The following is a 55,295-nucleotide window of genomic DNA, read 5'->3' as shown; positions in this document are numbered from 1 at the left end:
AACGTTTATACCATAATGAATGGTAAGAGCCTTATCAATTAGGCGTCTTCATCAATAGTGTTAGGATTCGTATTCTTAGCTATTTGTATGAAGGTATATGAAATACCGCATACAAAAAATTTAGTCACCCATAACATCAAAGCGGAAATAATCAACCCTAAACCAAACTGGATCCCAGATGCTATAGATGAAAATACACCAAAAGCAGCAAATAACGCTACAACAACCGTCAGGAAGACATCTATTTTCTTTAATCTGGACTCAAACTGTTCGACCTTTTTCATTAACACTCCTTGTAAACTTAAAGAACAAAGGTTGAGTACAATCCTACAGTTAATCATATCGTCAATGCAATTTTGAATTTAGTCCAGAAGACACATTGTGAAGCGTTAATGATGTAACATGAACACCATTGAAACAGGAATTACTTAGATCATTGGATGGTACGTATGTGGTTAGATAAATAACTTTTGAATCGTTTACTCTTCAACTTTGACGGCTATTGCGTTCCAGTACGTAATAAGAACAACCAATACAGCCCAAGGCATTGCTAGCCAAAAATAGTAAGAAGCCTGACCATTTTTTAAGTGATAATAAGAAACTAAAACAACACTAGCGAATATTGATATGCTATATGCAAACCACAAAGCCACACAAACATCATTATTAAACTTAGAAATTGAAACTCGGCGCTCTGCGCAAGCCAAAAACAACAAACCAAAAGCAATCAATCCACCCAAACCAAGGTGAATAAATAAAAGTGGAACTAAGATCCAAAACGACATATATACGCCCTTGAGTAGCCATACGATTTGTTAAAGTGAGATCGCCATAATACAACAACCTCTACAAACCACGTTGAGAAAAAAGTAAACGCATGAAAAAATGCGACGCGCTGCGAGCCACTCTCAAATGCTTTGTTAGCAGGCTGCTAGCACTGATTTAATCTATTCCGCTCACTCTTATAGCTTTCAACTTTTCAATAAGAGCGTCAGCCATCGGTTTTAACTTATCCGGTTGCTCTCTAGAGTAAGATTTCATTGTTGCCAATACATCAATTCTTAACTTTTCTAACCGAGCTACCTCATTACCAGTAAGGTCTGTAAACACCATCCCTTCTAACTCATTTAGCCAATCGTTAAAGGACTCTGGGCTTTCGGATAATAAAAGTAACGTATTCTTAGGCTCAACTTTTAGTGCAACCATCAATAAAGGCGAAACTTCTCCAGAAATAGCCCCGTCTCTACATTTCCAAATTTCTACCAAAGAAAAAAGTGTAGGAATTGTTTCCAAAGCTTCTTTTTTTTCAAGGTTCGGTTCAATAGATTTGTAGTTTTCTATCATCCAGTTATGCAAAAGACTTACCTCTGGGGTTTTAGCATGCAGCAGCCCTGAAAAAAAGCGGACAATATAATAATTACCATATTCCTTATCATTATTTCTGCTCCAGTTGATTAGATATATTTATGGTAATTTTTCATAGCTCACGATTTCAACATAAATTTCTTTAAGAACCGATTTACTATTATCTAAATAGTAATGAGATTTGGCCATCCCCCCTCCCACATTTTACCTGGTATCAAACACCAAAGAGCATCCTTGTGATAATTTCCAGCATGGATAATAATAAATTCCCTACTGGGAACATTTTGCAGCCTATATACATTATGAGCACTTCGGTGAGCTGTGAAAAAATAATTTTCAAGTACCTGCTTTGAACGCTTTAGATTTAATTTAACTTCATCTAGTTCTTTCACCTATCTTATTCTAGTTATCAAATCAATGAAATTAACAGAAGAGTCACATAACGCCCTATTAAGGGGTGAGCAACGCAATACCGAAGTTGCCGCATACCTCCTTAACCACTAAAACCAACGCATAGTGAAAATGCCACGCGTTGCGAATCAATCTTAAGCAATTTGTTATGTGTTACAACCAAGGTGACTTTTATTTTTACCTTCCTACATTGACTACATCATTCATACCAATGCTAAATTTTGCCTCAGTACGTTTTATACATGTATTACTAAAAAGTGAAAAATCAATTTCCCTTGATAATTCACTATATTTAATAACTTCGTCATCATTAGCAAATAATAAAAGTGTAATACTATCTAAATCTGATATTCTACTTAGATTCTCAGCATCCCAGTCGAATCCCAGCAAAGAACGAGCAGCAGTATTATTGGAGTACGGACCTAAAAAACAGACTCGATTCCAATCACCTTCGACAACTTCAGAAAAATCGACACTACTGTCATTTAATCTTAGTTGTATATCATTTGTATCTGAACAGGATACTTGAAGTAAAATAAAGAAAATCATAACCAATTTTTTCATTTTTTCTTCTCTTTCTTTATTACCTTAAGACGACCTGCTAGCAATGAAGTGTAACAATAATGTGCAAGTTTATCATTACTCGCCATTGATAACCCTAACCGAATACCAACTTTATTATTGTGTAAATCCATGACCTTTTCATTTTCTGGGTTTTCCGGAAAGTCTTCATGTGCTGTCGTAAATTCGAGAGCATTTTTGTATCCAATGTCACGAGCTAGCATCGCAGACCAAAAACAATGACGAAATGCATCGCTTTTATCATTGTGTCCATTAATGCCAAAGCGAGATTCTGTTTCGAAAAAAGCAACATCTTTCGCTTCTTTTATTGCTATAGCATGGTGAGGGTTTAATGTAAGATACTCTTTTTCACCTTCTTTAAGAGAATTGTATTGTTGATAAATATGTTTAACCATGAGACCTCCGCATTTAAACACAAACTAGCCTACACTTTTAAAGCAAATCTACATTACTAAAAACTGATTAAAAATAAGACCTTGAGAAGGAAAGCACAGTTACATGATTATCAATTACATCTTCGAACTTACTCGGCTACATAACGCCTTGTTAAGGGGTGAGCAACGCAATACCGAAGCCGCCGCATACCACCTTAGTCACTAAAACTAACGCATAGTAAAAATGCCACGCGTTGCGAATCAATCTTAAATGCTTTGTTAGCTGGCTGCTAGCATTGGCTTAATCTATCACGCTCACGTTTATAACCTCCAACCTTTCAATAAGTGCGTCAGCCATTGATTTTAACTTATCCGGCTGTTTTCTAGAGTAAGATTTCATTGCTGCTAATACATCAACTCTTAGCTTTTCTAACCGATTCGCCTCATTGCAGGTATGGTCTGTGAACACCATACCATCTAGCTCATTTAACCATTTGTCAAAAGACTCTGGGCTTTCAGATAGTAAAAGTAAAGTATTCTGAGGCTCAACTTTTAGCGCAACCAACAATAAGGGAGAAACTTCTCCGGAAATAGCTCCGTCTCTACGTTTCCAAATTTCTACCAAAGAAAAAAGCGTAGGAACTATTTTCGAACCTTCTTTTTTTTCAAGATTTGATTCAATAGATTTGTAGTTTTCTATCATCCAGTTATGTAAGAGGCTTACTTCTGGCGTTTTAGCATACAGTAGCCCTGAGCAAAAAACAGACACAACCAAAATTGCCATATTCCTTATCATCATTGCTGCTCCAACTGATTAGATATATTTATGGTAATTTTTTTGTTGCTCGCGATTTCAGAAAAAATTTCTTTCAGAGCAGATTTGCTATTACCCACATAGTAATGAGATTTAGCCACACTCCCCCATGTTTTACCAGGCATCAAACACCCAAGAGTGTCTTTGTGATAATTTCCGGCATGGATTAGAATAAATGTTCTCCCCGGAACACTTTGTAATTCATATACATTAGGATACTTCGGTGAGCTATAGGGCAATAATTTGTAAGTCCCTGCTTTGATCCTTTTATCGGATCCCTCAGTTATCGAGTCTGGCCCTGCGGGCTCCAATACAAACCAACTTTTACTTACTCCCTCAATAGTTAACTTACCTAAAGTTGTCTCTCCTATTTGCTTTGTTCGCTTTAGATTTAATTTAACTTCATCTAGTTTTTTCATTGCTCTCATCCTAGCTATCAAATCAATGAAATTAACAGAAGAGTATTGTTACAACAGATCCGTTTTATCGTTAATAGAGACATCGCTAACTTAAATGAAATTGAGCATTACATTTTTTACATCAACTTAATGTAGGCAGCTAACGCTCTGTTAAGGTGTGAGCAACGCAACGCCGAAGCCGCCGCATACCACCTTAAACACGATAACCAACGCATAGTAAAAATGCCCCGCGTTGCGAATCCCTCTTAAACAGTTTGTTAACTGAGCGCCTTTCAGTTTTCGCCGATCTTACAGCCACTTTAGCCAAAGCCGGTTTTCCTAATTAATGATTAGTAAAGCTAACTCAAATATGTATTTAACTAAAAGATTACCGTTGATCTTTAGTTTGAAATGCGTCTCACAACACCATACGTCGGCGATGTAAGTGCGCCGCACTAATCGCGAATGCCTTATATCATTAGAAGGCTTTGTGTCGCCTTTCACATCAGTAAACTTAAGTACCAAATTGAAGTTAGTCGCATTAGCTCAATTAAGGAAACCGACCGAACACTCTAAACCTAGAATACCGTATCAATGTGCTTTCGTATTTTCTGCACCAGTTAACGCCGCATTAAGGTGTGAGCAACGCAACACCGATGTCCATGCAAGCCCCTCAATCACACAAACCAACGCATAGTGACAATACCAAGCGTTGAGAATCACTCTTAATTGCTTTGTTAGGTTTCTGCTTTTGGCGAGCCTTGTACATGTAAAAAGTTACTAAAGACGCTTTTTCTGGTGACCCCCTTCGGGTTAGACACGAAAGGAGTAATCATTTCTGCCTTGGATAATACTTTTATATTCCAGAGTGTATCCCCTATAAACGAAAATGATATTGAGCCGTCTTTCTGAAGGGTCAGGTCTTGTAAACACCCTGTTGAATAAGCACTACCTATATACAAGTAATCGATCAGCTTTGCATTAAGATCAAACAAATATACTCTCAGCGTTTCTTCGTTAAGGATATCATCAGTGACAAAGATAACGTAACAGTTATCATACTTTACGCCATATTCTACTTGTGCACCTTTGACAAAAGAATTTGCGGGCCTGCCTTCAATAGCCAGTAATATCTTATTAGATATGTACTCACTGCCTTTCTCAACGTCACGAATTTCCAATTTACCTTTTGATAACAGTTCCATATCAACTACCACGCAATACTCACTCCAAATGCAGCTAATGTTCCACCTATAAAAGCCCCCACACTTACACATACTGGAGCTCCCGGACCACAAGCTAAACCTGCTATTGCCCCTCCAGCAATACCGTCGCCAATATCGGCACCTGCAACTAAAGCCTCGCGGCCAGCTGTCTCAAGTTTATTTTCAGAGGTGGCAATGGTGTACACAGAAAGACCGATAGATAAAACAATCAAACCGCGTCCTGTACTTGAAATATTTTTCATTACCCTATTAACATCTGGATTAGACTTGCCAGATGACTTTACGATTTCCGAATAAACGCTGTTCTTTTGTTCGACAGTAAGATCGTTGAAGTGCTTGGTAAGATAAATCTCGTTTGTTTTCTTCGCGACCAGTTCATTTAACGTCCTACCTTTGCTTTTCAACTGCTGAGCATATGCGTTTCCGACGGGGGTACTTTTACCCCTACAATCTCCATAATTACATTTCGAGTTTCATTCGCCTTTTTTGCAGCTTCCTTCCAACTAATTTTTCCTTGTTTTACTTCTAACTTTAACTCTTCAGAGAAACGCTTTATTTGTCTCGAGCAAAGCTGCCTAGCTTATGCACCAATCACCATATGAAGGCCAACATTCACGGCTTGCGCTTCTAAAGCTTGAATCGCAGCCTCAAACTCTCTTTTGTCCTAGATATTTTGCATATTGAAGTCCCTATCATAGTAACCGCAACAATATGCAATCATGCACACTCACTGTAAAGAAACAAATATAAGACTTCTTACGGGCTCTTGATATTGGCCGAAAACCTAGCGCCTTGTTAAGGGGTGAGCAACGCAATACAGAAGCCGCCGCATACCACCTTAAACACTAAAACCAACGCATAGTAAGAATGCCACGCGTTGCGAATCCCTCTTGAACAATTTGTTAGCTTGATATTAACCGGCTCTTTGAGACCTTCCATACAACCATAAACCTAGCAACACTAAACTAGGTAAATACCAAGACATCGAAGGGTCATTGTACTTATTGACCAAAAGGTGTACAAAATTAATAAACAAAGTTAATTCACATGCTACGTAACTAACAAATAATGTTTTTAGCCATTCTAAAAGCTTTTCAGTATTTGATTTAAACCATACCTGTTCGTCCAATATAAAGGTCAAAGACACAAGAAACGCAACAAACACGCAAACTATTCGAAGCGGATCTACTTCAAAAAGGTCTATTGATACATTCAATAGAAAGTTACTTAGCAGAAGTAGTTGAAGAAGTGGCATCCCGTCCTCTTTGCAAAAGGGCTTATGTTAAGTTCACCAGTTGTGGTTTTCTTGGTTGGAAATTTCGATAGCACGCTAACGCCTTGCTAAGGTGTGAGTAACGCAATACAAAAGCTACCGCACAGCGCCTTAATCACATAAGCCACCGCAAAGTAAAAATGCCACGCGTTACGAATCACTCTTAAGCAATTTGTTAGTACATGCGCTACTTCTATTTATGCGCTCCAAGATATTGAAAAGTGGCATGATATGAAAGGCTTTGAACACTGAAGTGAGACGGGCAGCTACAAAACTTAATTCCAGTTGAAAGACGAAAGTTGGCTAGAAGAAAAACGCACTTAACTCCCCTACTTTTACTGGCTTCAAATTAGAAAAGGATTCGATCCTCGCACTTTGATGGCAATACCTAACGAACGACAAGATTAACTCAGGAAGTACAACGAAAACGAAGAAGCGCCAAAGAAATAGGCTAAAAGTTAGAGACCGTAAACGGTGAAATCAAAGCAAACACTCCGCATATAGTGCCACCGGAAAGAACGTGAAAGGCACTAACTGAAAGGTGTAAATATGAGCGCTAAAACAGATAAACACTAAAACCAACGCATGGTAAAAATGCCACGCGTGCCGAATCACTCTTAAACAATTTGTTATGTGCCAACTGGACGTAGCCCACCTCGGCATTCATCTATGTCTACAGATAATACAAACTGCTGCTCGCATTGGGAGCATTGGAAGGTACAGTTAACTGATACACTTGGCCATCGAACCGGTGAAGGAAAGCTATTTTCAAAATTGTATTCGGAAACAAGTATTAACTCAGAACGCTTTAGGGCACCAGCAAGTTTTTCGTATGTTGCAGTATAATCTGAAGGTCTTTGAAAGCCTCTAGGTATTGACCATATTTCGCAGCTTTTACATATATCCATAACATTAAGATAAACCATTCTATTTGACACATAACGCCTTGCTAAGGTGCGAGTAACGCAATACAAAAGCTACCGCACGGCGCCTTAATCACCATAAGCCACCGCAAAGTAAAGATGCCACGCGTTACAAATCACTCTTAAGCAATTTGTTAGTACATGCGCTACTTCTATTTATGCGCTCCAAGATATTGAAAAGTAGCATAATATGAAAGGCTTTGAACACTGAAGTGAGACGGGCAGTTACAAAACTTAAACTCGGTTAAGAGACAAAAGTTAGCTAGAAGAAAAACGCACTGAACTCCCCTACTTTTACTGGCTTCAAATTAGAAAAGGATTCGATCCTCGCACTTGGACGGCAACACCAAAGAAAGGCAATTCTGACTTAGTAAAAACCACGAAAGGGAAGAAGCGCCAAAGAAATAGGCTAAGAGCTAGAAACCGTAAACGGTGAAATCAAAGCAAACACTCCGCATATAGTGCTACCGGAAAGAACGTGAAAGGTGTAAAGACGAACGCCAAAACAGATAAACACCAAAACTTATGACCTTTGATGTCAAACCCGTACTAACGCCCTGTTAAGGGATGAGCAACGCAATACCGATGCCACCGCATATGCCTTATTCACCAAAATCAACGCATAGTAAAAATGCCGCGCGTTGCGAATCACTCTTAAACAGATTGTTATATTTCAAACCTAATTGTATAGATTTAAGCTTTCTATAAGCTCTGACAAGTTAAATGGTTGTGAGTATTCAGATTGTAGTTTGCGTAATTCCTGTTGATCTAAATGCTTAATTGCATCTAGTGAGACACTTTCCAAAGGGGAAAGATCTACCTCAAAAATATGAAGTAACGAGTCATTCCCTTCTCGCTGTAACGCACTTCTCAGAGTCTCCACTTCACGTGAGATGCAGCTTCTAGAGTTGTAGTTATATAAGTAACCTATAACAATTTTTTTGTCTTCAAGACTCAAAGAGTTAAACCATAGATTATCCGGAAAATGTCGCTTTGTCTGATTTGAAATAAAGCACTCTTCATACTTGTCATCCCATGCTTTTAACGCTTGAACACTATCAGGATTACTTGAACAACCGGTAATCAACATTGAAATAAAGATCCATTTACTTAGATGCTTCACTCACACACCTCCAAAATTTCTGTTCATTACCATTCGTAAAGATTTCCTGTCTATATGCAATTTTAAAAATCTCACGTCTAACAATTCTGGTCGCAGAAGTCATCGCTCAACCGAACACTTCCCAGTCATATTTAGTAATTGTAATACCCATTTCAAATGGACTACTCGTCACGCTCGGGCTTGCAAAAATCTGAAACAATGGAACTGTTGATACCGCACTAATAAACAGGTTTCCTTGTTTCATAATACTTCTTATATCGGAAACCGCCTTTTTACTTTTCCTCGATAATTTAAAACCTTTAATTTCACAATAGCCTATTTGTTCCATAACTTAGCCTTTGGCTGGATGACTGACAAAACAAAGACCCTAACAAATTCAAGCTACAGACAAGCATGGTTATTCGTGATGTGACTCGGAAACATAACGCCCTGTTAAGGTGTGAGCAACGCAATACCGAAGCTTCCGCATACCACCTTAAACACCAAGCGCAACGCATAGTAAAAATGCCACGCGTTGCGAATCACTCTTAAACAGTTTGTTATGTTTTACCACAAGTTACTGACTTAATTGAGAAAGAACTGCGGTTTCTGGCCAGTTTTCTGAAGCAAACCACAAGGCAAAAGCCAACTTGACCGCCAAAGGCGATTAACCTAAAACAAGTAAGCCCACTTCCCTGCCCAATGAGGCAACCCGACTAAGCACCAACAAGTGCCCTTTCTTTCCAACCAAAGCGCAAAACAATATTGAATTGCCGAGGCAACTGCCAAGCCGAAATGCTAATTGGCTAAGAACCTAGAAGCGACTTTGAGCCAGTTAAACAAGAAGCTAGCCGCCACGACCTGACAATGAAGCAACCCACGAACATTGGCATGTTTTACGGGCTGAGAGATTCAAGAGCTTAGGCCGACAATGCGGATTTGCTGAGTCTACTAGGAACTAATTGCCAGAGGGAGAAAGAACTAGAACCTAAGACCTTTAAGCCTTTGAATTTAAAGTAAACATAACACCAAATTAAGGTGTGAACAACGCTACCACCCTACCTAAAGCATTGTGCCATAAACACAAAACTAGACTGAAGTGAAAGCGCCAAGCGTTGTGAATCACTCTTAAATTTATTGTTAGGAAAAATTATTTCGCCGTCATTGGCTCACCGCGAGCGACCCAAATGAATGTTTGAAAAGACTCAGGAATCAAAGTCGGCCCACTAGAACTTCTTTTAAGTACAATTTTAAACGGGGTTGCAGACTGGATATACGGCCCATGGTCATACCCATTGACATTAACCATTTCAACTTCTGGAGTTGATTTAAAAGGTTCTGGGAACATCACTTCATACTCTCGCAATCCACCGAATGACACTTCCCCGCGTTGTACAAGAATAGAGTCAGATTCTTCTTTTGAGTATGTAAGAACCTTACTCTTTACTGAGTTCTCAAAGTAGCTACCTGGTACAAATAAGATGTAACCAGAAATCAAAAGTGCGATACCAAAACCAATATATGCTACTGGTTTAAATTTCACTCTATCTTCTGACATGAAAATGTAAAACAGACCAAGTATCGAAGCCATACCTGCAATTACGTTAAATATGGCCAAAAATGTAGACATATGAATTTCCTCTTTTTCCTAACGCCTTGTTAAGGGGTGAGCAGCGCAATACCAAAGCCGCCGCATACCACCTTAATCACCAAAACCACGCATAGTAAAAATGCCACGCGTTGCGAATCCCTCTTGAACAATTTGTTATGTGAACATGCAAACTCAGTATCCAATATCTAGGATCAGAAGCAACGTTAATAAAAAAGGAGACCAGTACCATATGCTCCCTTTCCATCGACGAACGACTAAAGTTTGGTACAGCAAAGCGACAATTAAAACTAGTTCTAGAAAAAGCTGGAAAGGAAAGACCAACAATGAGTAAACCATCCCATACCCAGGAGCTTGGCCTGCTTCGCTAGGGTTACTCATTACACCGTCGATAAAGTGCTCAAAATATAAGTAAATGAAATGGTTCAGTGTTAGTGCAACTAAAACAAACCTCACAATGCTGACGCTCCAAGTTTATGATTTGAAATAGTATTTGTTCCAGTTCAGAAACTGTCGAGCATCATATTTTCATAAACTCGACATCAATCTCAGTTTTGTTCACATAACGCCTTGTTAAGGTGTGAGGCACGCAATACCTAAGCTTCCGCATACCACCTTAACCACTAAAACTAACGCATAGTAAAAATGCCACGCGTGCCGAATCACTCTTGAACAATTTGTTATGCATATTTCACACAGGTGCGCCAAAACTCCAAATCTTGAGGTGTGATTTTGTCACCCCAACCATCGTTTTGTGAAAACACTGAAAACTTGAAGGGTGTTAAAACCGGCAGTTGTTCTATGCCACTAGCTGAAATGACATTTTCAAGTGCAACCATTGATTGTTCGTTTTCAGCCGCTCCCCAAAAACTACCCCATAAAATATCGGTTACCCCACCGACAAGAGTCCTAAATTGACTCTCGCCGATACCGTTTTGAGCGAGGGAAAGCAGTAAATCCTCGGGAAATTCGTCACCTAGCCCACAATTTACTAAAGTGGGTCGTCTAGATTCCCAAGGCTCGAATTCGTCTGGACCATCAACGAGAAACCAATCCCATAAGTGCTCTAAAAACTCCTGATTATCATGAAGTTCTAAACCACGAAGAACACAGAAGCGCTCAAAGATAAGCAGACCAATTGCAGCTCGTGCATTGATAGACAACCTTTTACATTCACTCGTATATGAGTTCATTATTCTCTCTAATATGCATAACGCCGCATTAAGGTGTGAGCAACGCTACCACGAACCTAAACCATTGCGCCGAAAACACGAAACCCAACCTTGAACTAAAAATGCCAAGCGTTGGGAATCACTCTTAAATGCTTTGTTATGCAACACTTACATGTCAGCAACCGATTCGTAGAATGCTAATGCATCAAATGGCTTACTGAAAAAACTGCTGTTTGTTAAAAACGTTTTGATTTCCCCACTTAAAGCATCAAATTTAGCTTGCGATTCTGTATTAAATGGAAATGTAATCTTCTCCGTCGCTTCAACTAATTCCAAAGTGCTCTGACGCTTAGCATTGTTTTTTGCAATAAGTATATTGTACGCAAATTCTTTTTTCTCGCTAAAACTACAGCGTTCAATCGCTAAATAATTAATATGAGCTAATACCGGAGTAAGTTCCTCAAGTCTTTGCTTTGCAAATTTTAAGGTCTCTTCATCGGGTTTATTTTTCGTTGAGATCTTACTACAAACGGCTATACGAGAGCCCAAAGCATCTATTGAGTTATTTAAGTCAGCGAATAGCTTATCTTCAACACTTTGACCTGCATTGGAAATAATTGAAAATACCATCAAAAAAAATGCAAGAGCTATTCTCATAATTTCCCCCCATCAGATATAGCTTTCCAAAACCTGTACTGCTTTCTGTCTGTTACATGCTCTAAGGCTTGTTCCGTAGCAATGTTTTCAATTTGTCTAAGCTTAATAACGGTAAGAGCGCTGTAGGATTTGAAGTAATACTCCCAGTTTGCTTGAGTTATATTCCACGCAGTTTGTCCTGCATCAGAAGAAACACCTCTACCGACTGCGATACTAACATCTCGTGCTTTATGCATAGTATCGCTTGCTAGAATTGCAGAGATAGATTTGGTTACACCACTACTCCCTGCTCCTTTGACTACATTTCCACCAAAGATATTAATTAAGTTTCCAAGTGAGATAAAGAATTGCGCACTTTTCTCCAATTCATGTAGCTCATTTATTCTGTCTATCGCGGCTAAGCTTTTGTCACCGAAAACAACACCGACGATTGCTGGACACTTTTCCATGTTTAACTTCCTCCACATGAATAATGAAGCACATCTTACAACAGTAGAAAGTTAAAACTTGGAGCATATGTGTGAATAGGGACGAAATTCGAAATGTTCGTGTTGCATAACGCCCTGCTAAGGGGTGAGCAACGCAATACAAAAGCCGCTGCAAACCACCTTAATCACTAAATTCAACGCATAGTAAAAATGCCACGCGTTGCGAATCCCTCTTGAGCAGTTTGTTAGTCGCGAGGCACCGAGCGACAATTTTAAGCCGAGCTAAACTTTGCAAACAACAAGATTTATGTGTTTTGATGCACTTAAATCAGGCGTAGTCTCAAAGCTGCTAGCCAATGAAACCACTTGGAACAAAAAGCGCCGCAGAAAACGGGCTGACAACACCCAAAAGCGCTTTTGGAAAGCCAATCTCACAGTGCGGACTTTCAACAAAGTCACTGAAACCACGTGGAACTTATAACACCAGAGAAAACATCCTTTCAGCAAGTAAATCTGCTTTTGAACCAACAAACTCTCCGAGCGGAGTTGCAACCAAAAACAGACCCTCGATTACCCCGCTCTGTCAGCACCAAAGAACAAAAAACACTAGGACAATTGCCAAACTTTGGACTTAAAACAGCTGAAAATGAGTTTGGACCAACAACGACGATCCTGTAAACCGAACAACCAGCAACCAAACTTTGAGTTTAGATGCATAATTTTGACTGCTAGCTTTTTCTGGCGACTAACGCCTTGCTAAGGTGTGAGTAACGCAATGCAAAAGCTACCGCACGACGCCTTAATCACATAAGCCACCGCAAAGTAAAAATGCCACGCGTTACGAATCACTCTTAAGCAATTTGTTAGTACATGCGCTACTTCTATTTATGGACTCCAAGATATTGAAAAGTAGCATGATATGAAAGGCTTTGAACACTGAAGTGAGACGGGCAGCTACAAAACTTTACCGTCATTGAGAGACGAAAGTTGGCTAGAAGAAAAACGCACTGAACGCCCCTACTTTCACTCACTTCAAATTAGAAAAGGATTCGATCCTCGCACTTTGATGGCAACACTCAAAGAAAGATAGGATTCACTTCGGAAGTACAGCGGAAGCGAAAAAGCGCCAAAGAAATAGGCTAAGAGTTAGAAACCGTAAACGGTGAAATCAAAGCGAACACTCCGCATATAGTGCCACCGGAAAGAACGTGAAAGGCACTAACTTTAAGGTGTAAAGACGAGCGCCAAAACAGATAAACACCAAAACTTATAACCTTTGATGTCAAACCCGTACTAACGCCCTGTTAAGGGGTGAGCAACGCAATACAAAAGCCGCCGCATACAACCTTAAACACCACAACCAACGCATAGTAAAAATGCCACGCGTTGCGAATCCCTCTTGAACAGTTTGTTATGTTGCTAGTTGAAGAGCTCATTGAAGACATCTATAGATAATGCCCAACCCAGCTCTTTTTGAGGCATTCTATTAATTTTTGTGGTGATCTGCGCTAGATCACAATGCTCAAAACCGCCATCTGAATATATGAAATCTTGGTACAACGACATTTTATCGTTAACGTGACCAAGTAACTTTCGACTGTCAGTTTTGGTAAAGCTAATATTCGGCTCTGCATTTTCAAACGAAGAAAGAATCTCATTTGGAGCATTTTCAAGCTCTAATAAGTTCAACAACCCACTTTTGAAAGCTTCATTAAAATGCTTGAATTCTGACTTTTTGAAACCGATAAGCACAAAAGACATTAGAGTTTTCTCTTCCATGAAAAAGAGACATTTTCGACGCTCTTGAGTAAATGTATGCATATACCAATTACCGAGAATATGATGTTCGCTCTCAATATCTGACAGGTCTTGGGGACTAAGACCCAGCAAGTCTTGTGATTTCTTAGTGCAGCGCAGTTGATACATGATTCGATTTCTCTCGGAACAATAACGATTTATGTAACATTAGAGCCTATCGAAAGCTCATTGCAACATAACGCCTTGCTAAGGTGTGAGCAACGCTATCACTAAACCCAACCATACCACCGTAAACACTGAACTCAACGATGGAATGAAAAATGCTAAGCGTTGAGAATCACTCTTAAATGCTTTGTTATAAAACTAGTTCTCCGCACTACAACTTTGTAGAGCCTCAAACTTATCCCTCAACTCATGGTTACCAAATGAAATCATTTCATACCAAGGAAGCTTACCGCAAGTTTCGATGTCTGAAATACAAGGTTCGACTAAAAGCCACCAAAGAGGGACAAGGAGTATCAAAGCACAAATTATTACTGAAATTATAAAGAAAATTGGCGGGTATTGTTTTGCTGCTGGAGACAATACTTCTACATCACAAATTACACGCCCTGCACCAACCTTTTTGAGCATAGGTGTCAGTTGGTGCTTTGTTGGCAAAGATTTATTGTTCTCATCAACCCAACGAGAAATCATCGTTTTAGACAGACCACAAGCATTTGCGATGTCGTCATACGTGTAGCCTAACTGGCTTATAGCCTTGATTACATCAGGAGCATTTAGGACTTTTCGATGATCATATGAGCTATCAGTAAACAATTTCCTATACATTTCACCTGAACCTATTCCATTGATTTTATTGACGTTAACACAAGTTAACCTGATAAAAACAAAAGTAAACATTACCTTTTGAATTTAATATTGCATATTGAGGATGCTCACTAAACAACAGCAAAGGAGAACCTTATGAGCAGAACACCAAATGACGATCGTAGTGATAGCATGAACCCGAATAATGATGCTTACTGGGCTAGTTTAGACAACCACAGCAATCAATTGAACCCAAATAATGAAGAGTATAGAGGGGACTCTTCACCTCAAGAAGAAGAGTAAATTGCAACTCCCTAGAGCTAATTCTAGGGAGTTTTATAACGCCTTGTTAAGGGGTGAGCAACGCAATATAGAAGCCACCGCATACCGCCTTAAACACTAAAAACAACGCATAGTAAAAATGCCACGCGTTGCGAATCCCTCTTGAACAATTTGTTAGCAGTTTAGTCGCAGTAGCCCTTGATGTTACCTACGAACATATTTGCCCCATTAAAAGCCCCGAACCCATTGATGGACTTTGTATATACAGCCTTTCCTGAATCTGGATACACAGCCCACGTTTCTATAGTCGATTCGCCACTATTGCCAACATCAGCGCAGATTAATGTAGCTGCTCCAGCTTGAAAACAACTCATGTTATTCGAGAGACACTACTTTCATCACCTTTAAATTCAACAATGAATTTTTGAGATGAAATGCCATCTTTACCTATTTCAAAACTTTCGATTTGACGTGTAGAAAAGCCTTTTAGGTCGCCAACAACATAGCAACTAGCTTGACTGGTAAATGATACTAACAAAAAAACAAAAGTGAGATACTTCATAACTTCTCCAAACTGCTAACGCCTTGCTAAGGTGTGAGTGACGCAATACAAAAGCTACCGCACAGCGCCTTAATCACCCTAAGCCACCGCATAGTAAAAAAGCCACGCGTTACGAATCACTCTTAAGCAATTTGTTAGTACATGCGCCACTTCTATTTATGCGCTCCAAGATATTGAAAAGTGGCATGATATGAAAGGCTTTGAACACTGAAGTGAGACGGGCAGCTACAAAACTTTACCCCGATTGAAAGACGAAAGTTGGCTAGAAGAAAAACGCACTGAACTGCCCTACTTTCACTTGCTTCAAATTAGAAAAGGATTCTTTCCTCGTACTTCAACAGCCACAACAAAAGTAATCAAGGTTCTCTCAAAAGCCACCACGACAATGAAGGAGCGACAAAGAAATAGGCTAAGAGTTAGAAACCGTAAACGGTGAAATCAAAGCGAACACTCCACATATAGTGCCACCGGAAAGAACGTGAAAGGTACAAGCTGAAAGGTGTAAAAACGAGCGCTAAAACAGATAAACACCAAAACTTATGACATTTGATGTAAAACCCGTACTAACGCCTTGTTAAGGGGTGAGCAACGCAATACCAAAGCCGCCGCATACCGCCTTAAACACTAAAACCAACGCATAGTAAAAATGCCACGCGTTGCGAATCCCTCTTGAACAATTTGTTATGTGTTTACTCAAAGTAACCCTCGGAAGCAATTGCGACCGATTGAAAGTACAACCCTTCACCTTCTTCTAAGTCTGGAAGAGTTGGACGCCAGAAGGATAACTGAAGCTCTTTAAATACGTAGCTATAGCCTAACTCTGGATCAGAATGATCATAGTTACCTTCTAGCTGAATTCGTTCGAGCACATTAGTCGCTAATGTCCTATGTACGTCAAAGCCAAGCAATGTCGTTGAAAACAACTCAGAAGCAGCGGCTTCAATGAACTCAACTCTTCCTTCATTATCAAAATCTACCATGAGACCGTCTAAAAAATGATGGCGATGTCCATAGATGCAATCAGGAGCTCCGATAACATTGTTCACTTCAGTTTCTGTCATACCGAGTTTAACTGGACCGATTGAGTTTCCTAGTTTAATTTCGAAAATTTCCATTTTTATCCTAAAAACACATAACGCCTTGTTAAGGTGTGAGGCACGCAATACCGAAGCCTCCGCATACCACCTTAAACACTAAACTTGACGCATAGTAAAAATGCCACGCGTGCCGAATCACTCTTGAACAATTTGTTATGTAGCCGACTTTCAGCTTAGTGCTTTCTGCCCAATTAGGATTTTGGGGGCAATACCGGCTTTGCGATACAAACCTAAAGCAGATTCATTGAAGGAATATACTTCTAAAAACAGCTCTTCTCCGCCGTTAGAAATAGCCCTTTCCTCAAATGCCTCTATTAGCGCCAGCCCAACGCCTTGGCTTCTAAAGCATGAATCCACAACTATTTGTTCAATGCTCGCGATTTTTAGCTGCTTGAGCGTCCAAGACTTGCGAACCCATAACTCACCAAAAACAAAACCTACTAAGTGCCCATTGCTTTCGGCTACCAGAAAAATTGAGCTTTCACTTTCGATTATCTTGTATAGATCTATTTTTTGTTCAATTTCTTCCGGTGATAAAAAGTCGTCAGGTAAATTTACTTTATGATACTCAGTAAGCTGAAACTGCAGCTTCTTAAGAACGCAGATATCTTCAATGCGAGCTTGACGAATATTTAGCATATATAAATCCTTTTAACTTACCGCCGCTCTCGCGGCTACTGGCGTACCCCACAAAAAGTAGACAGTACATAACTACATACTTTCGTACTCAACTGGGCTGATGTGCCCCAACGCTGAGTGTCTTCTTCTGCGATTGTAAAATACTTCGATGTATTCGAAGATGCCCATTCGGGCTTCTTCGAGGGTTTGGTAGTCTTCTGCGTATATCAGTTCGACTTTCAGTCGACTGTAGAACGACTCCATCACCGCATTATCCCAACAGTTGCCCTGCCGACTCATGCTCGGTATACCTCCATGCTTGCGCATGAAGTCCTGATATTTATATGCTCTGTATTGTACACCACGGTCCGAGTGGATAATGACGCCCTTAGGCGGCTTACGTGACTCAAACGCCATTTTTAGGGCATTGGTGATGAGCTCGACGGTCATCGTTGTCCCTAACGACCAACCCACAATACGCCTTGAATGCAAGTCCATCACTGTCGCCAAGAAGAGCCAACGGCTCTTCACCCAGATATACGTGATGTCCGTAACCCACTTCTGATTTGGTGTCTCAGATTCAAAGTCTCTACGCAGTAAATTGTCAGCAACATTCGTCATCGCAGCCACATAATTCACGCAGCAGGCATGGCCTGCTTCGTTTAGTTCTTCTGCTATTCGCACTGAACCATAGCGTGCCCGATATTGGGCAAAGGTACACATGACCAGCTGTTCAAAGCGCTCTCGCCGCTTTGAACGCTCACTCGGCGTATGATGGCACCACTTATAATAGCCGCCCCGACTCACTTCTAAGGTGCGGCACATTAAGCTAATGGAATACTCACCGACATAGCTTTCAATGAACTCGTACTTCACTCTTGCTGCTTCGCGAAGTACGCCGAGACCTTTTTTAGGAATTCCATTTCATCTTTGAGTCGCTTGTTCTCGCGCCTTAGCGCTCGAAGCTCTTCGGACTCTTTCTTCGAATAATCGACACCGTCTAAGGTGTTAAATTGTTTATCAGATAGGCGTGTGAACTGGCGCTTCCAGTTCCGGATCTGCTGGGCACTGATGCCCAGCTCCTTGGCAACGGAGACAGCCGTTCGGCCAGGAAGACTGGCCAAGCGGACTGCTTCTTTGCGGAACTCTTCGGTGTACGCTGGATTACGATGTTTAGCCATAAATCACCTCTCAATTAGACCCTAGATCTAACTTAGTAAAGTGTCTACTAAACGTGGGGGACTCGGCTACATAACGCCGCGTTAAGATGTGAGCAACGCTAGCCACCAAACCTAAACCATTGTGCCATAAACACTAACCCTGACCTAGAATGAAAAATGCCAAGCGTTGGGAATCACTCTTAAACGCTTTGTTATACACCCCGCGCCGCCGAACGCCGCCCAAACTTGATCGCAGCATCACTAATTGCTACTATCTTTGAAAATCGAGCTATAGGAATGAGCAATGAGTGAACACAAACTGACCATTAGTGGAAAAAACATCAGCATAGATGAATATGTAACACCTGATTTTGCAAGGAAAGTTATTGCATTACTCTACTCTGATAGCTCTGCAATTGTAGAAGCGCTTGACGCCCCCTTACAAAAAACTATCGAGCCCAAGATAGATTCAGAAGTGCCAAACAAAGCAATAGAAAAGAACGATACCGAAAGTGAATTTGCTATTTTCTGTAAAAAGCATGATGTTCGCAGGTATTGTGAGGTAGTTCTAGCTACTGGCGTTTATCTCGCAATGAACGGAAAAGAGTCGTTTGACATTAAAGACTACCGCGCCTTATTCCTCGATTACAAAGGAGCAAAAGCAACTAATGCTCCGTCAAATATAGAATGGGCATTAGATAACAACTGGATAGCGAAAGTTGATGAACAAAGCTACAAAGTGACTCCAGCAGGACGACGAGTTCTCAATGAGAACTTTCCTGACTCTGTTCGCGGTTCAACTCGTGGAAAGTCAAAAGCTAAAACTAAATAATACTGACAGAGGGTATATTACCCTCTTTCTCCAACTTGGGGTGTATAACGCCCTGTTAAGGTGTGAGCAACGCAATACCGATGCCGCTGCATACCACCTTAAACACTAAAAGCAACGCATAGTAAAAATGCCACGCGTTGCGAATCACTCTTAAACAGTTTGTTATATGCAAATTTTTAGACTGGTAATTTGCATCGGTTCGCGGCTCGATAGAGTGCTATTGCGATTTGGGAAGTCATTTTATTTGGGTCCACTTCCTTCACTTTTCTTTCCTTTGATTTTTTAATCTGATCACTCTGTTTCTTGGTCATCTTTGCTCTCACATTCAGAACCAACATCATCCATTTTACCACCTGAAGCCAATGCCTCTGGCTCTACTTGATCACCTATGCTATCAAGAAACCGTTCGCTAGCTTTTTGTTTGAGCGAACGTTTCTTAAGTTGTATTACATTATTTTTATCTTCATTCATGATCACAACCTCATATATAAGTAATCGCCCTTAACAACATATGTTAAACCAAAAGATTGATAGTACTTCCTAACATCATCATTTATTGGTTTCATTACCCGCACTTCTGTTGCACCCAGCAATTCTGCATATGTAATCATAGTAAAAAGTGTAACGGGGAATACTCTTGCGCCAGATATATCTGGATTTGCCTCAATAAAATCTAACCTCATTGAGCTCCCATAATATGTTGGTCGACCTAATGATAAACTAAGAAGTTCACCTTTTGACCAAATTGCGAGTTCAAATCGCTTTGGGTATCTAAACTTAAAAGCTGCGTAACCCTCAATCCAATCCCAGTCAACTTTACGCTTTGTAGAGTTAGACCACCATCCAGCTAACTTTAGTGACTTTCCATCAATGCTCTTCAGCTCAATGTCTTTATATTCATTAGTTTTATTAAGTTTGATCTGAGCAGCTTTTATCGTATTCATTCTAACTTGCGAGTAACGCTGCTCAGCATCTAGGTGTGTGGATTTCTGGTGTACCCCACAAAAAGTAGACAGTACATAACTACATACTTTCATACTCAACTGGGCTGACGTGCCCCAACGCTGAGTGTCTTCTTCTGCGATTGTAAAATACCTCGATGTATTCGAAGATGCCCATTCGGGCTTCTTCGAGGGTTTGGTAGTCTTCTGCGTATATCAGTTCGACTTTCAGTCGACTATAGAACGACTCCATCACTGCATTATCCCAACAGTTACCCTGCCGACTCATGCTCGGTATACCTCCATGCTTGCGCATGAAGTCCTGATATTTATATGCTCTGTATTGTACACCACGGTCCGAGTGGATAATGACGCCCTTAGGCGGCTTACGTGACTCAAACGCCATTTTTAGGGCATTGGTGATGAGCTCGACGGTCATCGTTGTCCCTAACGACCAACCCACAATACGCCTTGAATGCAAGTCCATCACTGTCGCCAAGAAGAGCCAACGGCTCTTCACCCAGATATACGTGATGTCCGTAACCCACTTCTGATTTGGTGTCTCAGATTCAAAGTCTCTACGCAGTAAATTGTCAGCAACATTCGTCATCGCAGCCACATCCTTGCTGTATTTAAACCCTTTACCATTCCGTGCCCTGATACCTTTTTCCTTCATGATATCAGCCACATAATTCACGCAGCAGGCATGGCCTGCTTCGTTTAGTTCTTCTGCTATTCGCACTGAACCATAGCGTGCCCGATATTGGGCAAAGGTACACATGACCAGCAGTTCAAAGCGCTCTCGCCGCTTTGAACGCTCACTCGGCGTATGATGGCACCACTTATAATAGCCGCCCCGACTCACTTCTAAGGTGCGGCACATTAAGCTAATGGAATACTCACCGACATAGCTTTCAATGAACTCGTACTTCACTCTTGCTGCTTCGCGAAGTACGCCGAGACCTTTTTTAGGAATTCCATTTCATCTTTGAGTCGCTTGTTCTCGCGCCTTAGCGCTCGAAGCTCTTCGGACTCTTTCTTCGAATAGTCGACACCGTCTAAGGTGTTAAACTGTTTATCAGATAGGCGTGTGAACTGGCGCTTCCAGTTCCGGATCTGCTGGGCACTGATGCCCAGTTCCTTGGCAACGGAGACAGCCGTTCGGCCAGGAAGACTGGCCAAGCGCACTGCTTCTTTGCGGAACTCTTCGGTGTACGCTGGATTACGATGTTTAGCCATAAATCACCTCTCAATTAGACCCTAGATCTAACTTAGTAAAGTGTCTACTAAACGTGGGGTACTCGGGTACATAGCGCCCTGTTAAGGGGTGAGCAACGCAATACCGAAACCGTCGCATACCATCTTAAACGCTAAAACCAACGCATAGTGAAAATGCCACGCGTTGCGAATCCCTCTTGAACAGTTTGTTATGTTTTGGAGCCAAATACGTCGTATGCCGTTATTGCTGCAGCACCGACAGCTACTACTACCGCAAATATTGAAGCTATTAGCGTGTGTTTATAGCGCTGGTGTTCAGCTTTTAGATTGGCTACAGCTGACGCCAAAACAGGAAACTGTATACAGTGAAGCTGTTTATCTACTTCAAACTCAAACAACTTAACCTCAACACCTTTGGATTGCTGATATCTATAGACATTAGCTAAGTGGTAGTACAATCGACCAAACACCAATTCTGGATCTGCACCCAACTTCCCAGCAATGAGCTTGCAGTCGATAGGCACATACACTTTTCCAGCCCTAATTGTCTCATCTGAATCATACAATGCGAACTCTGCCAGATAGTGGTTATAAATGCATTCAAGCAACTCTAAATCCGTTGGATTTTTAAACACTTACAACTTTCCTTAAAAAAACATAACGCCCTGTTAAGGGGTGAGCAACGCAATACCGATGCCTCTGCAAACCACCTTAAACACTAAAACCAACGCATAGTGAAAATGCTACGCGTTGCGAATCCATCTTGAACAGTTTGTTAGTTTTATTGCTGGCGACTCAGTAACAAGCTTGCTCCAGACATAGTCAAAAAAGTTGCACAACCTCTATTGAAGCGCTTTGCCATTTTCGGCTTCGTAAACCACTGCCTTAGGTATATTCCAAATATCGCATAAATCGATATTGCACCCATTTCTAAAATTAGGAACGTAGCCCCTAAAGCGAAGAACTGTTCATTTACACTAGCTGAAACATCGACGAACTGTGGTAGAAAAGCAGTAAAGATTAAGATCGCCTTTGGATTACCAGCAGCTAACAAGAATTCTTGTTTGGCCAAGCCTAGTCGGTTGCGAGTGTTTTCTAGCTCAGAAACAGGACTTGCTTCCGAACGCCAAAGATTAAAGGCAATCCACAACAAATAAGCCGCACCCACAATTTTAATCGTTAGAAATAGAGTCTCAGAAGCATAGAGAACCACTGCTAAACCAGAAGCAGCCAAGGCAATCATTACAGCGAATGCGGCGATACGACCAAGTCCAGCAATAAAAGCGGACTTGAAGCCGTAACAACGAGCATTGTTCATGGACAATAGATTGTTTGGACCAGGAGTCATATTGAGCGCAAAACACGCAGGTATAAAGAACAATAACTTCCAGATTTCCACAATATTTCCTCCATAAAACTAATGCCTTGTTAAGGTGTGAGGCACGCAATATAGAAGCCGCCGCATACCACCTTAACCACTAAAACCAACGCATAGTAAAAATGCCACGCGTGCCGAATCACTCTTGAACAATTTGTTAGCTGTTTTTCCCCACGATGAGCTCTAGATCACTTGCAAATGCCTCCAAACACGTTTGATCCGTTGCAAATTCGAACTCTAACAGCTGAGAATTGGCACTATGTTCCGCAAAGGTTCCACTGATAATAACATGACCCAATCTGTTGATTTTAAAGTTAATAAAATGAACTCCGTACTCTTCGGTTAGTGTTACCGTGCCACTTAAGGTTTTAGACATTGAAATAATATCTTCTGCAAACTTAGTAACATTATCGAAGCGTACATTTCCAGAGTATGAGAAACCTCTGGACTTCATCGTTAGATTGCATTTTAAGGAAGTTCGATTTACCAGCTTGCAACTTTGAAGTGTGAGCGACTGTGTATCGTCATGAGTTTTTAGATGCACGACTTCTATATTTTCCATGGAGTCTCCAAACCGCTAACGCCCTGTTAAGGGGTGAGCAACGCAATACCGAAGCCACCGCACACCACCTTAATCACTAAAATCAACGCATAGTGAAAATGCCACGCGTTGCGAATCCCTCTTGAACAGTTTGTTATGTGCGTGCTAATTGAGGTACTTTTGCCAATGTTGCTGTCCTGTCAAAACTACTCTGTAATCTTCGTAGTCCAATGAACTGTAGAGCTTTTTAGCTGCAACATTATCATCACCGACCTCTAGTGTGATTTTGAGGTAATCATTATCACGACAATACTGTTCGATACCATTTAGTTGCGCTTTGCCCACACCTTTACCACGAAAGTTGTCCGACACCATAAAATCATGGATATTCATCACTCTTTGCGCACGATAAGTTGAAAACGATTCAAAGCAAACCGCAAAGCCAGCGGGCTTATCGTCGAAAAAACTGATAAATCCGTGGAAATAAGGCAATGCAAACAACTGAGCAATTACTGAGAGATCTAGCTCAACTGAGAATCCAGATAGGTACTCTCTAAACAAAGTCTCGAATATACCTTTGTCCTCAATGCTTTCTGTTTCGATACGCCTGATTGTGATTTCCATATCCATTTCCACCAAAGCACATAACGCCCTGCTAAGGGGTGAGCAACGCAATACCGAAGCCGCCGCAAACCACCTTAATCACTAAAATCAACGCATAGTAAAAATGCCACGCGTTGTGAATCCCTCTTGAGCAGTTTGTTAGTTTGCAAATCCAAAGCGTTGATTTTACGTTATTTTAAACTTTACAAACAATAAGCTTTATGTGTTTTGATGCATTTAAGTCAGGCGTAGTCTCAAAGCGGCTACTCAATGAAACCACTTGGAACAAACAACGCCGCAGAAAACGAACTCACAACACCAAAAAGCGCCTTTGGAAAGCTAATCTCACAATGCGGGCTTTCAACAAAGCCACTGAAACCACGTGGAACTTGCCACACCAAAGAAAGCGTCACTTCAGCGAGTAGATCGGCTTTTATACCAACAAACTCAACGAGCAGAGTTTCAGCAAAAAAGTTCAACTCAGTTAACCCAAAAGTCACCGCACCAAAGAATAAATCAACCGTTGAAACGATGCCAGATTTGGATTTTCACCACGCTAATTAACACTGAAATTGAACGCCGATACGACAATTTAGACTTTGAGCTTTTATCACTAGATCTTGCGATATAGCTGCGTTTTTCCTCTTGCAAACTAACGCCCTGCTAAGGGGTGAGCAACGCAATACAAAAGCCGCCGCAAATCACCTTAATCACTAAATTCAACGCATAGTAAAAATGCCACGCGTTGCGAATCCCTCTTGAGCAGTTTGTTAGTCGCGAGGCACCGAGCGACAATTTTAAGCCAAACTAAACTTTGCGAACAACAAACTTTATGTGCTTTGATGCACTTAAGTCAGGCGTAGTTTCAAAGCGGCTACTCAATGAAACCACTTGGAACAAACAACGCCGCAGAAAACGAACTGACAACACCAAAAAGGCGCTTTGGAAAGCTAATCTCACAGTGCGGACTTTCAACGAAGTCACTGAAACCACGTGGAATTTACAACACCAGAGAAAACGTCATTTCAGCGAGTAAATCGGCTTTTGTAACGACAAACTCACCGAGCGGAGTTGCAACCAAAAACAGACTCTCGATTGCCTTACTCTGTAAGCACCAAAGAACAAAGCAACCGCTAGGACAGGTATAAAACTTTGGACTTAAAACAGTTAGAACTAAGCTCTGATGATCGACGATTAATCGGTGTACCAAGCAAACAACGGCTAAATTTTAAGCTCAGAGACATGATTTTGATTGCTAGCTTTTTCTGGCGACTAACGCCGCATTAAGGTGTGAGCGCCGCTTGGCTATACTTGAGCGAAGCGAAACTGCCAAGCGTTGCGAATCACTCTTAAACAGTTTGTTAGAAGCACTATTACAATTTGTTTTGGTATAGATCACCGATAGGAAAAATCATTGTGTAATCATCCCAGTTTAGATTCCCATCAAGTAGGTCAAACTTCAAAAAGTGAGAAACGTCTTTATACACATCATAGTCTGGGTGACCATTACCAAAAATAAATGGTGCGAAGTCCACGATTGAAATATGACTATCACTAAACTCGATTTCTAATATGTGACCAGTAAGATGCGTTGCTCTAACCACCGATAACTCTGACATTTTTAACCTTCTTCGTAATTATCATTGGACTTACATGTTTCTTCTTTACAAAGTAGTCTACCCACTTATCCACTATATCTTCCGCATAACAATGAACAAAGTCTTGAAACTCTCGCTTCTTCTTAGACTCTAACCCAGTCCCCTTATCTTTGACTACAACTCTTGTTATACGTCCATTCTTTAGGTGAATTTCCGCCTTAGATTCTTTACCTTGAAACTTACCATGTATGTGAATCGGCTCATGCTCATTGCTGTAAAAAAATAGAACTATCCCTAAGTACTCATAAATTTTTGGCATATACACCTCCTTAAGATAGATGTACATCATTGTGCATATATACCAATTAAGAGTTTGATTAAAGAATGAACGTTTGAATTCTTAGAGCTGTTCTAGTGCTTATAACGCCCTGTTAAGGTGTGAGCAACGCAATACCGATGCTGCAGCATACCACCTTAAACACCAAACCCGACGCATAGTCAAAATGCCACACGTTGCGAATCACTCTTAAACAGATTGTTAGAATTACGTCTCGGTGCGAGTCTATTAATTTCGAACACCATCACCAAATTCAGTAAAGTCACTGATTTGACTTAACTTAAACCTGTGTTCAAGGACAAAGGTTGACCACTCCTCTTTAAATATTGGGCCATAATCGTCAAGCTCATTAACATTTTCTTTAGTGAGCATCTTTTTTGTGAGGTAGTTAATGCTAGTAACTTCCTCAACTCTCGGACCTCGATTAGCGCTTTCGTCATAACCGATTAACTCAAGATCCGAATCTTGGTAACGGAAGTTGTACCTCCAATACCCATATCGACCATGTGCGAAATGAATATATAAGTTTCCTTTTTTTATACTTATTTCGATATATGGAACCATATATACACCTCCATCTTCATCATCAGAAAAGAAGCAATTGTCATTTTCAACAACAACGTCGTACTTGTTGTTATTTCTTAAAGCAACAATAATTCCTCTTCGGTTGAGATCTAACTGACCACGGAGCTCATCAGTGACAATTTTGTTTTGATCTGTACCTTGTATCATCAAAACAATATCGTCTTGACTATCTCCATTTAGGTCACCATGAATAGCCTCAATTATGGTATGACCATTAGGAACGATTTCCGGATAGGAGCTATCAAGGTCGATTTTTTCTTGTGCTAAAACGTTTGCTCCAAATAGCAAAACTGATAATAAAAGGAACTCTTTCATTTCTAACTCTATGATTTTTTTGAGTAGTAAGTTCTAACGCCTTGCTAAGGTGTGAGCAACGCAATACCTTAGCCTCCGCATAATACCTTAAACACATAAACCGACGCATAGTAAAAATGCCACGCGTTGCGAATCACTCTTAAGCAACTTGTTATACCGCTTGCTTGAGGCTAAAATGACCAACATAAAGACCACTTAAGAGACCGATTATATGACCACTAGAATTTTAGCCGATGTTGCTGCAAGCATTACTGAGTTGAAAGCTAATCCTATGAAAGTTGCAACTAGTGCTTACGGCGAACCTGTTGCTGTATTAAACCGAAATGAGCCCGCATTTTATTGCGTACCTGCCGAAGCGTACGAAATGATGATGGACAGACTCGAAGATCTTGAACTACTAGCTATCGCTAAAGAGCGTGAATCTGAAGAGAGCATTTCGGTAAATATTGATGACCTATAAACTCGACTTTAAAAAGAGTGCACTCAAAGAGTGGAAAAAGCTTGGCTCTACTCTGCAACAACAATTTAAGAAAAAGCTAATCGAGCGCTTAGATAACCCACATGTTCCAGCTTCAAAACTTTCTGGAGCTGACAACATGTATAAAATTAAGTTGCGTCAGTCGGGCTACCGTCTCGTCTACAAAGTTGAAGACGATGTCATCATTGTAACCGTCTTAGCAGTCGGAAAACGCGAACGTAGCGATGTTTACCGTAAAGCCATGAAAAGGTTAGATGATTGATTGCGGTATAACGCCCTGCTAAGGGGTGAGCAACGCAATACCGATGCCGTCGCATACCACCTTAATCACTTAAACCAACGCATAGTAAAAATGCCACGCGTTGCGAATCCCTCTTGAGCAGTTTGTTAGGCATCTTGTCACCACAAACTACTTACCCGTTTTGCACCTAATTAACTTCCAAAATGAAAGCATGAAAATAGCCAACGAGAAAACAATATGAAGCGTTGGTATGCTTCTAGACCAGACATCAGACTCTGCCAAATGAGAATCAAACTCTTTGCCACACAAATGATGACCTTCAATGGTTGTTTCAATTACAAAAGGTGCCCAGAAATAAGTTACCGACATAGCAACTAACAAAGCAATTAAGGGCGTAATCCATATAAATTGTAAACCTCTATTTTCACGAAGAAGCCTGACCATGATGAGAATGAACAGCACTGAGCCATACATTATCGAAGCATAAAAACGTCCATCATCTCCCTGTGTGCAAGTACCCGAAACTGCACCAAGTGAAACCCAAAAACCATACAATAGTATCAATATCGAGCTGTACATTTGTAACCTTTGATGCCTAACGCCTTGCTAAGGTGTGAGTAACGCAATACAAAAGCTACCGCACAGCGCCTTAATCACCATAAGCCACCGCAAAGTAAAAATGCCACGCGTTACGAATCACTCTTAAGCAATTTGTTAGTACATGCGCTACTTCTATTTATGCGCTCCAAGATATTGAAAAATGGCATAATATGAAAGGCTTTGAACACTGAAGTGAGACGGGCAGCTACAAAACTTTACACCGATTAAGAGAGGAAAGTTGGCTAGAAGAAAAACGCACTGAACTGTCCTACTTTCACTAGCTTCAAATTAGAAAAGGATTCTTTCCTCGTACTTCAACAGCCACACCAAAAGTAACCAAGGTTCTCTCAAAAGCCACCACGAAAATGAAGAAGCGCCAAAGGAATAGGCTAAGAGTTAGAAGCCGTAAACGGTGAAATAAAAGCGAACACTCCGCATATAGTGCCACCGGAAAGAACGTGAAAGGCACTAACTGAAAGGTGTAAATACGAGCGCCAAAATAGATAAACACCAAAACTTATGACCTTTGATGTCAAACCCGTACTAACGCCTTGTTAAGGTGTGAGGCACGCAATACCGAAGCCTCCGCATACCACCTTAAACACTAAAACCAACGCATAGTAAAAATGCCACGCGTGCCGAATCACTCTTGAACAATTTGTTAGTTTTATTGCTGGCGACTCAGTAACAAGCTTGCTCCAGACATAGCCAAAAAAGTTGCACAACCCCTATTGAAGCGCTTTGCCATTTTCGGCTTCGTAAACCACTGCCTTAAGTACATTCCAAATATCGCATAAATCGATATTGCACCCATTTCTAAAACTAGGAACGTAGCCCCTAGAGCGAAGAACTGTTCATTTACATTCGCTGAAACATCGACGAACTGTGGTAGAAAGGCGGTAAAAATTAAGATCGCCTTTGGATTACCAGCGGCTAGCAAAAATTCTTGTTTAGCTAAACCTAATCGGTTGCGAGTGTTTTCTAGTTCAGAAACAGGACTTGCTTCAGAACGCCAAAGATTAAAGGCAATCCACAACAAGTAAGCCGCGCCCACAATTTTAATCGTTAGAAATAGAGTCTCAGAAGCATAGAGCACGACTGCTAAGCCAGAAGCAGCCAAGGCAATCATTACAGCGAATGCAGCAATACGACCAAGCCCAGCAATAAAAGCGGACTTGAAACCGTAACAACGAGCATTATTCATGGACAATAGATTGTTTGGACCAGGAGTCATATTGAGCGCAAAACACGCAGGTATAAAGAACAATAACTTCCAGATTTCCACAATATTTCCTCCATAAAACTAACGCCCTGCTAAGGGGTGAGCAACGCAATACCGAAGCCGCCGCATACCACCTTAATCACTAAAATCAACGCATAGTAAAAATGCCACGCGTTGCGAATCCCTCTTGAGCAGTTTGTTAGTTTGCAAACCCAAAGCGTTGATTTTACGTTATTTTAAACTTTGCAAACAATAGCTTTAAGTGTTTTGATGCACTTAAGCTAGGCGTAGTCTCAAAGCGACTACTCAATGAAACCACTTGGAACAAACAACGCCGCAGAAAACGAACTAACAACACCAAAAAGCGTTTTTGGAAAACCAATCTCACAATGCGGACTTTCAACAAAGCCACTGAAACCACGTGAACTTACCACACCAGAGAAAACGCTATTTCAGCGAGTAAATCTGCTTTAGTACCAACAAACTTAACGAGCAGGGTTTCAGCAAAAAAGCTCAACTCAGTTAACCCCAAAATCACCGTACTAAAGAACAAATCAACCGTGAAACGATGTCACTTTTGGATTTTCACCACGTGAGTTAACACTGAAATTGAACGCCGATACGACGATTTCGACTTTGAACTTTTACCACTAGATCTTGCGATATTGCTGCGTTTTTCCTCTTGCAAACTAACGCCCAATTAAGGTGTGAGGCACGCAATACGATGCTTCCGCATACCACCTTAATCACTAAAACCAACGCATAGTAAAAATGCCACGCGTGCCGAATCACTCTTAAATTGTTTGTTAGTTGCCCATCTCAAAGCCTAGTGCTAACATTTGTACACACACCAAAAAAGGAATAAATCATGGACACTAGAATTCAATTTCGTGTTGATGAAGAAACAAAACGCCTAGCTCAACAAATGGCTGAGAGCCAAGGTCGCACTCTGAGTGACGCATGTCGTGAACTTACTGAGCAACTCGCTGAACAACAAAGAAAAACATTATCTCACGATGCATGGCTAACTGAACAAGTAAACCTAGCATTTGAGAAGTTTGACTCAGGAAAATCCGTTTTCGTTGAGCACCAAACGGCTAAGTCTCGAATGGAAGAGCGCAAAGCCAAAATCCGTAATCGAGGTAAGCAATGATTTTATGGGAAGAAGAGTCACTTAATGATCGTGAAAAGATCTTTGAGTTTCTCTATGACTTCAACCCTGATGCTGCAGAAAAAACTGACAACCTCATTGAAGCAAAAGTAGAAAACTTGCTTGAACAACCTTTAATGGGTGTGCAACGAGATGGCATCCGAGGACGATTACTCATCATTCCTGAAATTTCGATGATTGTCTCTTACTGGGTTGAGGGCGATATCATCCGAGTTATGCGTGTACTACACCAGAAACAAAAATTCCCTACGGATTGATTGCTTCCTCTGGGGAACTAACGCCCTGTTAAGGGGTGAGCAACGCAATGCCGAAGCCGCCGCATACCACCTTAAACACTAAAAACAACGCATAGTAAAAATGCCACGCGTTGCGAATCCCTCTTGAACAGTTTGTTAGGTGTATGCCTCCGAGACTTCTGAAACTGAAAAGCTCATAGCCAAAAAGGAAATTCCTGAGCCAGACTCATAGTTATGAACCTCTATTTGAGCATGAGCCCATTGACGGCCACTGATATCTATAATCGCTGTACCACCAAGATATCCACTGAAGCCTTTTTCAATTTCTAGGTTAGACACACCTTCAAACTTGAAGCTTTTGAACATGCCATTCCTGTCGTGAGACACCATTTCAATTGAGCTCAACGTAGAGTCCCAAGGGTCGACATTATACTTAAACTCAACCAAATCATTATTTGCAAAGTCTGCAAAAATCACTTTTTCTGACAATTTGACCTCCTGACACCTAACGCCCAATTAAGTAGTGAACAACGCAATACCAAAGCCGCCGCATACCACCTTAATCACTTAAACCAACGCATAGTGAAAATGCCACGCGTTGCGAATCCCTCTTGAACAGTTTGTTATGTTTGTGCTGACGTAGCTAGACAAACTTATGGTTGTATAGAGGTAAAATGTTGATCACTGGTTCTTCGTAAGGGTGAATTGTTCGAATAGCATCAAGTGCAGCTTGAACTAAAGGCTCTTGGCATCTAACGTCAATTCTGACCTCTTCACCAAAGTTAATTTCACCCTTCTTGCCAGTAACAGGTTCCGAGCCTTCAGTTGGTCTCCAAAACCCTGAAATTCTTACGATAGAAATAACGCTGTCATAGTCACCCACAACACCAGCGCCAACTGAGTTAAGTGCATCACGGATAGATACAACTTCTGTTTCAGGTGCATAGATTTCTAGCTTGAATTCCATCATTTTCTCCCAAAAAACATAACGCCTTGCTAAGGTGTGAGTAACGCAATACAAAAGCTACCGCACAGCGCCTTAATCACATAAGCCACCGCAAAATAAAAATGCCACGCGTTACGAATCACTCTTAAGCAATTTGTTAGTACATGCGCTACTTCTATTTATGGACTCCAAGATATTGAAAAGTAGCATGATATGAAAGGCTTTGAACACTGAAGTGAGACGGGCAGCTACAAAACTTTACCGTCATTGAGAGACGAAAGTTGGCTAGAAGAAAAGCGCACTGAACTCCCCCCACTTTTACTGGCTTCAAATTAGAAAAGGATTCGATCCTCGCACTTCGACGGCAACGCCAAAGAAAGGCAATTCTGACTTAGTAAAAACCACGAAAAAGAAGAAGCGCCAAACAAATAGGCTAAGAGTTAGAAACCGTAAACGGTGAAACCAAAGCATACACTCCGCATATAGTGCCACCGGAAAGAACGTGAAAGGTACAAACTGAAAGGTGTAAAGACGAACGCCAAAACAGATAAACACCAAAACTGATGACCTTTGATGCTAAACCCGTACTAACGCTCTGTTAAGGGGTGAGCAACGCAATACCGAAGTCGCCGCATACCACCTTAAACACCAAAACCGACGCATAGTAAAAATGCCACGCGTTGCGAATCCCTCTTGAACAGTTTGTTAACTGAGCGCCTTTCAGTTTTCGCCGATCTTACAGCCACTTTAGCCAAGGCTGGTTTTCCTAATTAATGATTAGTAAAGCTAACTCAAATATGTATTTAACTAAAACATTACCGTTTATCTTTAGTTTGAAATGCGTCTCACAACACCATACTTCGGCGATGCAAGTGCGCCGAACTAATCGCGAATGCCTTATATTATTAGAAGGCTTTGTGCCGCCTTTCACATCATTAAACTTAAATACCAAATTGAAATTAATCGCATTAGCTAAATTAAGGAAACTGACCGAACACGCTAAACCTCTGAACCTAGAAACGGTATCAATGTGCTTTCATATTTTCTGCGCCAGTTAACGCCTTGTTAAGGTGTGAGGCACGCAATGCCGATGCCTCCGCATACCACCTTAACCACCAAACCTAACGCATAGTAAAAATGCCACGCGTGCCGAATCACTCTTGAACAATTTGTTATAGCTCAGCTCACATAGTGCTCCCGTAACATCGCTTTCAAATCTATATATAACTTCTCATACTTTCGTTTAGTTTCTTGAGTCCAGTTACTGCGCAAAGCCAACATAGCTTGAATTGCTTCTCTACTTGGGTCTTTTACTGATGTCGGTTCCGACTCTAATTGTACGAGTATCAACTCCAATTCCTTAAACTGAAGTCCCTGATCAAAACTAGTGGTGTAAGGGCGAGCCCATCCTAAACGTTGATAACAATTCATACGTAATCCTCCGCGAGACATGTCGTATATTTCAATGATTAACAACCACATGCTAGCAGAAAAATTTTGCTTTGGGCGCACCTATAATACTGATACACAAGTAGATTTTTCGATGAGCTATAACGCCCTGTTAAGGGGTGAGCAACGCAATACCAAAGCCGCTGCATACCACCTTAAACACTAAAACCAACGCATAGTGAAAATGCCACGCGTTGCGAATCCCTCTTGAACAGTTTGTTAGCTAATTTACTACAACGATTGTTTTCGCCAGTTTGTCACCTAATCTCTGTCTTCTTCTACCTAGAATAAAGATCGCGTCAATCACGCCGATTATTGGTGTCAAAACATTGCGGAAAAATGACTGAGGAAAACTACAACTTTTTCCTGTAACTGAATCTATAACTGAGATACCTAGTAGCCTCTTACCAAGGCTTTGACCCTTTGCGAAACCATCAGAAAGTAGGAAATAAAAAGCAGCGGCAGAAAAGGCGATTAAGCCAGATGAGTCTTGGGATAAACCAATTAATGTACCGAGCCAAAGAAAGAAAATGAATATTGCGGCACTTATTGCACCATCAATGATTTGTCCTAAATAACGAAGACCCGGGCTTGCAAGCCTATGCGATTCGATAATCGAATCTCTATCTGTTTCCACTTACTTTTCCTCCATGTGAGTTGGATGTCGATTAAATTTGCTAACGCCTTGCTAAGGTGTGAGTAACGCAATACAAAAGCTACCGCACAGCGCCTTAATCACCATTAGCCACCGCAAAGTAAAAATGCCACGCGTTACGAATCACTCTTAAGCAATTTGTTAGTACATGCGCTACTTCTATTTATGCACTCCAAGATATTGAAAAGTCGCATGATATGAAAGGCTTTGGACACTGAAGTGAGACGGGCAGCTACAAAACTTTACCCCGATTAAAAGACGAAAGTTGGCTAGAAGAAAAACGTACTGAACCGCCCTACTTTCACTTGCTTCAAATTAGAAAAGGATTCTTTCCTCGTACTTCAACAGCAATACCAAAGAAAGACAATTTTGATTTAGTAAAAACCACGAAAAAGAAGAAGCTATAAAGAAATTGGCTAAAAGTTAGAAACCGTAAACGCTGAAATCAAAGCGAACACTCCGCATATAGTGCCACCGGAAAGAACGTGAAAGGTACAAACTGAAAGGTGTAAAGGCGAGCGCCAAAACAGATAAACACCAAAACTTATGACCTTTGATGTCAAACCCGTACTAACGCCCTGTTAAGGTGTGAGCAACGCAATACCAATGCTTCCGCATACCACCTTAAACACCAAACGCAACGCACAGTAAAAATGCCACGCGTTGCGAATCGCTCTTAAACAGTTTGTTAGGCTTAAAATCTTGGTTGTGAATATAGAGTCATATTGCTTTGATGTTCTTGCTCCGACAACAACTCTAAATTGAGTAATTTGGCAGATATTGACAACGGACTTCTTTCAAGTTGGAGCGCTATCTCTTTTATATCTAATCTCTGGCTATGGAGCCTTAACAATATAGCCAAGTCTCGATCATACCAACTGAGCCCTGCATTTCTTGGTCGACCTGCACGTTCATTCTCTGAACGTTTATGGGCATCTTGCTTTTGTCTATAAACAACTTTCTCAGAAGCTACAGTACCTTTAACTACAAAACCCTCTCCTTGTGGGTTTCGAACTAAAGTTGTTCCAGGGTGAGCTAGAGCATAAGCTTTAGCGTCCGCCAAAGAAGAGAAGTAGTTTGAAGCACCACTAAATTCCTCTTTTAACTCCTCTTCAGTCTCTTCAAAAGAATCTCCCCAACCCGGCTTATCCCAAGCGAAATCTCCATTTTCATCAGGAAAATATAGTTCGGGAAACTCGTCGCACATTGGCATTACTCAATCTCCCTTAGTTAGACGTATTTTCGTCGGGTGAACAACAATAAGAAATAATCCCAGACACAACTAAAATAGGTCCCGCAACATATGTCACATAAACTCCAACGTAAGAGACTGTGCACCAAATCAAAATATAAACTGCTAATGTAATAATGAAAACGGCAAGCGATTTCTCATACAACCATTGTTTCATCAAGAACCACAACTCTGGAAAATAAAAAGTAGCGAGATTATAAAACAAATATAAAACATGACATACTGTTATTTTAAGCCTAACGCCGCGTTAAGTAGTGAGCAACGCCGCCACTGAACTTAACCATACCACCGTAAACACAAAACCCAACGATAGAATGAAAAATGCCAAGCGTTGGGAATCTGTCTTAAACGCTTTGTTATGCTCGTCTTCCAACTAGCTCCGAAATGTCTTGTTTGATTTCATCCGAAAGGCGTTCAAATTGTTCTTGTGTTACCAAGTTTTCTTCATACATAAGCATCAGTTGCATAAATGCCTTACTTCTAGAGTGACCATCAAAGATAAGCTTCATTTTCTTTTCAGATGCTTTGGAATACTGGCACATGAAATGAAATCTTTCCCCTGCTAACTCTGACTCGTCAGTAATAGTATCAATAACTTCCGTCAGTTGCCTTGTGCAATACAACTGAATAGCTTCCTTTTTGATTTCGCAAAAGACTTTCCAATCAGACTCTTTGATATTCATTTCAGCCTCCATAAAGTTCCATTTTCAGCATAGAGCATAACGCCCTGCTAAGGGGTGAGCAACGCAATACCAAAGCTTCCGCATACTACCTTAAACACTAAACGCAACGCATTGCAAAAATGCCACGCGTTGCGAATCACTCTTAAATGCTTTGTTATGTTTTACAGCACAAAGTTACTCTTGTACCAAAACACCTTCATCCACCTCATAATCGCTTAATGAGGAATTAGAGGTAATATCAAGGTCTTCCAACGGATTTTCGGTTGCCCACAGAGCCCTTAGTTTAGGGTTGTGGCTAACGTCCAACTTAGTGAGTTTGTTATCCGTTACATACAACTTTGTTAGTTTGACGTTTTTACTTACGTCTAACGACGATAACAGGTTAAACATCAAACTTAGTTTATTAAGTTGTTCATTGTTGCTAATGTTGACTTTAGATAACTGATTATTATCCAAACCAATCTGGACCAGATTAGGATTGTGGCTAAAATCAATATCCTTAAGCTTATTTTCTTTAGCCCACAGATACTTTAGATCAATATTACTTGATAGATTCAGAGCCTCTATTTGGTTGGAAACTACGCTTAAATCAGTAATTTTAGGACTTTTCGTAAGATCTAGCTCAGAAATCTGGTTAAAGCTAACATTTAGCTCAGTCAAATTTGGGTTATTACTTAAATCTAAACTAGTTAGATTCGATTTAGTAATAGAAATTGAAGTTAGCTCAAGATTATTACTTAAGTCAATGTTACTAAGTTGCTTACCAGACAGCCACAACTCCTTTAGAGCAGGGAAATAATGAATCTCATTTGCGCTATCTATATTAAATTGGCGACAAACCAACTTAGTAATTTTAGTGGGGTTGGTTATTTTTTGAGCCAATACACATTTTTGAAAACTATCATCCTCAAATTTAATATCGCTGACATCGAGAACTTCACCGGAAAATGCATTTAGAGACACTAAGAAGCCACACGTAGCCATCACCAACTTTTGTTTATTTCTGCTCATATTATACTCTTGATATAGAAGTTATAAGTTTCAGGTTAGTATGTTATATATGCAGCAGATAGCAATAGAATAAGACATTTAATTCATATGAAGATCACTTTTTCACGCAGTCTTGAATTACTTTTTCCTCTAAACTCGCGAACTAGAGTGTACAACATAACGCCGCATTAAGGTGTGAGCAACGCTACCACGAAACCTAACCATACCACCGTAAACACTAAACCCAACGATATAATGAAAAATGCCAAGCGTTGGGAATCACTCTTAAATGCTTTGTTATAAATATTTTTATGGGCACATTTGTCTGATTGCATCAAACAACTCGAACTTTCGATCAAACCAGTAATCATCAAACTCCCACTCTTCAATTGTTGCCTCACCAATGAAACCAATATGCCAAATGTTATGAGCAATCAACAGCCAAGGAATAGCTCTAATTTCGTCGTCAGAAAACCCTGAAATTGACTGATAACCACTTAGAAATGCAGACCATTGTTGCTTAATATTGCCACAATTACTGAATAAAAGATTCCACAAGAAGACTACAGGGTCATATATACGCCAACTCCTACAGCAGAAGTCAAAATCAAGTATAGTGACTTCCTGAGATGAGAAGATTGCATTCCCCCAGTGAAAGTCTCCATGACACACGATCTCAGGTAAGTTCAACTTGGACAAACTAAGCTCTGCTTGTTTAGCTAAGCTTTCTATGGTCTCAATTTCTTCTTGCTTGTGGCTATAGCCAGTTTTGATATTGAGCAAAGGAAAAGTCAGTAACTCTTTAACTTTTTTATGCGGGAAATCTAACGTGCTTTCTGTTAAATGTAACCGCGCACATTCTCGACCAAATAGGTAACACTGATTAGAGTCGATTATGGAAACTGCGTCGCCATGTACAAAATGGCTTAACACTACATACTTACCACCAAGGTGCTGTACATAGTCACCGTTAGCTCCCATCACAGGTAAAGTTACGGAAACCTCATCAGCTTTCAAGCTAGCATTAAACTCACTTATTGACGTCAAGTGCGATAAGGAACAATCACTAGTTTTATACAGCTTGACGACATATTGATGAGAGCAAACTGTTTTGATTTGATACAACTCATGCATACTCGGAAGAGGAGTAACATCAGCGACATTGATATCGTAAGCTTCGTTAAGCTTTTGTTTTAAGTATCGAATGTTTATTTGCACAGATGCTCCAATATTTATAACGCCTTGTTAAGGGGTGAGCAACGCAATACCGAAGCCGCCGCATACCACCTTAGTCACTAAAACTAACGCATAGTAAAAGTGCCGCGCGTTGCGAATCCCTCTTGAACAATTTGTTAGGCGAATTACTTAAAAGGAAGTGGAATATCTTTCGTTATGGACATGTCCTCTAAACACTGCTTCAAAGGTAACTGCTTGGATTTATAGATTGTTGTAATCGAATTTTTATCTTCGTCTACGTCCACTGTTAAACAAGCACAACTAAAACCATAGTTTCGATTTGTTCTAACAAATTCATTTTCATTTGCAGTAGCTTGATAAAACAGTTCCATCGATTTATCGTCCAAAGCATTTGAAGTACCTTGGACTGATATATCCCACGAGCCATCGCGATCAATCAACCACATATTGGCAGGAGAAGGATTTTCAAGCCATCCACATCGAGTCTCTTCTGCCGTCGCTCCTAATGCAGAAAACATCCCCAAAATAACAATCAAAAATCTCATTACTTACTCCATTCGCCTAACGCCTTGCTAAGGTGTGAGTAACGCAATACAAAAGCTACCGCACGGCGCCTTAATCACCATAAGCTACCGCAGAGTAAAAATGCCACGCGTTACGAATCACTCTTAAGCAATTTGTTAGTACATGCGCTATTTCTATTTATGCGCCCCAAGATATTGAAAAGTGGCATGATATGAAAGGCTTTGAACACTGAAATGAGACGGGCAGCTACAAAACTTTATCGCCATTGAGAGACGAAAGTTGGCTAGAAGAAAAACGCACTGAACTCCCCTACTTTCACTGGCTTCAAATTAGAAAAGGATTCTTTCCTCGTACTTCGACAGCCACACCAAAAGTAATCAAGGTTCTCTCAAAAGCCACCACGAAAATGAAGAAGCGCCAAAGAAATAGACTAAGAGTTAGAAGCCGTAAACGGTGAAATCAAAGCAAATACTCCGCATATAGTGCCACCGGAAAGAACGTGAAAGGTACAAACTGAAAGGTGTAAAGACGAGTGCCAAAACAGATAAACACCAAAACTTATGACCTTTGATGTCAAACCCGTACTAACGCCCAATTAACGTGTGAGCAGCGCATACAACTGAGCCTGAACACTGCGCCGTAAACACTCAACTCAACCCGAAGTGAGAGCGCCGAGCGTTGCGAATCACTGTTGAATTGTTTGTTATGTTTTACCACAAGTTACTGACTTAATTGAGAAAGAACTGCTATTACTAGCTAATTTTCTGAAGCAAACCACAAGGTCAGAGGCAACTTGGCCACCAGAAGCGACCAACCTAAAACGTGTAATTCCACTTCCCTGCACAATGAGGCAACCCGACTAAGCTCCAACAAGTGCCCTTTCTTTCCGACTAAAGCGCAAAACAATGGCTAATTGCCGAGGCAACTGCCAAGCCAAAATGCCAATTGACTAAGAACCTAGAAGCGACTTTGAGCCAGTTACACCAGAAGCCGACCGCCACGACCTGACAATGAAGCAACCCACGAACATTGGCATGTTTTACGGACGGAGGGATTCAAGAACTTAAACCGACAATGCGGATTTGCTGAGTCTACTAGAGACGAATTGCTAAAGGGGCAAAGAACTAGAGCCTAAGACCTTTAAGCCTTTGAATTTAAAGTAAACTGGTGTACCCCACAAAAAGTAGACAGTACATAACTACATACTTTCATACTCAACTGGGCTGACGTGCCCCAACGCTGAGTGTCTTCTTCTGCGATTGTAAAATACCTCGATGTATTCGAAGATGCCCATTCGGGCTTCTTCGAGGGTTTGGTAGTCTTCTGCGTATATCAGTTCGACTTTCAGTCGACTATAGAACGACTCCATCACTGCATTATCCCAACAGTTACCCTGCCGACTCATGCTCGGTATACCTCCATGCTTGCGCATGAAGTCCTGATATTTATATGCTCTGTATTGTACACCACGGTCCGAGTGGATAATGACGCCCTTAGGCGGCTTACGTGACTCAAACGCCATTTTTAGGGCATTGGTGATGAGCTCGACGGTCATCGTTGTCCCTAACGACCAACCCACAATACGCCTTGAATGCAAGTCCATCACTGTCGCCAAGAAGAGCCAACGGCTCTTCACCCAGATATACGTGATGTCCGTAACCCACTTCTGATTTGGTGTCTCAGATTCAAAGTCTCTACGCAGTAAATTGTCAGCAACATTCGTCATCGCAGCCACATCCTTGCTGTATTTAAACCCTTTACCATTCCGTGCCCTGATACCTTTTTCCTTCATGATATCAGCCACATAATTCACGCAGCAGGCATGGCCTGCTTCGTTTAGTTCTTCTGCTATTCGCACTGAACCATAGCGTGCCCGATATTGGGCAAAGGTACACATGACCAGCAGTTCAAAGCGCTCTCGCCGCTTTGAACGCTCACTCGGCGTATGATGGCACCACTTATAATAGCCGCCCCGACTCACTTCTAAGGTGCGGCACATTAAGCTAATGGAATACTCACCGACATAGCTTTCAATGAACTCGTACTTCACTCTTGCTGCTTCGCGAAGTACGCCGAGACCTTTTTTAGGAATTCCATTTCATCTTTGAGTCGCTTGTTCTCGCGCCTTAGCGCTCGAAGCTCTTCGGACTCTTTCTTCGAATAGTCGACACCGTCTAAGGTGTTAAACTGTTTATCAGATAGGCGTGTGAACTGGCGCTTCCAGTTCCGGATCTGCTGGGCACTGATGCCCAGTTCCTTGGCAACGGAGACAGCCGTTCGGCCAGGAAGACTGGCCAAGCGCACTGCTTCTTTGCGGAACTCTTCGGTGTACGCTGGATTACGATGTTTAGCCATAAATCACCTCTCAATTAGACCCTAGATCTAACTTAGTAAAGTGTCTACTAAACGTGGGGTACTCGGCCACATAACGCCGCGTTAAGTGGTGAGCAACGCCAACCACCCTAACTAAACCATTGTGACATAAACACTTAACCCAAAGTAAGCCGAAAACGCCATGCGTTGGGAATCCGTCTTGAACGCTTTGTTAGTTGCCTTTGACTCCCATCGCAGCTCACTGAATTAATCAAACAATACTCTAGATTACAGCTACATTTTATATGCAAACAGAAACCTATCAAAGGAGATGAGAGATGTCTTGCTCTAACACACATAAACATGAGAATCATGCACACAGTTCTAATTGTGGTCATACTGCAATACGTCACGATGGTCACGTCGACTATTTAGTGGATGGCAAACTTCACCATCCACATGGTGACCATTGCGATGAGCATACGATTCAATTTACTGATACCAATCCGAATTTATGTAAACCGGTTCACTCATGTAATGGACACGTTCATGGGCCAGATTGCGGGCATGAAGCCATTATACATGGCGACCATATCGACTATATCGTTGATGGAAGACTTCATCACCAACATAATGATCATTGTGATGACCATGGTCCTATTGAACTAGTCTAGTTTCAGCAAGAACGGATAAGTAGTTGCCAATACAGTGATTCTTAATGTTGGCAACTAACGCCCTGTTAAGGTGTGAGCAACGCAATACCGATGCCGCCGCATACCACCTTAAACACTAAAACCAACGCATAGTAAAAATGCCACGCGTTGCGAATCACTCTTAAACAGTTTGTTATATGCAACTACTCACAAATGCTACATTTTAATCTTTCCACTTTTTCATTCACTGTTAATGTTTAGGACTCTTTAACTAACAATCGTAAGACATATGCCTACAGACTTCGCCGCAAAAAAATGGAAAGAACTTCAGCAAGAAATTCAATACAGTCACGAAACTATATCGCAAAGACTAATCCTAGCTCCTACCCCTGAATCTTTCACGACTTTTCTCAAAGCTCAAGAAGCTAATAGCAATCACTTTGGTTTGAAGTATATTGATAAGAAAATTGGCATATATGGAAAAATGTACACAGGTCAATGTCTCTTCGTCGAGAAAGGACATTTATACATTGATAATATTTGGTATCCATTATCAAAGCAACGCTTTGGTACACGTATAGCTGTAGATGCTATCGACACCTACTCAAGTCACTATGTCGAACAGCTAATCGATCGAAAAGGAATTAACACTTTAACAGAGTTAAAACTTGAAATTGCAGAACAATTCGAGCAGTACAATAGCTCTGGATTTGCTGAGCAATATGGAATGATGGATGTAGATAGTGATTTTCTAGTTATATACCGTGATATGGTTGTTTTTAACTATGGCGAAACTGATGAAAATAATACTGCTAGAGTAATGCGAAAATCTTTCATTACTAAAAACGAATTCAAGGGCAATCAAAAAGAAATTATTGATTTCATTCTGAATAAACTAGGAGTCGAAGCCTGCATTCTCACAACCTATGCAATACCCCGCACTTTTAACGAAGCAAACAACGCTATTGAAGACACCTTAAAAAGGGTTCGTGATTTCAAAACACAGATAGAAACTGTCACCGGAAGCCCGATTAAACACGAAGGCTTTAAAGCAGAGAAGAAACAGATACGGCAGATCGTAAAATATCTTTCTAAATATGATCCGAACATAGCTTAGTGATAAAGCCAATGTTGCATATAACGCCGCATTAAGGTGTGAGCAACGCTACCACGAAACTTAACCTTACCACCGTAAACACAAAACCCAACGATTGAATGCAAAATGCCAAGCGTTGGGAATCACTCTTAAATGCTTTGTTAGTTTTATTTCTTTCGAATAATTCTCTTTAAGTTACTTATTACCCTTGGTATATCAATAGTAACAATCTTTCCCTTATATTCTTTCACTTTGACAACCTCACCAATCACCGCAACTTCTTTCGTTGGATTGGAGTCAGCTGTTTGCTTAGCAGAAAGCAGTCTCTCGTACTGTTCATTCGTTAACGTTAGGCTTTGAATTGTAGCATTTTTTGCTTCTAACACAGATTGCGCCAACATCAACTGTGATTTCAAATGGAAGACATTTGACTCTAATTGCATCAAGGAAATATCTTTATTTTTAATTTGCGAAGTATAATGTTCTAACTCATCGGGGAGTGATAAGTAACATGCTAATGAGTCTGCTATTACCTCTAGCGCCTGTTCTTTATCTTCAGGAATTACTGAAAAAATAGTAGAATTATTAACATGGTTTATTTCGCTACTAGTCGAAATACCTAAATCTAACAAGTATTGACTAAAATACATTAAATATTGCTCGCAAGGAGTTCTTATTTCATCTGGAAAATTCAATTCTAATGTTAATCTGCCAGAAGATTCTGATAACAGCTTTTTAGCTTTAAAGATTAGGTCATTTGCAGCAGAGATTAGATCTGTTCTCTCAGCCTCGATTGTTCTACAATAATCTAAAATTTCACACTCAAAGCCAAACCCATTAGTTATAAATTCTTCGTCATCACGAAAGTAATTTACTATATTGTCATGGTCATAAGAAGATACGGTTTCAAGTGCTTCACTAAACTCTTTTAGACTGTAGATTTCTTTCCACTCTTCAGAGTCAACATATAGCTCAATACGAGATTTGTTACCTCTATACCTTCTTGTAGGCGAAGTTAATTTAAAGTTAGAAGAATAGAAGTTTTCAACATCCACTTCAATTGATAATGAATCAAATTTTTTCAGGATTTCATTGATCGAAATTTTTAATATTTTGTCTCTTAGAGTTTCGTCATGAATATAACAACTGGGAAATGACTCAGACACCTGAGATACATATACATATGACTCCTTCCCCAACACTCCATCTATAGATATTCTTTTTATGTCTTCACTATCAGTATCAATAATCTTAATCAATTCGATTTCTCCTTCGTAAAACTAACGCCCTGTTAAGGTGTGAGCAACGCAATACCGAAGCCGCCGCATACCACCTTAAACACTAAAACCAACGCATAGTAAAAATGCCACGCGTTGCGAATCACTCTTAAACAGTTTGTTATATTTCTTTTATCAACGAAACATTTGCAAGGCTATTGGCTGGGTTTTTAACAACACTAACCTCAGCTAAGTCAAACTGGTGTATTTCACAGATACACTCAGTGTCATTGTATGTTTTCCCCGATATGTGGTTACAATCTACGAAATCTAAATTGCAGATATTACACTTTGATTTTGCAATCATTCCACCAACACTAAACCCTTTCAGCTCACCACTTTGAATCTTTTCCCAGGTATCAATGCAAGTAATCTTCATCGGGTCACACCTTAAACCATAATGATCTTCAAATAGGTTGCACCAACCTACAATCTCATGTGTGTGCTCTAGGTGCACAGCCCAAGGAAGTTCTGAGTGTGGGCTAGTTCGTTGCAAAGCCGTTGACATTTTGTTTTTATCAGCAATCATTCTATTTAAAACATTTTCAACGGTCGACTGGTCAATAGGTGTCCCTGAATAATCAAACACCTCACCATCTTTGTTTTTAATGAACAGCCGTTCATTTAACTGTTTGGGGTTTGAGATCGCATCTTTTATAAAGCCGCCAAGCACGCCAATCGCTAAGCCATGAATAGTCATAAAGAGCACTTCTGCCAAAGAAGGATCAAAGTTCTTTTGGCTTAAAACATACAACTTGGTCTCATGAGCGCTGGATACTTCATAATCAATCCCATTCTCACGTAGAGCCTTTATGAGATGAAGCTCTTCACGCGTAATTACAACTCGATTTGGATACTTCGCTTCATAAGGGTTAAAAGCTTCAATTACCACTTTATTACTCATAACTCTCCTAGAAATTGGTGTACCCCACAAAAAGTAGACAGTACATAACTACATACTTTCATACTCAACTGGGCTGACGTGCCCCAACGCTGAGTGTCTTCTTCTGCGATTGTAAAATACCTCGATGTATTCGAAGATGCCCATTCGGGCTTCTTCGAGGGTTTGGTAGTCTTCTGCGTATATCAGTTCGACTTTCAGTCGACTATAGAACGACTCCATCACTGCATTATCCCAACAGTTACCCTGCCGACTCATGCTCGGTATACCTCCATGCTTGCGCATGAAGTCCTGATATTTATATGCTCTGTATTGTACACCACGGTCCGAGTGGATAATGACGCCCTTAGGCGGCTTACGTGACTCAAACGCCATTTTTAGGGCATTGGTGATGAGCTCGACGGTCATCGTTGTCCCTAACGACCAACCCACAATACGCCTTGAATGCAAGTCCATCACTGTCGCCAAGAAGAGCCAACGGCTCTTCACCCAGATATACGTGATGTCCGTAACCCACTTCTGATTTGGTGTCTCAGATTCAAAGTCTCTACGCAGTAAATTGTCAGCAACATTCGTCATCGCAGCCACATCCTTGCTGTATTTAAACCCTTTACCATTCCGTGCCCTGATACCTTTTTCCTTCATGATATCAGCCACATAATTCACGCAGCAGGCATGGCCTGCTTCGTTTAGTTCTTCTGCTATTCGCACTGAACCATAGCGTGCCCGATATTGGGCAAAGGTACACATGACCAGCAGTTCAAAGCGCTCTCGCCGCTTTGAACGCTCACTCGGCGTATGATGGCACCACTTATAATAGCCGCCCCGACTCACTTCTAAGGTGCGGCACATTAAGCTAATGGAATACTCACCGACATAGCTTTCAATGAACTCGTACTTCACTCTTGCTGCTTCGCGAAGTACGCCGAGACCTTTTTTAGAAATTCCATTTCATCTTTGAGTCGCTTGTTCTCGCGCCTTAGCGCTCGAAGCTCTTCGGACTCTTTCTTCGAATAGTCGACACCGTCTAAGGTGTTAAACTGTTTATCAGATAGGCGTGTGAACTGGCGCTTCCAGTTCCGGATCTGCTGGGCACTGATGCCCAGTTCCTTGGCAACGGAGACAGCCGTTCGGCCAGGAAGACTGGCCAAGCGCACTGCTTCTTTGCGGAACTCTTCGGTGTACGCTGGATTACGATGTTTAGCCATAAATCACCTCTCAATTAGACCCTAGATCTAACTTAGTAAAGTGTCTACTAAACGTGGGGTACTCGGAAATATAACGCCCAATTAAGGGGTGAGCAACGCTACCACCCAACCTAAAACATTGTGCCATAAACACTAAAGTTGAAGTAGAACCAAAAATGCCAATCGTTGGGAATCCCTCTTAAATTGTTTGTTATATTTTATTTGCTCATGATCTCTGTAATTCTTTTGGTTCTGTAGCTCAATAGGTTGTCAATTTTTTGCTCCCATTGATGAGGTAATGGTGGCTCATTCCAATTTAGTTCGCTATACCATTTTGGGACCAATGAATCGTCAAAGCCCGCTCGCCCATTTAATGGAGATTCACCGTATAACGATAAATACCGTTTGTAAAATGCAGCTTTGATAGCTTGAGAGTTATCTGTTGGTCTTACTGTACCTTTGGGCAGTAAGGTAATATTACAAGCGCAGGAGAAGTCACCATGTGGTTGCAGCTTTGCGTCAACATTTGAAAAGAACTGTTTTTCAAAGTTAATTTCTGATTCTTTGTGGGTAAAAATATGCGCCAATTCAAATTGACCTAAACCAGAATCTCGCCAGTTTGGTCCGTTGTATGTTTTGTTATTTTCAAGGTAACACCAAATATGTCTTGGGAAAGTGTTGTCATCGATGATGGCTTTGTAATCAGAGTTATACGATTTCTTCTTACCTTGGCCGCTTACATATCGCCTAACACCCGGAAACACGCAAGCTGAGCCGTCAAACAAGTAATTTCCCACGTCAATGCGATCACGAAATAGCTCAGCAAAAAACGAATACTCATCACTGTTTCTTACTTGGATTTTTTCGACGATTTTAGGGTGAATGTGAAAGGCAAGGTTAGCGAGTACAGAACAAATATCCTTTTCAAACTCTTGAATTCTATTCTCAATGAACATGTACGGAACTCCCCATGAAATATAACGCCCTGTTAAGGTGTGAGCAACGCAATACTGAAGCCGCTGCATACCACCTTAAACACTAAACTCAACGCATGGTAAAAATGCCACGCGTTGCGAATCACTCTTAAACAGTTTGTTATGCGCTTACACGACGGTCTAACAATTTGGTAGCTAAGGTATTTAACGAACTAATTAATAGTTCTACATCAGCAATAGTAATGACAAGGCGCTGTCCTGCTTTGTAAGAAGTATCCCCCGACTTATTAACATATTTCTCATCTACTATCCCTTCGCTATGGGCAAGTAAGTGACGCTTCTGGTACAGAACATTGAGTAAGGCTAAGCCACTTTCTCCTAGCCAATCCTCATATCCCTCGCCATGAACCTCTTTCCAAAGCTCGCTCGATTGTTCAAGTCGTTGGAAGGCATTGAAAGGGGCTTTCCCGTTTGGTTGATACAACCCTTCACACAGTTTTTGAAAAGCTACCACGCCATCAGATATACAAGTCTCAATTAAAGATCTACAGATTAGTTCAGCTTCGTCTTTGCCGATTTCATTTACCAGAGAGCTTCGAATAACATCTATGTTGTCTTTCTTTGCGGCTATTTTTCGAATTGAATCAAAAAAAGTTTGCTCAACTGAGTTATGACCGCAAGCAGGACAGAAATATGCACTTCCAATAACAGCAAACCGAGATTTGCATGACTCGCACTGGATTTCCAACTGCATTTCTTCTGCCGCTTCAGCAGGCAAAGCTATTGTTCTTTTTGTGCCGCCAGAGACTTTCAGCGACATCGAGATAAAACCTTTATTATTTTGACGCCTATTAAATTTACTTGCGTCTTTCTTCATTGCATTATGAATAACGCCTTCAACTACCGACTTGGCTTCGCTATGGGCGTGTTGCACCTGCTCTTTAGTAAACCATTGATCAGAAGTAGCTTCATGCTTGCACAATGGACACCATACAGCTTCATCTTTAAAAATGTTCTTCCAATCTTCTTCATTTACTTTGAACTTAAATTCACATGATTCGGACGGACATTGCTTATCAACGTAACCTTTTGAATCAGTCTCAATCGGAACTGAAACTGAGTTTAATTTTTCCATTTCTTTTATTAGATTTTCGAACATATGCAAACACCCTCATCTTACGCATCAAGATGGATATTGGGACTGAAAATTCTATATCAACTACCAGCGGGGGAAAATAAGCGCATAACGCTGCGTTAAGTAGTGAGCAACGCCACCACGAAACCTAACCATATCACTGTAAACACAAAACCCAACGATGGAATGAAAAATGCCAGGCGTTGGGAATCTGTCTTAAACGCTTTGTTAGCTATTTATAGTAATGCAGCAAGAGCTGGCAAAAATGGACCTAAAACTGTTAGGTGGTCAGCAGCTAGTCCCATAAATTTCTGATATGCAGTTAAAATAGAGCCACTTTTAGCGCCTTCCCGCATTTCTTCTGCGGCAGTAACTAGCGGTTCTTTATTGTCAATCTCTGAGGACTTGATTGCTTTGATAATGTCATCAAATAGCGCGTCGTTCACATGTACTTGTTGACTTACATTTTCAGATTGCACTGAAATATTACTGTTTGAAACATTAGAAATATGAAGTGTACTGATTTCTTTTTCCACTGGAATACCGTTTTCAAGCTTATATAGATTTGTACTTTTTAGTAAGTTAAGGGTTTGCCTTACTACCTTAGCAAGAGCGATTTGCTCTTTAAATGTGACAACCATTTGGTCAAAAGCCCAAGAAGATTGATCATTTTGATCTTTTGCCTCATTTGCTTCATTAAGGGTTTGTTCTAGGGCTTCAATCTCATCTATCCACGTTCCGTCAAAACGCTGGACTACAGCAGTTAAAGTTGGGTATTTTGTAATATCAAAATTAATGGATTCTAGTTCTTCTGACAAAAAGAGCTCCATATCTCGACCATCTGAGTAAACTCGCTCAATTTTACTCTTAACACGATGATCTTTGATAGGCCAAACTAACTCTCCCCAATCCTCTTTATGTTTCAGGTGAGACCACCAGTTATCCTTTCCTCGGAACTCTTCTCCGATAGAAATAAGTCTGCCGATTAACCCTGATACTTCTTCAAAATCGCTTCTGATTTTCAATTATATTCTCCCTAGCCGAATTTAAATTGCTAACGCCCTGTTAAGGTGTGAGCGACGCAATACCGAAGCTGCCGCATACCACCTTAAACACTAAAACCAACGCATAGTAAAAATGCCACGCGTTGCGAATCACTCTTAAACAGTTTGTTAGTCGCGAGGCACCGAGCGACAATTTTAAGCCAAACTAAACTTTGCGAACAACAAACTTTATGTGCTTTGATGCACTTAAGTCAGGCGTAGTCTCAAAGCGGCTACTCAATGAAACCACTTGGAACAAACCACACCGCAGAAAACGAACTGACAACACCAAAAGGCGCTTTTGGAAAGCTAATGTCACAGTGCGGACTTGCAACGAAGTCACTGAAACCACGTGGAACTTACAACACCAGAGAAAACGTCATTTCAGCGAGTAAATCGGCTTTTGTACCAACAAACTCACCGAGTGGAGTTGCAACCCAAAACAGACTCTCGATTGCCCTGCACTGTCAGCACCAAAGAACAAAACAACCGCTAGGACAGTTACAAAACTTTGGACTTGAAACAGTTGAAACTGAGTTATGACCATCGACGACGCATCTGCGTATCAAACGATCATTCGACAAATTCTAAGCTTAGAAACATGATTTTGATTGCTAGCTTTTTCTGGCGACTAACGCCGCGTTAAGTAGTGAGCAACGCTACCACAATACTTAACCATACCACCCTAAACACAAAACCCAACGATGGAATGAAAAATGCCATGCGTTGGGAATCTGTCTTAAACGCTTTGTTAAATGACGATTGCAAACAGTAGCGATATCAACAAAAACACCACAACACCAGAAAAATACAGGAAGTATCGTTTTAGTTTCATTATTTCTATGTGTAATGCCCGTATATCACCAGAATGATCGACTGCACTAACTTTCTGATACTCTACCTTTTCAACATTAGCTAAGAATCGTTCTGCATGACCAGCAATGATGCTACCGCCTGCGCCAGAACATGAAAACACAGCAAGATTCTTAAATATTTCCATGTTTCCGACCATATCTGGCGGTAATGACTTAGCGAAGTCCTTACTTGGAATTAAGGCTTCAGGAAGAAATATCCCAAAGAAAATACCAAATAAAATAAGGGATGTACCTTTCATGACTCGTTCTTGTTTAGATTCCAAGATTGCTATCATCATCAGAAAGAACGATCCAAGCAATGGTAGTGTTAACCATTGATAAGCCTTGAACAACCACATACCGATAAACACTACAAATAGGAAAATACCTAAATACTTTGGTCGTAGAAACTTCAAATTTACTCCTCGTCATTTAACGCCCTGTTAAGGTGTGAGCAACGCAATACCGAAGCTCCCGCATACCACCTTAAACACTAAAACCAACGCATAGTAAAAATGCCACGCGTTGCGAATCACTCTTAAACAGTTTGTTATGCGTGTGCCTGAGGCTTCAAAGAATCTAGCATTTTCTGCTGGAACTCTTTTCGCATAATTTCTCTTTCTTCGCTCTCATGAAGAGCCAGCAAGAATGTCTGACGATCACCCCACTCTTCTACTTTACGCTTCGGCAAGCCACCTAGGTCTCTAAGTTTCTCAGACATTTGAATGGCTAATAAACCTAAAGCAGCATATTTCATTGCTCTCGCCTCATAAAATTCCGCAAAATCAGGAGGTGTAGCAGTGTAATCACTTACAGCTGAAATATATGAGTTAGCTTCGTGAACCATTTGAGGTAGGTTTAACAAATCGTAGAGTAAATCTTGAGGCAGTATTTTCCAATCAACCTCAAGTTCTAACGGAGTAAAACTTGGGGTTTGCGAATGATAGTAAGTGTATCCATTCTGATCTTCGGTGCCATTATCAGTGACGACCTCACGGCAACCAACTATAAACTGCTCGATACTACTCGTGACAATAATTGCAAGATAGTACGTTTCTGCCGCTTTTGACTTTTTCGCAGCAACAGACTCTTTGAGGATAGTTAAAAGAAAACCGACCAAACCGCCTAAAATGACAACAGTTAATTTCTCAAACACGATAATCCTCTAGTCGATAAAACGCATAACGCTGCGTTAAGTGGTGAGCAACGCTACCACCTTACCTAAACCATTGTGCCGTAAACACTAAAGCCGAATCAAACCGAAAATGCCAAGCGTTGGGAATCCGTCTTAAACGCTTTGTTATGTAAATTTTTGTGGTAGCGTTAAAACTATTTACTTACGTATTCTGTTTCACAATCGAATCCATCACACCTAATAGTAAGAGTTGTACTCTTTGTCGATGTAACTGAAGTTGAAGAACTCTTGGAGCTTGTAGTTTCCGAGAATTCTACCGCCTCTGCATCAAGTACTTTTAGCATTTTTTCTTTGGTTGAATCAAAGTTGATAACTTCCATCAACTCTGATAATTCTAAATCAGAATATTCTTCGTGGTGACCTCGCAATGTTTTAACTGCTTTCACTTTGGAAGAATCAAAATCAAAATACTCTACGAGTGTTATTAACTCTTTAAATGTCAGGTCGCGATTTAGGTTGTTTACGTTGTCGGAAACAAACCTGTTTTTTGTTGAGTCAAAATTAAAATGGCTTATTTTTGTCAACAATTCTTCAGGCTCCATAGCCTGAACACTTAAAGAACAAACTAAGTAAAATACTCCTGATATAATGATTTTATACAATTTCAAACCCCTCCTTTTGTTCGATTTACATAACGCCCTGTTAAGGTGTGAGCAACGCAATACCGATGCTCCCGCATACCACCTTAAACACAAAACGCAACGCATAGCAAAAATGCCAAGCGTTGCGAATCACTCTTAAACAGATTGTTAGGTGCTCATCGCCACTTACGCGCGAAATTACTTTTCACTACTTTACCGATATAGCTATTCAAACCTTGACCAGCTAACGCTAGTTGCTTCATTTTTTCTACATGCGCAACTCCGGTACTGGCGTTTGTGTATAAATAGTAGGCTCCATCGTTAAACCTGACCGTAATTGAATCTGCAGCTAGTTCAAAAGAATGAACATTAGAATTGCCACCACGATTTAAGTATCTTTGCATTGAATGTCACCGTTTAGTAACCCACTGTACGAATACACACTTTTGGAAGTTATAAAAGTTGTTTAGTATTCGCAATGATCAGTGGGTAGTTGTCTACAATTGGGATTGCCGTCCCGTCCAATTGATCCTTATAGGGCTTTGAAAGTTGCCGCTTTCAAAGCCTTTTTACGCTCTGTCCTTTGGTGGACAAGGATCGTTACCATGACTACTTGCCTTTCTGATTTGTCCATTTTTCCCATGGACTAACATTTCACCTTTTTTGTTTATACTGACTCGACGAGCAATCTTCTCCGCTTCAGCTTGTGTTTTTGTTACTCGATGAGCTTTAGTAGCACCGCCGCTCTTAACTGCCCAGCCGCCAGGATGAGGAACTACGTGTGTTGTTTTTCGTGTCATAGAGACTCCTTATTCATTAACAAATTGTCGAAACAAACACTATATGTAGTGCTTATTTGATTTCAACATGGAATATATGGAGGCAATAAAACAACACTCAAGGTGTGGACATGGAAAAAATCAGTGACTTTTCAATAGATTGATCGGAATCTCAATTAAATGTAACTGATAGTAAAAGCTATTACAGGTTGCTTTGAGCACCTAACGCCCTGTTAAGGGGTGAGTAACGCAATACCAAAGCCGCCGCATACCACCTTAAACACTAAAACCAACGCATAGTGAAAATGCCACGCGTTGCGAATCCCTCTTGAACAGTTTGTTATGTTTGCATCACCAACGTTTAAAAATTGAAAATATCATTACCCATTTTATCGGATATACTTATGAATATATTCACTCGTTGCTTTATAGTATTCTTTCATTAGCTCATCGCTAATAGGACGCTGCTTCTCATAATAATGCTTTCCTGATGAACTACGCGCCGAATCCGAAAGTTCGTGAATTACTTCCTCTCCAAATTTTAAATAACGAGAAACTTCATCAACCTTTAATAAAAAAGTAGCAGTTTCCTCTCCAATGCCATAATCACACCTTGAATTTGGAATGTAATTTCCCCCATCACTATATAAAAGCCAGTTATTATGTTTAGCCACAACTTTCATACTATTAAATTCCCTATTGTATATCATATTGCATTTTTGCTATTACCAACGATAACAAACATAACGCCCTGCTAAGGGGTGAGCAACGCAATACAAAAGCCGCCGCAGACCACCTTAAACACTAAAACCAACGCATAGTAAAAATGCCACGCGTTGCGAATCCCTCTTGAACAGTTTGTTATGTGTGTTTTTCTTGCAGTGCCTCGAAAGCTAACTCTTCAAACTCACCTGTTAACTCAGTGCCTAATTCATCTTGTAATTTGTAGCAAATCTGATGCTTACCGATAGCTGCGCTACCCTCTAAACCAAGTAGAATTGTATACAGAGCATCCGTCAAAGACTCATCCACAACGCCTTTTATTACATCTAACTGCTTCGCATCGATACCAGCGTCTTCCAACGTATTTAGGCGAGATATTTCTGAATCATTCGAAAAATAGCCTTCAACTAGCTGACGTTTGAGCTCAGAGAACTCATTTACAAATTCCTCAGAAGATATTGAGATTTTCACTTTTGTTACAATTCCTTCAAAACACATAACGCCTTGCTAAGGTGTGAGTAACGCAATATAAAAGCTACCGTACAGCGCCTTAATCACATAAGCCACCGCAAAGTAAAAATGCCACGCGTTACGAATCACTCTTAAGCAATTTGTTAGTACATGCACTACTCCTATTTATGCGCTCCAAGATATTGAAAAGTGGCATAATATGAAAGGATTTGAACACTGAAGTGAGACGGGCAGCTACAAAACTTAAACTCGGTTAAGAAACGAAAGTTGGCTAGAAGAAAAACGCAATGAACTCACCTACTTTCACTTGCTTCAAATTAGAAAAGGATTCGATCCTCGTACTTCGACGGCAACACCAAAGAAAGACAATTCTGACTTAGTAAAAACCACGAAATAGAAGAAGCGCCAAAGAAATAGGGTAAGAGTTAGAAACCGTAGACAGTGAAATCAAAGCGAACACTCCTCATATAGTGCCACCGGAAAGAACGTGAAAGGCACTAACTGAAAGGTGTAAACACGAGCGCCAAAACAGATAAACATCAAAACTTATGACCTTCGATGTCAAACCCGTACTAACGCCCTGTTAAGGTGTGAGCAACGCAATACTAAAGCCGCTGCATACCACCTTAAACACTTAAATCAACGCATAGTGAAAATGCCACGCGTTGCGAATCACTCTTGAACAGTTTGTTAGGCTTTTTTTAGTGCGCCTTTCGCTCGCTTATATACTTCATTAAAATTAACACCAACACCAAAAAAATTTGGCTTCATTTCCAATAGATCAACGGAATCACTTTCGTTTATTTTTACAACGTTTTCTTGAATTTCTTGTAGCTTGCTCATGATGTCCTCGAGCGTTACGTCATTCCCAGCGGTTGATTTTACATAGTTAACAAGCTGTCCAGAAGATAGCGGAATCTCTAGAGAAGAAAGAATGTTCATTGAAGCATGCTGAAATTCCTTACCCCAATTATCAGAAAACTCTTGGGAAAGGCATATATCCCAAAGCTCTGTTCTTATCATTTTGGAAAATTCAGATAGCTTATCCACATCCGGTGGTGTCAAAAGGTACTCTAAATAAAAATCTTTAGTAAACTTCTCTTTTACAGAGCAAAGCATTTTAATGAGCTCACCACAAACAAATTGATTGGGATCGCGCGTATTAAAGTCTTCTGATGTATAATGAATTATATCTCTAACATCCTGAACTGACATAGTCGAAAAATCCGGACCATAATTTTCCCAAATACCATTTTCCAACTGAAAGCCGTCGTGATCTATGTAGCTATACGGGGTTAAAATGCTGAATTCGCCAGTTTCAAAAAGATAAAACCGGGTCCCTTTTGAGCGATAAATATAGCTCATTCTTCCAAATGCCGAGGCTGCAATTCCGTCATATATAAGAAGTGCATCATCATCAAAGTATTCAATGTGCTCCTTTGTATTTGTACCACCACTAGTAGCCAAATCCTTAGCCAACCCTACTTTCGACCCAGCTAAATCTTCCTGTTCTTTTAATGATTCAGCTGTTTTAACCA

At 40.6% G+C, this 55,295-nt stretch carries 72 protein-coding genes and 1 pseudogene (1 of these 73 only partly in view); 11 read left to right on the top strand and 62 right to left on the bottom strand.

Annotation, left to right across the window (positions count from 1 at the left end):
* Window positions 1-38 precede the first annotated feature (38 nt).
* The 16 genes from C1S73_RS00905 to C1S73_RS00755 all read right to left on the bottom strand — a co-directional run bounded on the left by C1S73_RS00905 (window position 39) and on the right by C1S73_RS00755 (window position 12,355).
* On the bottom strand, window positions 39-284 hold the full coding sequence (locus tag C1S73_RS00905; RefSeq protein ID WP_038872154.1) for a hypothetical protein: 246 nt from the start codon (window positions 282-284) through the stop codon (window positions 39-41).
* 195 nt (window positions 285-479) lie between these two features.
* On the bottom strand, window positions 480-785 hold the full coding sequence (locus C1S73_RS00900) for a hypothetical protein (RefSeq protein ID WP_038872152.1): 306 nt from the start codon (window positions 783-785) through the stop codon (window positions 480-482).
* 157 nt (window positions 786-942) lie between these two features.
* Window positions 943-1,356, bottom strand: coding sequence for a hypothetical protein (locus C1S73_RS00895; protein ID WP_152436137.1), 414 nt, complete (start codon window positions 1,354-1,356; stop codon window positions 943-945).
* A 173-nt stretch (window positions 1,357-1,529) separates the two neighbouring features.
* Window positions 1,530-1,757: a DUF5675 family protein gene (locus C1S73_RS28285; protein WP_038872146.1), complete on the bottom strand. Its 228-nt coding sequence runs from the start codon at window positions 1,755-1,757 to the stop codon at window positions 1,530-1,532.
* Window positions 1,758-1,953: 196 nt separating this feature from the next.
* Window positions 1,954-2,340, bottom strand: a complete 387-nt coding sequence (locus C1S73_RS00880; RefSeq protein WP_038872143.1) for a hypothetical protein — start codon at window positions 2,338-2,340, stop codon at window positions 1,954-1,956.
* The gene (locus tag C1S73_RS00875) at window positions 2,337-2,753 is read right to left on the bottom strand and encodes a DUF6973 domain-containing protein (protein WP_038872140.1); all 417 of its coding nucleotides are present in this window, start codon (window positions 2,751-2,753) and stop codon (window positions 2,337-2,339) included. The genes C1S73_RS00880 and C1S73_RS00875 overlap by 4 nt, the downstream gene beginning before the upstream one ends.
* Before the next feature lie 280 nt (window positions 2,754-3,033).
* Window positions 3,034-3,531 carry a hypothetical protein gene (locus tag C1S73_RS00865; protein WP_038872137.1) on the bottom strand — a complete coding sequence of 166 codons (498 nt, stop codon included), beginning with the start codon at window positions 3,529-3,531 and terminating at the stop codon, window positions 3,034-3,036.
* Window positions 3,528-3,965: a DUF5675 family protein gene (locus C1S73_RS00860; protein WP_038872134.1), complete on the bottom strand. Its 438-nt coding sequence runs from the start codon at window positions 3,963-3,965 to the stop codon at window positions 3,528-3,530. The genes C1S73_RS00865 and C1S73_RS00860 overlap by 4 nt, the downstream gene beginning before the upstream one ends.
* 716 nt (window positions 3,966-4,681) lie before the next feature.
* Entirely contained in the window at window positions 4,682-5,149 is a 468-nt protein-coding gene (locus C1S73_RS00850; protein ID WP_125459484.1) for a hypothetical protein, read from the bottom strand.
* Between the two features lie 5 nt (window positions 5,150-5,154).
* Window positions 5,155-5,574, bottom strand: a complete 420-nt coding sequence (locus tag C1S73_RS27985; RefSeq protein ID WP_206208184.1) for a hypothetical protein — start codon at window positions 5,572-5,574, stop codon at window positions 5,155-5,157.
* A gap of 2,471 nt (window positions 5,575-8,045) precedes the next feature.
* Entirely contained in the window at window positions 8,046-8,489 is a 444-nt protein-coding gene (locus tag C1S73_RS00810; RefSeq protein WP_038873967.1) for a hypothetical protein, read from the bottom strand.
* A 106-nt stretch (window positions 8,490-8,595) separates the two neighbouring features.
* Window positions 8,596-8,817: a hypothetical protein gene (locus C1S73_RS28050; RefSeq protein ID WP_227740578.1), complete on the bottom strand. Its 222-nt coding sequence runs from the start codon at window positions 8,815-8,817 to the stop codon at window positions 8,596-8,598.
* Between the two features lie 801 nt (window positions 8,818-9,618).
* Complete coding sequence (locus C1S73_RS00785; protein WP_038873970.1) at window positions 9,619-10,098, bottom strand: hypothetical protein; 480 nt, start codon at window positions 10,096-10,098, stop codon at window positions 9,619-9,621.
* Between the two features lie 659 nt (window positions 10,099-10,757).
* Window positions 10,758-11,270: a hypothetical protein gene (locus C1S73_RS00765; protein ID WP_038873975.1), complete on the bottom strand. Its 513-nt coding sequence runs from the start codon at window positions 11,268-11,270 to the stop codon at window positions 10,758-10,760.
* 147 nt (window positions 11,271-11,417) lie between these two features.
* Window positions 11,418-11,906, bottom strand: a complete 489-nt coding sequence (locus C1S73_RS00760; RefSeq protein WP_038873978.1) for a hypothetical protein — start codon at window positions 11,904-11,906, stop codon at window positions 11,418-11,420.
* On the bottom strand, window positions 11,903-12,355 hold the full coding sequence (locus C1S73_RS00755) for a hypothetical protein (protein WP_038873982.1): 453 nt from the start codon (window positions 12,353-12,355) through the stop codon (window positions 11,903-11,905). Before C1S73_RS00755 ends, C1S73_RS00760 begins: the two co-directional genes overlap by 4 nt.
* Window positions 12,356-12,690: 335 nt before the next feature.
* Between C1S73_RS00755 and C1S73_RS28045 the strand changes: the two are divergent.
* Window positions 12,691-13,012, top strand: a pseudogene (locus C1S73_RS28045) (hypothetical protein).
* 741 nt (window positions 13,013-13,753) lie between these two features.
* On the opposite strand, the gene C1S73_RS00730 reads toward C1S73_RS28045, so the two are convergent.
* Window positions 13,754-14,260, bottom strand: a complete 507-nt coding sequence (locus tag C1S73_RS00730; protein WP_038874143.1) for a DUF6933 domain-containing protein — start codon at window positions 14,258-14,260, stop codon at window positions 13,754-13,756.
* A 195-nt stretch (window positions 14,261-14,455) separates the two neighbouring features.
* Window positions 14,456-14,995, bottom strand: a complete 540-nt coding sequence (locus C1S73_RS00725) for a helix-turn-helix domain-containing protein (protein ID WP_038874145.1) — start codon at window positions 14,993-14,995, stop codon at window positions 14,456-14,458.
* 63 nt (window positions 14,996-15,058) lie between these two features.
* Here C1S73_RS00725 and C1S73_RS27850 point away from each other — a divergent pair, with 63 nt between their 5' ends.
* The gene (locus C1S73_RS27850) at window positions 15,059-15,205 is read left to right on the top strand and encodes a hypothetical protein (protein ID WP_167391657.1); all 147 of its coding nucleotides are present in this window, start codon (window positions 15,059-15,061) and stop codon (window positions 15,203-15,205) included.
* Between the two features lie 349 nt (window positions 15,206-15,554).
* Here C1S73_RS27850 and C1S73_RS28040 read toward each other — a convergent pair whose 3' ends face one another.
* From C1S73_RS28040 to C1S73_RS00680, 5 genes are all read right to left on the bottom strand, one after another.
* Entirely contained in the window at window positions 15,555-15,746 is a 192-nt protein-coding gene (locus tag C1S73_RS28040) for a hypothetical protein (protein WP_227740580.1), read from the bottom strand.
* Between the two features lie 689 nt (window positions 15,747-16,435).
* Window positions 16,436-16,861 (bottom strand): hypothetical protein, encoded by a 426-nt coding sequence (locus C1S73_RS00700; protein ID WP_038874146.1) that lies wholly within the window; start codon window positions 16,859-16,861, stop codon window positions 16,436-16,438.
* A gap of 150 nt (window positions 16,862-17,011) precedes the next feature.
* Window positions 17,012-17,482, bottom strand: coding sequence for a GNAT family N-acetyltransferase (locus tag C1S73_RS00690; protein ID WP_038874148.1), 471 nt, complete (start codon window positions 17,480-17,482; stop codon window positions 17,012-17,014).
* 72 nt (window positions 17,483-17,554) lie between these two features.
* Complete coding sequence (locus C1S73_RS00685) at window positions 17,555-18,337, bottom strand: IS3 family transposase (protein WP_102778934.1); 783 nt, start codon at window positions 18,335-18,337, stop codon at window positions 17,555-17,557.
* Complete coding sequence (locus C1S73_RS00680) at window positions 18,334-18,642, bottom strand: transposase (protein WP_004413754.1); 309 nt, start codon at window positions 18,640-18,642, stop codon at window positions 18,334-18,336. The genes C1S73_RS00685 and C1S73_RS00680 overlap by 4 nt, the downstream gene beginning before the upstream one ends.
* A 283-nt stretch (window positions 18,643-18,925) precedes the next feature.
* Between C1S73_RS00680 and C1S73_RS00675 the strand changes: the two genes are divergently transcribed.
* Window positions 18,926-19,453 carry a hypothetical protein gene (locus C1S73_RS00675; RefSeq protein ID WP_038874085.1) on the top strand — a complete coding sequence of 176 codons (528 nt, stop codon included), beginning with the start codon at window positions 18,926-18,928 and terminating at the stop codon, window positions 19,451-19,453.
* Between the two features lie 291 nt (window positions 19,454-19,744).
* On the opposite strand, the gene C1S73_RS00665 is transcribed toward C1S73_RS00675, so the two are convergent.
* The 9 genes from C1S73_RS00665 to C1S73_RS00600 form a co-directional block, all read right to left on the bottom strand.
* A complete protein-coding gene (locus C1S73_RS00665) occupies window positions 19,745-19,924 on the bottom strand; it encodes a hypothetical protein (RefSeq protein ID WP_038874088.1) in 180 nt (59 codons plus the stop codon).
* Between the two features lie 2 nt (window positions 19,925-19,926).
* Window positions 19,927-20,397, bottom strand: a complete 471-nt coding sequence (locus C1S73_RS00660) for a hypothetical protein (protein ID WP_235860706.1) — start codon at window positions 20,395-20,397, stop codon at window positions 19,927-19,929.
* 79 nt (window positions 20,398-20,476) lie between these two features.
* A complete protein-coding gene (locus C1S73_RS00655; protein ID WP_102778933.1) occupies window positions 20,477-21,328 on the bottom strand; it encodes an IS3 family transposase in 852 nt (283 codons plus the stop codon).
* Entirely contained in the window at window positions 21,325-21,633 is a 309-nt protein-coding gene (locus tag C1S73_RS00650) for a transposase (protein WP_004413754.1), read from the bottom strand. Before C1S73_RS00650 ends, C1S73_RS00655 begins: the two co-directional genes overlap by 4 nt.
* Window positions 21,634-21,821: 188 nt before the next feature.
* A complete protein-coding gene (locus C1S73_RS00640) occupies window positions 21,822-22,247 on the bottom strand; it encodes a hypothetical protein (RefSeq protein ID WP_050566739.1) in 426 nt (141 codons plus the stop codon).
* Window positions 22,248-22,393: 146 nt separating this feature from the next.
* A complete protein-coding gene (locus C1S73_RS00630) occupies window positions 22,394-23,011 on the bottom strand; it encodes a LysE family translocator (protein ID WP_038873217.1) in 618 nt (205 codons plus the stop codon).
* 136 nt (window positions 23,012-23,147) lie between these two features.
* A complete protein-coding gene (locus C1S73_RS00620; RefSeq protein WP_038873755.1) occupies window positions 23,148-23,552 on the bottom strand; it encodes a WapI family immunity protein in 405 nt (134 codons plus the stop codon).
* 144 nt (window positions 23,553-23,696) lie between these two features.
* Entirely contained in the window at window positions 23,697-24,155 is a 459-nt protein-coding gene (locus C1S73_RS00610; protein WP_038873759.1) for a GNAT family N-acetyltransferase, read from the bottom strand.
* Between the two features lie 242 nt (window positions 24,156-24,397).
* Window positions 24,398-24,613, bottom strand: a complete 216-nt coding sequence (locus C1S73_RS00600; protein WP_173399961.1) for a hypothetical protein — start codon at window positions 24,611-24,613, stop codon at window positions 24,398-24,400.
* Window positions 24,614-25,015: 402 nt separating this feature from the next.
* Between C1S73_RS00600 and C1S73_RS28245 the strand changes: the two genes are divergently transcribed.
* The gene (locus tag C1S73_RS28245; protein ID WP_079751540.1) at window positions 25,016-25,282 is read left to right on the top strand and encodes a hypothetical protein; all 267 of its coding nucleotides are present in this window, start codon (window positions 25,016-25,018) and stop codon (window positions 25,280-25,282) included.
* A gap of 225 nt (window positions 25,283-25,507) precedes the next feature.
* Here the strand turns inward: C1S73_RS28245 and C1S73_RS00585 are convergent, their stop codons facing one another.
* The 3 genes from C1S73_RS00585 to C1S73_RS00570 all read right to left on the bottom strand — a co-directional run bounded on the left by C1S73_RS00585 (window position 25,508) and on the right by C1S73_RS00570 (window position 26,969).
* Window positions 25,508-25,753: a DUF2442 domain-containing protein gene (locus tag C1S73_RS00585; protein ID WP_025523863.1), complete on the bottom strand. Its 246-nt coding sequence runs from the start codon at window positions 25,751-25,753 to the stop codon at window positions 25,508-25,510.
* A complete protein-coding gene (locus C1S73_RS00580) occupies window positions 25,731-26,051 on the bottom strand; it encodes a DUF4160 domain-containing protein (protein ID WP_025523864.1) in 321 nt (106 codons plus the stop codon). Before C1S73_RS00580 ends, C1S73_RS00585 begins: the two co-directional genes overlap by 23 nt.
* A 246-nt stretch (window positions 26,052-26,297) precedes the next feature.
* A complete protein-coding gene (locus C1S73_RS00570; RefSeq protein WP_038873169.1) occupies window positions 26,298-26,969 on the bottom strand; it encodes a hypothetical protein in 672 nt (223 codons plus the stop codon).
* 211 nt (window positions 26,970-27,180) lie between these two features.
* On the opposite strand from C1S73_RS00570, the gene C1S73_RS00565 reads away from it, so the two are divergent.
* Window positions 27,181-27,429, top strand: coding sequence for a type II toxin-antitoxin system Phd/YefM family antitoxin (locus C1S73_RS00565; protein WP_005377003.1), 249 nt, complete (start codon window positions 27,181-27,183; stop codon window positions 27,427-27,429).
* Window positions 27,419-27,709 (top strand): type II toxin-antitoxin system RelE family toxin, encoded by a 291-nt coding sequence (locus tag C1S73_RS00560; RefSeq protein WP_005377002.1) that lies wholly within the window; start codon window positions 27,419-27,421, stop codon window positions 27,707-27,709. The genes C1S73_RS00565 and C1S73_RS00560 overlap by 11 nt, the downstream gene beginning before the upstream one ends.
* 147 nt (window positions 27,710-27,856) lie before the next feature.
* Here C1S73_RS00560 and C1S73_RS00550 read toward each other — a convergent pair whose 3' ends face one another.
* Both C1S73_RS00550 and C1S73_RS00535 read right to left on the bottom strand, forming a co-directional pair.
* Window positions 27,857-28,267 (bottom strand): hypothetical protein, encoded by a 411-nt coding sequence (locus tag C1S73_RS00550; protein WP_025543567.1) that lies wholly within the window; start codon window positions 28,265-28,267, stop codon window positions 27,857-27,859.
* A gap of 688 nt (window positions 28,268-28,955) precedes the next feature.
* A complete protein-coding gene (locus C1S73_RS00535) occupies window positions 28,956-29,573 on the bottom strand; it encodes a LysE family translocator (RefSeq protein ID WP_038873993.1) in 618 nt (205 codons plus the stop codon).
* Between the two features lie 805 nt (window positions 29,574-30,378).
* On the opposite strand from C1S73_RS00535, the gene C1S73_RS00520 reads away from it, so the two are divergent.
* Together C1S73_RS00520 and C1S73_RS00515 are read left to right on the top strand one after the other, a co-directional pair.
* Window positions 30,379-30,663: a type II toxin-antitoxin system TacA family antitoxin gene (locus C1S73_RS00520; protein WP_038873907.1), complete on the top strand. Its 285-nt coding sequence runs from the start codon at window positions 30,379-30,381 to the stop codon at window positions 30,661-30,663.
* On the top strand, window positions 30,660-30,938 hold the full coding sequence (locus tag C1S73_RS00515) for a type II toxin-antitoxin system RelE/ParE family toxin (protein ID WP_005398411.1): 279 nt from the start codon (window positions 30,660-30,662) through the stop codon (window positions 30,936-30,938). Before C1S73_RS00520 ends, C1S73_RS00515 begins: the two co-directional genes overlap by 4 nt.
* Window positions 30,939-31,073: 135 nt before the next feature.
* Here C1S73_RS00515 and C1S73_RS00505 read toward each other — a convergent pair whose 3' ends face one another.
* The 10 genes from C1S73_RS00505 to C1S73_RS00410 all read right to left on the bottom strand — a co-directional run bounded on the left by C1S73_RS00505 (window position 31,074) and on the right by C1S73_RS00410 (window position 40,969).
* Window positions 31,074-31,406, bottom strand: a complete 333-nt coding sequence (locus tag C1S73_RS00505; protein WP_038873913.1) for a hypothetical protein — start codon at window positions 31,404-31,406, stop codon at window positions 31,074-31,076.
* A 154-nt stretch (window positions 31,407-31,560) separates the two neighbouring features.
* Window positions 31,561-31,887, bottom strand: coding sequence for a YqfO family protein (locus tag C1S73_RS00500; RefSeq protein ID WP_227740576.1), 327 nt, complete (start codon window positions 31,885-31,887; stop codon window positions 31,561-31,563).
* Window positions 31,888-33,535: 1,648 nt separating this feature from the next.
* Window positions 33,536-33,949 (bottom strand): RDD family protein, encoded by a 414-nt coding sequence (locus C1S73_RS00470; protein WP_038871220.1) that lies wholly within the window; start codon window positions 33,947-33,949, stop codon window positions 33,536-33,538.
* Between the two features lie 712 nt (window positions 33,950-34,661).
* Window positions 34,662-35,180 (bottom strand): hypothetical protein, encoded by a 519-nt coding sequence (locus C1S73_RS00455; protein WP_038871216.1) that lies wholly within the window; start codon window positions 35,178-35,180, stop codon window positions 34,662-34,664.
* 395 nt (window positions 35,181-35,575) lie between these two features.
* A complete protein-coding gene (locus C1S73_RS00450) occupies window positions 35,576-35,902 on the bottom strand; it encodes a hypothetical protein (protein WP_038871223.1) in 327 nt (108 codons plus the stop codon).
* Between the two features lie 174 nt (window positions 35,903-36,076).
* The gene (locus C1S73_RS00440; RefSeq protein WP_038871214.1) at window positions 36,077-36,913 is read right to left on the bottom strand and encodes a leucine-rich repeat domain-containing protein; all 837 of its coding nucleotides are present in this window, start codon (window positions 36,911-36,913) and stop codon (window positions 36,077-36,079) included.
* A 288-nt stretch (window positions 36,914-37,201) separates the two neighbouring features.
* Window positions 37,202-38,110 (bottom strand): phosphotransferase enzyme family protein, encoded by a 909-nt coding sequence (locus tag C1S73_RS00435; RefSeq protein ID WP_038871211.1) that lies wholly within the window; start codon window positions 38,108-38,110, stop codon window positions 37,202-37,204.
* A 143-nt stretch (window positions 38,111-38,253) separates the two neighbouring features.
* The gene (locus C1S73_RS00425) at window positions 38,254-38,634 is read right to left on the bottom strand and encodes a DUF4087 domain-containing protein (RefSeq protein WP_038871210.1); all 381 of its coding nucleotides are present in this window, start codon (window positions 38,632-38,634) and stop codon (window positions 38,254-38,256) included.
* Window positions 38,635-39,812: 1,178 nt separating this feature from the next.
* A complete protein-coding gene (locus C1S73_RS00415) occupies window positions 39,813-40,664 on the bottom strand; it encodes an IS3 family transposase (RefSeq protein WP_102778933.1) in 852 nt (283 codons plus the stop codon).
* A complete protein-coding gene (locus tag C1S73_RS00410; protein ID WP_004413754.1) occupies window positions 40,661-40,969 on the bottom strand; it encodes a transposase in 309 nt (102 codons plus the stop codon). The genes C1S73_RS00415 and C1S73_RS00410 overlap by 4 nt, the downstream gene beginning before the upstream one ends.
* A 296-nt stretch (window positions 40,970-41,265) precedes the next feature.
* On the opposite strand from C1S73_RS00410, the gene C1S73_RS00405 reads away from it, so the two are divergent.
* Window positions 41,266-41,601, top strand: a complete 336-nt coding sequence (locus tag C1S73_RS00405; RefSeq protein WP_081634821.1) for a hypothetical protein — start codon at window positions 41,266-41,268, stop codon at window positions 41,599-41,601.
* Between the two features lie 268 nt (window positions 41,602-41,869).
* Window positions 41,870-42,697 (top strand): hypothetical protein, encoded by an 828-nt coding sequence (locus C1S73_RS00395; protein WP_038873890.1) that lies wholly within the window; start codon window positions 41,870-41,872, stop codon window positions 42,695-42,697.
* 146 nt (window positions 42,698-42,843) lie between these two features.
* Here the strand turns inward: C1S73_RS00395 and C1S73_RS00390 are convergent, their stop codons facing one another.
* From C1S73_RS00390 to C1S73_RS00350, 7 genes are all read right to left on the bottom strand, one after another.
* Window positions 42,844-43,935 carry a hypothetical protein gene (locus C1S73_RS00390; protein ID WP_038873893.1) on the bottom strand — a complete coding sequence of 364 codons (1,092 nt, stop codon included), beginning with the start codon at window positions 43,933-43,935 and terminating at the stop codon, window positions 42,844-42,846.
* A 139-nt stretch (window positions 43,936-44,074) separates the two neighbouring features.
* Window positions 44,075-44,857, bottom strand: a complete 783-nt coding sequence (locus C1S73_RS00380; RefSeq protein WP_038873895.1) for an HK97 family phage prohead protease — start codon at window positions 44,855-44,857, stop codon at window positions 44,075-44,077.
* Between the two features lie 48 nt (window positions 44,858-44,905).
* Window positions 44,906-45,757: an IS3 family transposase gene (locus C1S73_RS00375; protein WP_102778933.1), complete on the bottom strand. Its 852-nt coding sequence runs from the start codon at window positions 45,755-45,757 to the stop codon at window positions 44,906-44,908.
* Complete coding sequence (locus tag C1S73_RS00370; protein WP_004413754.1) at window positions 45,754-46,062, bottom strand: transposase; 309 nt, start codon at window positions 46,060-46,062, stop codon at window positions 45,754-45,756. The genes C1S73_RS00375 and C1S73_RS00370 overlap by 4 nt, the downstream gene beginning before the upstream one ends.
* Before the next feature lie 197 nt (window positions 46,063-46,259).
* Window positions 46,260-46,997, bottom strand: coding sequence for a hypothetical protein (locus C1S73_RS00365; RefSeq protein WP_038874119.1), 738 nt, complete (start codon window positions 46,995-46,997; stop codon window positions 46,260-46,262).
* 139 nt (window positions 46,998-47,136) lie between these two features.
* Window positions 47,137-48,135 (bottom strand): hypothetical protein, encoded by a 999-nt coding sequence (locus tag C1S73_RS00355; protein WP_038874117.1) that lies wholly within the window; start codon window positions 48,133-48,135, stop codon window positions 47,137-47,139.
* Window positions 48,136-48,347: 212 nt separating this feature from the next.
* The gene (locus C1S73_RS00350; RefSeq protein WP_038874115.1) at window positions 48,348-49,136 is read right to left on the bottom strand and encodes a hypothetical protein; all 789 of its coding nucleotides are present in this window, start codon (window positions 49,134-49,136) and stop codon (window positions 48,348-48,350) included.
* A gap of 258 nt (window positions 49,137-49,394) precedes the next feature.
* Here C1S73_RS00350 and C1S73_RS28005 point away from each other — a divergent pair, with 258 nt between their 5' ends.
* Complete coding sequence (locus C1S73_RS28005; protein ID WP_038866504.1) at window positions 49,395-49,697, top strand: hypothetical protein; 303 nt, start codon at window positions 49,395-49,397, stop codon at window positions 49,695-49,697.
* A gap of 208 nt (window positions 49,698-49,905) precedes the next feature.
* On the opposite strand, the gene C1S73_RS00330 is transcribed toward C1S73_RS28005, so the two are convergent.
* The 8 genes from C1S73_RS00330 to C1S73_RS00270 all read right to left on the bottom strand — a co-directional run.
* Window positions 49,906-50,424, bottom strand: a complete 519-nt coding sequence (locus C1S73_RS00330) for a hypothetical protein (RefSeq protein ID WP_038866502.1) — start codon at window positions 50,422-50,424, stop codon at window positions 49,906-49,908.
* A 134-nt stretch (window positions 50,425-50,558) separates the two neighbouring features.
* The gene (locus C1S73_RS00320; RefSeq protein ID WP_038866500.1) at window positions 50,559-51,164 is read right to left on the bottom strand and encodes a hypothetical protein; all 606 of its coding nucleotides are present in this window, start codon (window positions 51,162-51,164) and stop codon (window positions 50,559-50,561) included.
* A gap of 173 nt (window positions 51,165-51,337) precedes the next feature.
* Window positions 51,338-51,811 (bottom strand): proline and serine-rich protein 1 family protein, encoded by a 474-nt coding sequence (locus tag C1S73_RS00315; RefSeq protein WP_227740521.1) that lies wholly within the window; start codon window positions 51,809-51,811, stop codon window positions 51,338-51,340.
* A 149-nt stretch (window positions 51,812-51,960) separates the two neighbouring features.
* Window positions 51,961-52,188 (bottom strand): hypothetical protein, encoded by a 228-nt coding sequence (locus C1S73_RS00305; RefSeq protein WP_038866495.1) that lies wholly within the window; start codon window positions 52,186-52,188, stop codon window positions 51,961-51,963.
* Window positions 52,189-52,353: 165 nt separating this feature from the next.
* A complete protein-coding gene (locus C1S73_RS00300) occupies window positions 52,354-52,584 on the bottom strand; it encodes a DUF2188 domain-containing protein (protein ID WP_038866493.1) in 231 nt (76 codons plus the stop codon).
* Between the two features lie 368 nt (window positions 52,585-52,952).
* Window positions 52,953-53,246 (bottom strand): hypothetical protein, encoded by a 294-nt coding sequence (locus C1S73_RS00290; protein WP_038866491.1) that lies wholly within the window; start codon window positions 53,244-53,246, stop codon window positions 52,953-52,955.
* Between the two features lie 178 nt (window positions 53,247-53,424).
* Complete coding sequence (locus tag C1S73_RS00280) at window positions 53,425-53,757, bottom strand: hypothetical protein (RefSeq protein WP_038866507.1); 333 nt, start codon at window positions 53,755-53,757, stop codon at window positions 53,425-53,427.
* Between the two features lie 690 nt (window positions 53,758-54,447).
* Window positions 54,448-55,295, bottom strand: the 3' portion of a protein-coding gene (locus tag C1S73_RS00270) for a hypothetical protein (RefSeq protein ID WP_038866488.1). The gene runs 145 nt beyond the window's last position; 848 of the gene's 993 nt are visible here — the last part of the coding sequence; the start codon falls outside the window, past its right edge; it ends in the stop codon at window positions 54,448-54,450.

The organism is Vibrio jasicida 090810c, assembly GCF_002887615.1.
Classification (GTDB): domain Bacteria; phylum Pseudomonadota; class Gammaproteobacteria; order Enterobacterales; family Vibrionaceae; genus Vibrio; species Vibrio jasicida.
This window is presented reverse-complemented; position numbering and strand designations above follow the sequence as displayed.

What these genes read in the sequence shown, in the direction of transcription:
- C1S73_RS00860 (WP_038872134.1), bottom strand. Translation starts at nt 3,965, where the DNA reads ATGAAAAAACTAGATGAAGTTAAATTAAATCTAAAGCGAACAAAGCAA.
- C1S73_RS00450 (WP_038871223.1), bottom strand. Translation starts at nt 35,902, where the DNA reads ATGAATATCAAAGAGTCTGATTGGAAAGTCTTTTGCGAAATCAAAAAG.
- C1S73_RS00880 (WP_038872143.1), bottom strand. Translation starts at nt 2,340, where the DNA reads ATGAAAAAATTGGTTATGATTTTCTTTATTTTACTTCAAGTATCCTGT.
- C1S73_RS00290 (WP_038866491.1), bottom strand. Translation starts at nt 53,246, where the DNA reads ATGAAAGTTGTGGCTAAACATAATAACTGGCTTTTATATAGTGATGGG.
- C1S73_RS00300 (WP_038866493.1), bottom strand. Translation starts at nt 52,584, where the DNA reads ATGACACGAAAAACAACACACGTAGTTCCTCATCCTGGCGGCTGGGCA.
- C1S73_RS00725 (WP_038874145.1), bottom strand. Translation starts at nt 14,995, where the DNA reads ATGTTTACTTTTGTTTTTATCAGGTTAACTTGTGTTAACGTCAATAAA.
- C1S73_RS00585 (WP_025523863.1), bottom strand. Translation starts at nt 25,753, where the DNA reads ATGTCAGAGTTATCGGTGGTTAGAGCAACGCATCTTACTGGTCACATA.
- C1S73_RS00610 (WP_038873759.1), bottom strand. Translation starts at nt 24,155, where the DNA reads ATGGAAATCACAATCAGGCGTATCGAAACAGAAAGCATTGAGGACAAA.
- C1S73_RS00370 (WP_004413754.1), bottom strand. Translation starts at nt 46,062, where the DNA reads ATGGCTAAACATCGTAATCCAGCGTACACCGAAGAGTTCCGCAAAGAA.
- C1S73_RS00690 (WP_038874148.1), bottom strand. Translation starts at nt 17,482, where the DNA reads ATGCTAAATATTCGTCAAGCTCGCATTGAAGATATCTGCGTTCTTAAG.
- C1S73_RS00875 (WP_038872140.1), bottom strand. Translation starts at nt 2,753, where the DNA reads ATGGTTAAACATATTTATCAACAATACAATTCTCTTAAAGAAGGTGAA.
- C1S73_RS00760 (WP_038873978.1), bottom strand. Translation starts at nt 11,906, where the DNA reads ATGAGAATAGCTCTTGCATTTTTTTTGATGGTATTTTCAATTATTTCC.
- C1S73_RS00900 (WP_038872152.1), bottom strand. Translation starts at nt 785, where the DNA reads ATGTCGTTTTGGATCTTAGTTCCACTTTTATTTATTCACCTTGGTTTG.
- C1S73_RS27850 (WP_167391657.1), top strand. Translation starts at nt 15,059, where the DNA reads ATGAGCAGAACACCAAATGACGATCGTAGTGATAGCATGAACCCGAAT.
- C1S73_RS00865 (WP_038872137.1), bottom strand. Translation starts at nt 3,531, where the DNA reads ATGATGATAAGGAATATGGCAATTTTGGTTGTGTCTGTTTTTTGCTCA.
- C1S73_RS28050 (WP_227740578.1), bottom strand. Translation starts at nt 8,817, where the DNA reads ATGGAACAAATAGGCTATTGTGAAATTAAAGGTTTTAAATTATCGAGG.
- C1S73_RS28245 (WP_079751540.1), top strand. Translation starts at nt 25,016, where the DNA reads ATGAAACCACTTGGAACAAACAACGCCGCAGAAAACGAACTGACAACA.
- C1S73_RS00905 (WP_038872154.1), bottom strand. Translation starts at nt 284, where the DNA reads ATGAAAAAGGTCGAACAGTTTGAGTCCAGATTAAAGAAAATAGATGTC.
- C1S73_RS00785 (WP_038873970.1), bottom strand. Translation starts at nt 10,098, where the DNA reads ATGTCTACATTTTTGGCCATATTTAACGTAATTGCAGGTATGGCTTCG.
- C1S73_RS00305 (WP_038866495.1), bottom strand. Translation starts at nt 52,188, where the DNA reads ATGCAAAGATACTTAAATCGTGGTGGCAATTCTAATGTTCATTCTTTT.
- C1S73_RS00650 (WP_004413754.1), bottom strand. Translation starts at nt 21,633, where the DNA reads ATGGCTAAACATCGTAATCCAGCGTACACCGAAGAGTTCCGCAAAGAA.
- C1S73_RS00395 (WP_038873890.1), top strand. Translation starts at nt 41,870, where the DNA reads ATGCCTACAGACTTCGCCGCAAAAAAATGGAAAGAACTTCAGCAAGAA.
- C1S73_RS00365 (WP_038874119.1), bottom strand. Translation starts at nt 46,997, where the DNA reads ATGTTCATTGAGAATAGAATTCAAGAGTTTGAAAAGGATATTTGTTCT.
- C1S73_RS00850 (WP_125459484.1), bottom strand. Translation starts at nt 5,149, where the DNA reads ATGGAACTGTTATCAAAAGGTAAATTGGAAATTCGTGACGTTGAGAAA.
- C1S73_RS00730 (WP_038874143.1), bottom strand. Translation starts at nt 14,260, where the DNA reads ATGTATCAACTGCGCTGCACTAAGAAATCACAAGACTTGCTGGGTCTT.
- C1S73_RS00520 (WP_038873907.1), top strand. Translation starts at nt 30,379, where the DNA reads ATGGACACTAGAATTCAATTTCGTGTTGATGAAGAAACAAAACGCCTA.
- C1S73_RS00425 (WP_038871210.1), bottom strand. Translation starts at nt 38,634, where the DNA reads ATGAGATTTTTGATTGTTATTTTGGGGATGTTTTCTGCATTAGGAGCG.
- C1S73_RS00500 (WP_227740576.1), bottom strand. Translation starts at nt 31,887, where the DNA reads ATGATGGAATTCAAGCTAGAAATCTATGCACCTGAAACAGAAGTTGTA.
- C1S73_RS00755 (WP_038873982.1), bottom strand. Translation starts at nt 12,355, where the DNA reads ATGGAAAAGTGTCCAGCAATCGTCGGTGTTGTTTTCGGTGACAAAAGC.
- C1S73_RS00410 (WP_004413754.1), bottom strand. Translation starts at nt 40,969, where the DNA reads ATGGCTAAACATCGTAATCCAGCGTACACCGAAGAGTTCCGCAAAGAA.
- C1S73_RS00560 (WP_005377002.1), top strand. Translation starts at nt 27,419, where the DNA reads ATGACCTATAAACTCGACTTTAAAAAGAGTGCACTCAAAGAGTGGAAA.
- C1S73_RS00355 (WP_038874117.1), bottom strand. Translation starts at nt 48,135, where the DNA reads ATGTTCGAAAATCTAATAAAAGAAATGGAAAAATTAAACTCAGTTTCA.
- C1S73_RS00665 (WP_038874088.1), bottom strand. Translation starts at nt 19,924, where the DNA reads ATGAATGAAGATAAAAATAATGTAATACAACTTAAGAAACGTTCGCTC.
- C1S73_RS28040 (WP_227740580.1), bottom strand. Translation starts at nt 15,746, where the DNA reads ATGAAGTATCTCACTTTTGTTTTTTTGTTAGTATCATTTACCAGTCAA.
- C1S73_RS00380 (WP_038873895.1), bottom strand. Translation starts at nt 44,857, where the DNA reads ATGAGTAATAAAGTGGTAATTGAAGCTTTTAACCCTTATGAAGCGAAG.
- C1S73_RS00570 (WP_038873169.1), bottom strand. Translation starts at nt 26,969, where the DNA reads ATGAAAGAGTTCCTTTTATTATCAGTTTTGCTATTTGGAGCAAACGTT.
- C1S73_RS00765 (WP_038873975.1), bottom strand. Translation starts at nt 11,270, where the DNA reads ATGAACTCATATACGAGTGAATGTAAAAGGTTGTCTATCAATGCACGA.
- C1S73_RS28005 (WP_038866504.1), top strand. Translation starts at nt 49,395, where the DNA reads ATGAAACCACTTGGAACAAACCACACCGCAGAAAACGAACTGACAACA.
- C1S73_RS00660 (WP_235860706.1), bottom strand. Translation starts at nt 20,397, where the DNA reads ATGAATACGATAAAAGCTGCTCAGATCAAACTTAATAAAACTAATGAA.
- C1S73_RS00565 (WP_005377003.1), top strand. Translation starts at nt 27,181, where the DNA reads ATGACCACTAGAATTTTAGCCGATGTTGCTGCAAGCATTACTGAGTTG.
- C1S73_RS00675 (WP_038874085.1), top strand. Translation starts at nt 18,926, where the DNA reads ATGAGTGAACACAAACTGACCATTAGTGGAAAAAACATCAGCATAGAT.
- C1S73_RS00405 (WP_081634821.1), top strand. Translation starts at nt 41,266, where the DNA reads ATGTCTTGCTCTAACACACATAAACATGAGAATCATGCACACAGTTCT.
- C1S73_RS00455 (WP_038871216.1), bottom strand. Translation starts at nt 35,180, where the DNA reads ATGCCAATGTGCGACGAGTTTCCCGAACTATATTTTCCTGATGAAAAT.
- C1S73_RS00580 (WP_025523864.1), bottom strand. Translation starts at nt 26,051, where the DNA reads ATGCCAAAAATTTATGAGTACTTAGGGATAGTTCTATTTTTTTACAGC.
- C1S73_RS00620 (WP_038873755.1), bottom strand. Translation starts at nt 23,552, where the DNA reads ATGGAAAATATAGAAGTCGTGCATCTAAAAACTCATGACGATACACAG.
- C1S73_RS00515 (WP_005398411.1), top strand. Translation starts at nt 30,660, where the DNA reads ATGATTTTATGGGAAGAAGAGTCACTTAATGATCGTGAAAAGATCTTT.
- C1S73_RS00440 (WP_038871214.1), bottom strand. Translation starts at nt 36,913, where the DNA reads ATGAGCAGAAATAAACAAAAGTTGGTGATGGCTACGTGTGGCTTCTTA.
- C1S73_RS00680 (WP_004413754.1), bottom strand. Translation starts at nt 18,642, where the DNA reads ATGGCTAAACATCGTAATCCAGCGTACACCGAAGAGTTCCGCAAAGAA.
- C1S73_RS00550 (WP_025543567.1), bottom strand. Translation starts at nt 28,267, where the DNA reads ATGTACAGCTCGATATTGATACTATTGTATGGTTTTTGGGTTTCACTT.
- C1S73_RS00700 (WP_038874146.1), bottom strand. Translation starts at nt 16,861, where the DNA reads ATGGAAATTTTCGAAATTAAACTAGGAAACTCAATCGGTCCAGTTAAA.